Below are 54,893 nucleotides of genomic sequence, written 5' to 3'. Positions count from 1 at the left end.
GTCTGATGGAGGCCTTCGGTCAGGTCTGGAAGACCGGCAGCAAGGAGCAGCGCGAGAAGGCGCTGACCGTCATCAACGACGCCCGCAAGAAGCTGTACCTGATTCTGGCCGACGAGGACTGATGTCCTCCGGGTCGGAAGAGGTGGCAGGCCAAGGCGCCTCACGGAACTTCCGTGGGGCGCCTTCCCTCTGTGCGTTCCCGTTCCTGCGGTGCCCCGGCGCGTTCCTCAGGCCACCAGCCCGGCCAGTTTGCGCAGTGACTCGTTCAGGGCAGCCGTCCCCGAGTCCTTCAGCTTGCCCGCCATCAACGACACCGCCGCACCCGTGAACTCACCGTCGATCCGGACCGTCGTGGCGTCGCCGTCGGGCGTGAGCGTGTAGCGCGTGGCGACGTTCACGGCCATCGGGCCCTTGCCGCGGATGGCGAACACCCGGGCCGGTTCGACCTCCTCGATGGTCCACTCGACCTCGGCAGGGAAGCCCATCAGCTTCATGTTCTCCTGGAAGGTCCCGCCCACCGCGAGGGTCTCCGGGCCGCCCTTGGGGAAGTTGGTGTGCGTCGCGTTCCACTCGCCGTACGCGGGCCAGTCCGTGAGCTGAGCCCACACCTTCTCGGCCGGAGCCTCGATGCGTGCCTCCGCGCTGATTTCGGCCATGCGACCACCTCTTCGTATCGGGCTACCGTGTCGCGGAACGTAGCCGCAGGGCGCGCAACATTCAATACTGATGAACCGTCAGGAATTGTGTACGGGGGCCGAGTTGCGCGCTTCAGCTCACCCGCCGTATGACGGCCGCGTCGAACAGGTCCCAGGCGCGCGGGTGGGCACTCTCGTCGTGGCAGTGCCACGCGTCCCAGAACAGGTCGGCGAGCAGCGCGTCCTCCGGGGCGTACACCCGGTACACGTACTGCCTGCCGTCGACCGCCGGCAATGCCACCAGCCAGCACCTGCTCTCCACGTTCGCGAAAGACGTACGCCGGGTGCAGCGCGGTTGCGCACGGGGCGCGCGGCGGTCGGGCGCGCGCCTCTCAGGGGCGCGGCGCGTGATCTCATCCGTAAGGAGGAGATTCCGTCGCCCCGGGTCCACTCTGTGTGGGACGCCGAAATGCAACCCTCCGGGGATGCCCTCAATGCGGGGGACTGATGGGGTAAGAGTGTGCAACCCCGTATCCCCAGGCAGTCGGCCCGCGAGCAAGGAATCCACCGCGCCGACACCGATGCCAGGCTCAGCGCAGAGCTGGCAGCGGTGGTCGCCGGTGCGCGCCGCCGGGCCCTGCGGGACGGGGACCGCCAGATCGACACGGCCCACCTGCTGCACAGCCTCCTGGAGTCCGACCCCGAGGCACGCGCCGTCTTCGGCGACGGCCCGCAGATCGCCCGCCTCCTCGGCTACCTCGTCCAACGCAGCATCGGCTACGGCCTCCGCTGGCAGGGCACGGTCGAGGACTCCGGCGCGATCCCCGTGATCCCCGCGGCGGAAGGCTGGTCGCCCCTCGCCGCCGACGCCCTGGAATACGCCTGCGAGCGCGCCGTCCTCCGCGGTGACGCCCTGGCCTGCGGCGTCGACCTCCTCGCCGCGATCGTCGCGGACCCCGAGTCCCGCGCCGTGGAAGTCCTCCACCGCGCCGGCATCGAGTCCCCCGAGGTGCTGGTCTGGATCGAGAGCCGCTTAGGGGAGTACGTCGTGGGCGGCGAGACGGGTTCTTGAGGCGGGCAGGGTTGTTGAGGCGGGCGGGGTGCCGGTCGGTCGGCTGAAGCCGGGCCTGCCGGGCCCGGCCCTCGGCGCCGCCTCTCCGTCCACGCCCTGAGACAGGCGTCAACGGGGGTGACGCTCCTGACATCCCCTGCCATCATGTGGCCGTGCATACGTCTGAGAGCAGTGCGGTCGGAGGAGGCAAGGGTGTCGGGCTGGGCCTGGCGCTCGGGTCCGCGTTGGCCTTCGGCGGGTCCGGGGTCGCGGCGAAACCGTTGATCGAGTCGGGGCTCGACCCGCTGCACGTGGTGTGGCTGCGGGTGGCCGGCGCGGCCCTCGTGATGCTGCCCCTCGCCGTACGGCACCGCGCGCTCGTCCGCAGCCGCCCCGCGCTGCTCCTCGGGTTCGGGCTGCTCGCCGTGGCCGGGGTCCAGGCCTGCTACTTCGCCGCGATCTCCCGCATACCCGTCGGCGTCGCCCTGCTCGTGGAGTACCTCGCACCCGCCCTCGTCCTCGGCTGGGTCCGGTTCGTGCAGCGGCGGCCGGTCACCCGTGCCGCCGCGCTCGGCGTGGTCCTCGCGGCCGGCGGACTCGCCTGTGTCGTCGAGGTGTGGTCGGGCCTGAGCTTCGACGCCGTGGGACTGCTGCTCGCGCTCGCCGCCGCCTGCTGCCAGGTCGGCTACTTCGTCCTGTCCGACCAGGGCAGCGACGCCGGCGACGAGGCCCCCGACCCGCTCGGCGTGATCGCCTACGGCCTGCTCGTCGGCGCCCTCGTCCTCACCGCCGTGGCCCGCCCCTGGACCATGGACTGGTCGATCCTCAAGGGCGACGCCCACATGAACGGCACCCCCGTCCCGGCCGCCCTCCTGCTCGCCTGGATCGTCCTGATCGCCACGGTCCTCGCCTACGTCACCGGAGTCGTGTCCGTGCGCCGACTCTCCCCGCAGGTCGCGGGCGTCGTCGCCTGCCTCGAAGCGGTCATCGCGACCGTCCTGGCCTGGGTGCTGCTCGGCGAACACCTCTCCGCACCGCAGATCGTCGGGGGAGCGGTGGTCCTGCTGGGCGCCTTCATCGCGCAGTCCTCGGCGCCCACGAAGGGCTCCGGGGAACCGGTGGCGAGCGGCGGCCCGGACCGCGAGCCCGCCACGCGGGAGACGACGGCCTGAGCGCCGTACGGCAGCTCGTCCCGCCGTCCCGCCACCCGCTCGCCGCGCCCACCCCCTCCGCAGGCTGGGGTTATTTCTAACCGGTCACCGAGGTGGACAGTGGTTAGTTTTACCCCCAGCTTTCAGCTCCCCCCACACCAGGCCACCCGCAGACCCGCCGCCCTCCGCCACCGGCCCGCCGTCAGCTCGGCCGGCGACGGGCATGTCGCAGCTCGCGGTCGACGGCCCACGCGTCGGCGACCGGGCCGATGTGGCCGAGCTTGTCGGGGTTGATCACCGCGCGGATGGTCTGGATCCGGCCGTCGAGGACGTCGAGGGCCAGCGTGTGGAGGACCTTTCCGTCGCGGTCGCGGAAGAGCGCGCCGGGCTGCCCGTTGACCTCGTGCGGTTCGTACGACACGTCGATGCGGATCAGCCACGGGAAGACCGTGCCCAGCACCCGGGCCACGTTCTCCGCCCCGGCGACGGCCTTGGCCAGCTGCGGGGCCTTCCCGCCGCCGTCACCGACGAACTGCACGTCGGCGGCGAGCAGTTCACGCAGTCCGCCCACGTCGCCGTCCTTCAGCGCGTCGAAGAACCGGGTCGCCAGCTCCTCCCGCTCCTGCCGGTCCGCGGCGAACCGGGGACGCCGGTCCGCCATGTGCCGCCGTGCCCGTACCAGCAACTGCCGGCACGCCGACTCCGAACGCCCCACGGTCGTGGCGATCTCGTCGAAGCCGAAGGCGAACACCTCCCGCAGCACGAACACCGCCCGCTCCAGCGGGCTGAGCTGCTCCAGCAGCAGAAGGGCCGCCATCGACACCGAGTCGGCCAGCTCCACCGACCGCGCCGGATCCTGGTAGGGGTCGCTCAGCAGCGGTTCGGGGAACCAGGGACCGACGTACTCCTCCCGCCGTACCCGGGCGGAACGCAGCACATCGATCGCGATCCGCGTCACCGTGGCCGACAGGAAGGACTTGGTCGACGTGGGCCGCGTCGCCGTGCCGTCGAACCGCAGCCAGGTCTCCTGCACCGCGTCCTCGGCCTCGCCCACACTGCCCAGAATCCGATAGGCGATCGAGAACAGCAGGGGTCGCAGTTCCTCGAACTCCTCGACCTTGCTCACGCCGAATCCCCTTCGTTGCACCGGAGTTGTGTCCCGAGCCGACTGTCCTTGCCAGTATCCGGGTGTGGTTCAGCCGAAGATCCCGGGCTCGTAGTCGCCGGCGCACGGCTGCCGGGTGATGATGTTCAGCCGGTTCACCGAGTTCATGAAGGAGACCAGGATGACCAGGGCGGTGAGCTGCTCGTCGTCGTAGTGCTTGGCCGCGCGCGCCCATACGTCGTCGCTCACCCCGCCGGCTCCGTCGGCGACCCGGGTGCCCTCCTCCGCCAGCTCCAGCGCGGCCCGCTCGGCCTCGGTGAAGACGGTGGCCTCGCGCCACGCCGCGACCAGGTTGAGCCGCACCGAGGTCTCGCCCGCGGCGACGGCCTCCTTGGTGTGCATGTCGATGCAGATGGCGCAGCCGTTGATCTGGCTCACCCGCAGCGCCGCCAACTCCTGCGTCAAGGTGGGCAGCAGCGACCCCTTGAGCGTCCTGCCCACCGCCATGAACTGCTTGGCGGCCTTGCCGGCGATCGGGCTGGCGAGGTAGTTCAGTCGTGCGTCCATGGTGCCCTCCGTGGGCTGTGTTCGTCAGTGGCTACACCCCCGAGACGAGACAGCCCGGTTCCCTGTGACACGAGCGAATGTGACCTGCGTCTCCCCACCGCCGCCCGACGAACAAGCCCTCTCGGGATCGGAAGGGAGCCGCGCTCCTCAGCCCGCGCGCCGCCGCCGCAGCAAATGCTCCCGAGCCACCGCGTCGCGAGGACCACCTCGCTCCGCGAGCCCCGCCACGATGCGGTCCTGGACCTCGGTCGCGCGATGGTTCGCGTACTTGAACTTCGCCCGTACGCCGGTCACTTCGAGCCGCACGACCCGGATCCCCGACAACATCCTTCCGTACGGCGCCTCGCCCGCCGTGACCGTCGAGGAGCCGCCCTCGGGCTGGAAGTGGCCGACCTGGCGGTTGAGCAGGGTCGCTGTCTCGGCGGGGTCGTCCACCAGGTGGGCGGTGCACCGGAGTTGGACCGCGGTGTAGAAGCTGGTCGGTACGCCGTCCTCGGGCCGCTCGTCCGGGCCCGCCTGCCAGGGGCCCGGGACGTAGACGTAGTCGTCGGTGACGCTCAGGACCACCTGCGGGTCCGCCCGCAGCGCGGGCAACAGGGGGTTGGGGCGGGCGAGATGGATGATCGCCTCGCCGCGCTCGGGGTCGTAGGCGAAGTGGAGGGGCTGGACGAACGGGGGTTCGCCGGAAGGGCCGTTGACGGCGAGCTGGCCGAAGTCGTGGGTGGTCAGCCAGTGTTGCCACTCGGCGTCGTCGTGGGGTGCGTCCCAGGGGTGGATGAGCATCAGAACTCCGCGAGGTAGTCGGGGAGTTCGATGCCGGGGGCCAGGTCGTCGTTCGGGAGCGGGGCGCCGTAGGAGGGCTGGAGGGGGACCACTCCGGCCCAGTGGGGGAGGTCCAGGTCCTCGGGGTCGTCGTTCGCGCCGCCGGTGCGGAGCTTGGCGGAGACCTCGTCGAGGTCGAGGCGGATCACCATCGTGGCGGCGAGTTCCTTCTTGTTCGCGGGCCGCGAGTCCGCCGACCGGCCCGGCACGACGTGGTCGACCAGCGCGTCCAGCGCCGTGCGCTTCTCCTCGGGGTCCGTCACCTGGTGGGCGATGCCGTGCACCACCACGGAGCGGTAGTTGATCGAGTGGTGGAACGCGGACCGGGCCAGCACCAGCCCGTCGACATGCGTCACCGTCAGGCACACCGGCAGCCCCGGATCGGCCTGCCCCGTCATCCGCAGCGGACGCGCGCCTGTCGAACCATGCACGTACAGCCGCTCGCCGACCCGCCCGTAGAGCGTCGGCAGCACGACCGGCGCGCCGTCGCGCACGAAGCCGAGGTGGCAGACGTAGGCCTGGTCGAGTATCGCGTGCACCAACTCCTTGTCGTACGACGCCCGTTCCGCGGAGCGGGTGGGGACGGTCCGGTCGGTCGGCGTGTAGGCGGTGGGCGGTGACGTCGGCTGCGAGGTGGTCCCCTGCATGGTGCTCTCCATTGCTTTGCGGTTGCCGTTTGTATTGCACTAGTGCATAATCTGCTTTGTGCTAGGAGGATATCGGATCGAAGGGCGACGCGCAGCGGACATTGCGGCGGACGTCGAGCGTGCGGTGGGTTCCGGAGAGCTGGAGCCCGGTCAACTGCTGCCGCCCATGCGGGAGTTGGCGGTCGAGCTGGGGGTGAACCCGAATACGGTCGCGGCCGCGTACCGCACGCTGCGGGAACGCGGGGTCATCGAGACCGCCGGGCGCCGGGGCAGCCGGGTGCGCCCCAAGCCGGCCACGACCGGACGCGAGCACATCCGGGTGGACGTACCGGCGGGGGTGCGTGACGTCTCCCACGGCAACCCGGACCCGGCACAACTGCCGTCCCTGGTCAAGGTGTTCACCTACGCCGCCGAACAGTCCGACCGCGAACCGGTCATGTACGGCGACGACCCGGTCGAACCGGAACTGGCCCGCATCGCCCGCGCAGAGCTGGACGCGGACGGGGTGCCGCCCGGCCCCGTGGCCGTCACCTCCGGCTCCCTGGACGCCATCGAACGCGTCCTGACCGCCCACCTGAAGCCCGGGGACACCGTCGCGGTGGAGGACCCGGGATGGGGCAGCCTGCTCGACCTCGTACCGGCGCTGGGACTGCGCGTGACGCCCGTCCGCGTCGACGACGAGGGACCGCACCCCGACGACGTACGCGCCGCGCTGGAGTCCGGCGCGCGCGCCCTGATCGTCACCGACCGGGCGCAGAATCCCACCGGAGCCGTCGTGAGCGCCACGCGCGCGCGTGCCCTGCGGTCCGTGCTCCGCAGCCACCCGGAGACGTTGCTGATCGAGGACGACCACGGCCACGGCATCGTCGACCAGCCCCTGCACCCCCTGGCCGGCACGACCCGCACCTGGGCCTTCGTCCGCTCGGTCGCCAAGGCCTACGGCCCCGACCTGCGCCTCGCCGTCCTCACCGGCGACACCGTCACCCTCGACCGTGTCCGGGGTCGCCAACGCCTGGGCCCGGGCTGGGCCAGCCGCATCACCCAGCGAGCCGTGGCCCGTCTGTGGACCGACGGCGCGGTGGACACACCGGCGGTGGCCTCCACGTACGCCGCCCGCCGCGACGCGCTGATCACCGCGCTCGCCGAACACGGCGTCCCGGCCCACGGCACCAGCGGCCTCAACGTATGGATCCCGGTACCGGACGAAACCGGCGCGGTCTCCCGCCTCCTCCACGCAGGCTGGGCCGTGGCTCCTGGCGCCCGCTTCCGGTTGAGCGCGCCACCGGGTATTCGCGTCACTGTCTCGACGCTGGCGACTGAGGAGGCTGGGCTGTTGGCGGAGGCGATTGCTTCCGCGTGTGGTCCGGCGCCGGTTCGGGGTTATGCCTGAGGGGGGTTGAGGGTGGAGTGGGTGCGGGGTGCGTGTGCGGCGGTTGGGCTGCTGGCCGAGTCGCGTACAGCCCCTCGCTCGCCCCGCGCCAGCTCCCGCGTTCCCCTCACCCGCCTCACCCCCCTCACCCGCCGAGCGACGCCTACCGCTTCCCCCGCCCCAGCCCCCGCACCTGTGTAAGCCCCGCCCCCGCCAACACGATCACCGCCCCCACTGGAGTCGACCACGTCAACGACTCGCCCAGGATCGCGACGCCCGCTGCCGTGGCGATGACGGGGATGAAGTACGTGACCATCTGGGCGGTGGTGGGCCCGACTTCGGCGACCAGGCCGTACTGGAGGAGGACGGCGAGGCCCGTGCCCAGAGCGCCCAGCGCGGCGATCGACAGCAGGGGGAGGACCGGGAAGTGGGTCGGCATCGACGTGAACAGCGGGGTGATGACGGCCAGTTGGAGTGTCGCCAGGAGCAACTGGGCGCCCGTCAGCGAGAGATGCGAGGCGCCGGTGCCCGCCAGTGTGCGGCGGACGTAGATCCAGCCGATCGCGTAACTGAGCGAGGCCAGCAGGGCCATCGCCGTGCCTCTCGCGTCCAGGCCGCTGAAGCCCTGCCACGCGCCGAGGACCGTGAGGACGCCCAGGAAACCGAGGCCCAGGCCGGCCACGCGGACGCGGGTCGGGCGGTCCTCGGAGAGGGCGACCAGGGAGAGGACCATGCCCCACAACGGCGAGGTCGCGTTGCAGATGCCCGCGAGCGTGGACGGGATCGTCAGCTCCGCGTAGGCGAAGAGCGAGAACGGCAGGGCGTTCAGAAGGAACGCGGCGACCGTCAAATGGGCCCACGTGCGCGTACCCCTCGGCAGCCGCTCCCGCTTCACCGCCATCGCCGCCGCGAGCACCACCGTCCCGAACAGCAGCCGCCCGAACGTGACTTGGAAGGGCGCGTAGCCGTGTGTGCCCACCTTGATGAGCAGGAAGCTGAAGCCCCAGATGGCGGACAATGCCCCGAAGCGGAGGCGCCAGTCGACGGCACGGCGGGGGAGGGGCGCGGTGGTGTCCCCAGCCTGCTTCAGGGCTGCGTCGGCGGTGGTCGCGGCGGTGCTGACTGTGCTCATGGACACCAAGATCCCGGCCCCGACCTCGTAGCACAAGCGAGATTCCGCGCCCGGTATCTCGTAGGATCGCTTACATGTTGAATCTGGAGCGCCTCCGCACCCTGGACGCCCTCGCCCGGCACGGCTCGGTCAGCGGCGCGGCCGAGGCGCTGCATGTGACGACCTCGGCCGTGTCGCAGCAAATGGCCAAGCTGGAGCGGGAGGTGGGGCAGCAGCTCCTCGCCAAGAACGGTCGGGGGGTGCGGCTCACCGACGCCGGACGACTGCTCGCGGAGCACGCGGGGCGCATCCTCTCCCAGGTGGAGCTGGCCCAGGCCGACCTGGAAGCCCAACGCGGGCAAGTCGTCGGCGAGTTGAGGCTCTCCGCGTTCCCGACCGCCGCCCGCGGTCTGTTCCCCACCGCGCTCGCCGCCCTGCGCGCCCAGCACCCGGCACTGCGCGTCCGCTCCACCGAGCAGGAACCGGAGCACGGCATCGCCGGCGTCGTTCGCGGCGATCTCGACCTCGCCGTCGTCCTGGACTGGTACAACAAGCCGATGCCGCTCCCGGACGGCCTGGTGAAGGCGCCGATCCTGGACGACCCCGCCGACGTGGCGATGCCGGCCGGCCACCCGCTCGCCGGGCGCGACGAGGTGGACCTCGGGGAGTTCGCCGACGACGAGTGGATCACCTGGGCCGAGGGCGAGTTCTGCCACGAGTGGCTGATGTTCACCCTGCGCTCCCGGGGCATCGAACCGATCGTCGGCCACCGCGCCGCCGAGACCCACACCCAACTGGGCCTGGTCGCCGCCGGGTTGGGTGTGTGCGTCGTTCCCCTGCTGGGCCGCCACCCGATGCCCGCCGGAGTCGTCACCGTCCCGCTCAAGCAGCGCGTCCGCCGACACGTCTACGTCGTCTGGCGTGCCGACGCCGACCGCCGCCCGTCCATCCGCGCGGCGGTCGAGGCGCTACAGGCGGCGGCCGAGACCGTCGGCTGAGAGGCGCAGGTCAACTGCCTTGCCGTGCCGCCAGCTTGCGGAAGTCCCAGGACGCGAGCGTGTCCGGGGTCAGTCGTATCCACGCGTGCCGTCCGTCGTACGGCATCGCGTCCAGGCCGAAGTTCTTCTGCGCGAACAGCTTCTCCACGGCGACGAGTTCGGGATGCGGCTCGCCCTTGCGCGGAGCCTCGCCCACGAACTCCACCGTCCCGGACAGCTCGACGCCCCGCAACTCGTCGTAGGCGTGCCCGCCGTCGACCACCACCGCGACGCGCGGGTCGCGGCGCAGGTCCGCCCAGCGCTTGCTGCGGGTGATCGAGTACAGCCACAACGAGGTGCCGTCCCACACGAACCAGAGCGGGCTGACGTGCGGCGCTCCGTCCGCCGAGGCGGTCGCGACGCGGCAGGTGCGCTCGGCGGCGAGGAACTCGTCCAGTTCCCCGGGTGTCATCATGATCTTCCGGCCTCGACGCTGAGTGGCGGTCATGCGATCCCCTTCGGTTGCGAAACGCGCGGCGGGCAGCCGCTTCTGACGGTGCGTCAGAATGTGGGCCGAAGGAGCGTCGGCCGTCTTCCCTCCGCACGCGATGCTCGTTACTGTCGCCCGCCCCGGCCGTCGACGACAAGGGAGAGCCATGCCGTCGCACGAACAACTCAGTGAGATCCTCGACACGGTGAGCACTGTCCTGCTGACCGTCGAATGTCAACAGGGCGTGGTCGGCCCGGACAGCGCACTGCCCGAACTCGCCCTCGCGGCACGCCAGTCGGGCGCGCTGACGAATGTGGCCCGGCTGGTCGCCGCCGCGCACGAGAGCGGGGTCCAGGTGATCCACGCGATCGCCGAACGCCGGCCGGACGGCAGGGGCGCGAACCACAACGCCCGGCTGTTCCGCGCCGCCGAACGCCTGCCCGTCCAACAGCTCTCGGGCACCGCGGCGGTGCGCGTGGCGCCCCCGATCGAGGTCGCCGAGGAGGACTTCGTCGTACGACGACTGCACGGTCTGTCGCCGATCCAGGGCACCGACGTCGACGCGCTGCTGCGCAATCTCGGCTGCCGCACACTGATCGTCACCGGCGTCTCGGCCAACGTGGCCATACCCAACGCGGTGTTCGACGCCGTCAACCGCGGCTACACCGTCGTCGTCCCCAGGGACGCCATCGCGGGGGTGCCCTCGGAGTACACCCCCGCGATGATCCGCAACACCCTCGCATTGGTCGCTACGGTCGCGACCACGGACGAGGTGCTGGGCTGTCTCAAACGGCCGCGCAGAGCGGGCCGCGGCTGACCGTCACATCAGCGGGTGGCCGTCGCATCGGCGGCCGGCCGGCCGTCACGCCAGCGTGATCGAGTCCCCGGAGACGGTGATCTGCTCGGCGGGCAGGCCCTGGGTGGCCGGGCCCTTCTTGACGCTGCCGTCGGTGACGGAGAACTCGCTGCCGTGGCACGGGCAGACGATGGCCCCGCTGCTGATGCTGCTCACCGCACAGCCCTGGTGGGTGCACTTCGACGAGAACGCCTTGTAGGTGCCCGCCGTCGGCTGGGTGACGACCACGCCCTGGCTGGCGAAGATCTTGCCGCCGCCCTCGGGGATGTCGGAGGTCTTCGCCAGTTCGGTGCCACCGGCGTCACCCTGGGCGGTCGAGGCGCCGGCCGTGCTGGTGGAGTTCGAGGTGTCCGAGGAGCCCGAGGTGCCCGACGACGAGTCGTCGCTGGACGAGCACGCGGTCAGCGCGACGGCGAGTCCCGCCGCGCCGACCGCCGCCAACGCGGTGCGACGGGACGGCGTCGTGACGGGTTCGAACGATTCGCTGGTCATGCTGACGTTCCTTCCATGGGAAGCATGTGTGGGTCTGCAAAGGGGTACGAGGTGCGGGCGACCGTCGTTCAGACGGTGTCGAGAGCTTGGCCTGATCGAGATCAGGCAGACGTAAAACGTCCCTGTCGGTCAGCTGTCGGTCGCGCATAAAGCCTGAACAGACACCGGCGGCCTGGGGCGATACTCATGGGAGCCGTCACGCCCCGGCCCGCCGGATCACCCGGACGGGGCGCGCCGGGCCCGCTCCACCGTCGCCGCGAAGGTCTCGTTTACGCAGCGGTCCGCTCAGCGGACTCATGACGTTCGGGGTCCGGACCGTTGGACCCAATAATGAGCGCACTCGATTCCAGGGGTGCCGCACAGAGGCGGCTTCATCCCGAAATACCGCCGAAATATCACCGCGAGAGCACCGACCGTATCCGTCGGGCCCACGCGATGCTCGGGCCGATCTCCACAAGAGCCGGCCGAGCCGAACTTGAAGACTCTCCCGCAGTCCCCTGACATCGCGCGGACTTACACCACCGAGAAACCGCCATGACGGCGGCCTCCCCCCTCACCTCCGGTGAATCCCGCGTACCCCTTTATCGCCTCGACGCCGGAGGTCTCAGATGACACGCACGCGCCTTCCTCTCACCTTCACGGCCGGTGCCGCCGCGCTGGCGTTCCTGACCACCGCATGCGGTGGCGGAAACAGCGCTTCGTCCGGCACCGCGAAGACCCAGGACCCGAATGTCCTGACCGTCGCCTCGGCCATCGCGCCCAACAGCCTGAATCCCGGTCTGGGCGGTTCCTCCGACCCGCAGCAGTACTTCTTCGAGCTGGCCTACGACACGCTGATCCGCCAGGCGCCGAACGGGACATACACGCCGGCCCTCGCGACCAAGTGGGGCTTCGTCGGTTCCGGCAGCAAGACCTTCGACATCACGCTGCGGTCCGGCGTGAAATTCAACGACGGCTCCGCGCTCACCGCCGCGGGCGTGAAGGATTCACTGCGGTACTACGCCAAGGCCGGCGGCCCACTCGCGGCGGACCTGGCCCCCGTGGGGGCGATCGACGTCGTATCCGATCTCCAGCTCCGCATTCACCTGAAGACGTCCGATCCGCTGCTGCCGCTCTATCTCTCCAGACCGACGACCGGAGAGATCATCAGCCCCATCGGCCTCAAGAAGACGGGCGAACTCGGCACCACCACGCACGGCGCCGGGCCCTACGTCATCGACAAGGCGCAGACCGTCTCCGGGCAGACCTACACCTACGTCCCCAACCCCACGTACTACGACAAGTCGCGCGTGCACTGGAAAAAAGTCGTCGTCAAGGTCATCAAGGACGAGAACAGCACGCTCAGCGCCCTGCGTTCCGGCGAGGTCGACTACGCGCTCGGCGACTCCACGACCGCGAAATCCGCGAAGTCCGCCGGATTCCAGGTGATGTCGAGCCCCTACTCGATCATGGAGCTGATGATCCAGGACCGCGCGGGCACCATGGTCAAGGCGCTCGGCGACCTTCGGGTACGGCAGGCCATGATGTACGGAATCAACCGGGACTCGATCGCCAAGGCCCTTTACGGAACGTACGCGAAGGGCTGGGACTATCCCGTTCTCGCGGGCACGAGCGGCTATACGCAGGGCAGTGAAGGGAAATACGCCTACGACGTCGCCAAGGCCAAGAAGCTGCTGGCGGAAGCCGGTTACCCCAACGGCTTCACCCTGCCCATCACCGTGAATCTCACCGGGGTTGGAGAGTCCCAGGCGGCGGAGGCCTTCGCCGCGGAAATGGCGAACATCGGGGTCAACGTGAAGATCAATGTCCCGGCGAACGTGAACGAACTCTTCTCCACCTACTCGAAGTACGCGGGCATGATGTTCGACTACGGCGACGGAATCTCCCCGCCGTACGCCCAGGGAAACGACCTGCTGTACAGCTGGGGAAACCCGCTCAAGGTCAGCGACAAACAACTCGACACGCTCTACAGCCAGGCGGCCTCCGCAGCGACCGCCGAACTCCAGGAACAGGGCTGGCAGAAGTTCGAACAGCGCCTGTCCGGCCTTTCCTGGACCATCCCGATGGTCTCCATGGAAAAGATCGTCTACGTACGTCCCGGCCTGAAGGGCGTCGACCTCTCGACCACCAATCTCACGCCCGACCTGACGTCGTTGTACGCCGCCAAGTGACCCTACGGAGAAAGGCTCCACGTCATGTGGCGAACCAGCGGAATGCGGATCGTGCAGGCTGTGCCCCTGCTGCTTTTCGTCTCGGCGCTCACCTTCTTCCTCCAACTGTTCATCCCGGGTGACGCCGCCAAGTCCATCGGAGGACTCAGCGCCTCACCCCAGTCGATCGCTGCACTGCGGCACCGCCTCCACCTCGACCAGCCGGTCTGGGAGCGCTACTGGGCCTGGCTGAGGGACGCGGTCCACGGCGACCTCGGGCGGTCGATCAGCAGCAACGAGTCGGTCGCCGGGTCGCTCAACACCCGGCTCGGGGTGACGCTCTCCCTGGTGATCGCGACCACCCTCCTCGCGCTGGTGATCGGAATCGTGCTGGGCATGGCCGGCGCCCGCGGCGGGCGCACCACGCGGATCGCCGCGGACACCGCGTCCATCGCCGGCATGACCGTCCCCGCGTTCTGGGTCGGTCTGCTGGGCATCTGGGTCTTCAACACCCGGTTCGGCCTGCTGCCCGCGAACGGCTATGTGTTCTTCGGGACGTCCGCCGGCGGCTGGCTGCGCTCACTGCTGCTGCCGGTGGCCGCCCTGGCCTTCGCACTGGTCACGGTGATCGCCAAGCAGACCCGGGAGCAGTTCGCCGACGTGCTGAGCCGGGACTTCGTACGGAATCTGCGGGCCAACGGCGTCAGCGAGTGGTCGATCCTCTTCAAGCACGCGCTCCGGCATGTCTCCGTCACGGTCCTGACCGTGGCGGGCAACAACCTCATCGGACTGCTCGGCTCGGCCGTGGTGATCGAGGAACTCTTCGGCCTCCCCGGCCTCGGCAGCGCGGCCGTCACGGCCGCGTCCAGCGGCGACATCCCGGTCATCCAGGGAGTGGCGGTGTACTTCACGCTCATCGTCGTCGGCCTGAACCTCCTGCTCGACCTCGCCATCGGCTGGCTCAACCCTCAGGCGGTCGCCGCATGAGCACTCAGGAGACATCGATGACGAAACCCGAGCCTCCCCAGCAGACGGAGAACGCTCCCGCTCCGCCCGCCGCCACCCCGGCGCGCCCGCCGCACGCGTCCGGCCTCCGCCGCGCCCTGCGCCGGCCACGCATCGCGATCCCGGCCGTGATCCTGGTCCTGGAACTGATCGCGTCGTTCGGTGCCGGCTGGCTAGCACCGTACCCACCCCAACAGGCGGACTTCACGGCCGCGTTGTCCGGCCCGAGCGCGAAACACCTGCTCGGCACCGACCGGCTCGGCCGGGACGTGCTGTCGCGGCTGATGTACGGCGGCGCGGACACGTTCAAGGACATCGCGCTGGCCGTGGCGATCACCCTGGTCATCGCGGTCCCCCTGGGCCTGGTCATCGGCCTGCGCAGGGGCCGGATGGACGCGGTGCTGATGCGGCTGGCCGACGTGGTGATGTCGATCCCCGGCATCATCCTGCTGCTGATCGTGCTGGCCCTGTTCTCGCAGAGCATGACCGCGGCCATGATCGTGATCGGCCTGCTGTCGGTCCCCGGCATGATGCGCGTCGTCCGCTCGGCGTCGCTGACGGTCGGCCGCGAGACCTACGTCGCGGCGGCACAGGTCTCCGGCCTCAGCACCTGGCGCGTGGCCCGGCGGCACGTGCTGCCGCGGATCACCGGCCTGATCCTGGTCAACACGGCGCTGGCGTGCGCGAACACCCTGCTCATCGCGGCCGGCCTGAACTCCATCGGACTCGGAGTGAAGCCGCCCGCCCCGTCCTGGGGCGGCATGATGGCCGACGCCGCCCAGACCCTGAACCAGAGCCTCTGGCTGGCCATCCCCACCGGCGGCCTGGTCGCCGTCACGGCCGCCGCGCTGATCGTCCTCGGCGACGGCCTGCGCGACATGCTCGCCGAGCGCTGGTCCGGCGTTTCCCACGCGACCCCGACCCGGCGCCGCAAGGCAACTGCCAAGGCAACGGCCCCCGTTGAGGTCCCGGTGTCCGACGACGCCTGGCTGCTCGCCGAGCCGGATCCCGTCGTACGGCTCACCCGGGTGACCGTCACCGCGGACACCGCGGAGGGCGAGGTCGCTCTGATCAGCGACGTGAGCCTGTCCGTGGGGCAAGGCCGCACGGTGGGACTGGTCGGCGAGTCCGGCTGCGGCAAGTCCATGACCGGGCTGGCGCTGCTCGGCATGCTGCCGAACGGAGCCCGTATCTCCTCGGGCACCGTCGAGATCGACGGCACCGACGTCACCTCGTTCGGTGTGGCCCAGTGGCGGGACCTGCGCGGCGGCACCATCGCGTTCATCTCGCAGGAGCCCATGGTCGGCCTCGACCCCCTGTTCACCATCGGCAACCTGCTGCGCGAGGCGGTGCGCACCCACGAGCGGCTCTCCCGCAAGGAGGCCACGCTCCGGGTCCGTGAACTGCTCGCCCAGGTCCAACTCCCCGACCCCGACCGGGTGATGAAGCTGCGCCCCTCGCAGATCTCGGGCGGCATGGCACAGCGCGTCTCCATCGCCGTCGCCCTGGCCGGGCGCCCGCGCATCCTCGTCGCCGACGAACCGACCACCGCCCTCGACGTCACCGTCCAGCGCGAGATCGTCCAACTGCTGCGCACCATCCAGCGCGACACCGGCATGGCCCTGCTGATGATCAGCCACGACTGGGACGTCATCGCGGAGGCCTGCGACACCGCCCTGGTCATGTACGCGGGCCAGGTGGTGGAGGCCGGTCCGACCGAGCGCGTCATGACCGCGCCGCTCCATCCGTACACCCGCAAGCTGCTCGCCGCGAACCCGCGCCTGGCGACGGTCGGCGAGCCCATCCCGACCATCCCCGGCACCGTGCCGCCGCCGGGGCAGTGGCCCCTCGGCTGTCACTTCGCCGACCGGTGTCCTGATCGTCTCGACCGGTGCACCGAGGCGCCGGTCGTCCTGATACAGCCCGACGAACTGGGCGTGGCCCGCTGTGTGTTGGCCGGCGAAGAGCTGGAGGTGTCCTCGTGAGCACGACCGAACGGCCGCTGCTCGACATCCGTGACCTGTCGGTGTCGTACCACCGCGCGGGCAAGGGCACCCCGGCCATTCGGGACGTGTCCCTGGACATCCGGCCGGGCGAGACCGTCGCGCTGGTCGGGGAGTCCGGTTCCGGCAAGTCCACCCTGGGCCGGGCCGTGCTCGGCCTGACGGCGGTCACACAGGGCACGATCCTGTTCGACGGCGAGGACATCACCCATGCCCGCGGCGCCCGGCGCAGGGAGCTGAGCAAGAGCGTCCAGGCCGTCTTCCAGGACCCCAACGGCTCGCTCAACCCGGCCCTGACCGTGGGCCAGACCCTGGCCGAACCCCTGCTCGTGCACGCCCGTGACGAACGGGCCGTAGTCCAGCGGCGGGTACGCGAGGTGCTGGCGCTGGTGGGGCTGCCGCCCGAGGCGGCCGACCGTTATCCGCGGCAGTTCTCCGGTGGGCAGCGGCAACGGATCGCGATCGCCCGGGCGTTGGTGATGGCACCGAAACTCATCGTGTGCGACGAGCCCGTCAGCGCGCTCGACCTGTCGGTCCAGGCCCAGATCCTGAACCTCTTCAGCGACCTCCAGCGGGAGACGGGCGTCAGCTACCTGTTCATCTCCCACGACCTCGCCGTCGTCCGGCATCTCGCCCAGCGGATCGTCGTCCTGTACCGCGGTGACGTGGTGGAACAGGGCACGACCGAGGACGTCTACGCCGACGCCCAACACCCTTACACGCGGCGGCTGTTGGAGGCGGCCGGGGTCGACGGTGCCCCGGCCGCCTCCGCCCACTGACACAGGCAGCCCCCAACTCCCGTACACGGAGGCACGCATGCAGGAATTCGCCGACCGCCTGGGCGTCACCAAGCCCCCGGAGCAGTACGGCTTCAGCGCCGAACGGCTGGGCCGGATCGCCGAGTTCTTCGAGCGGCAGACGGAGCGCGGGGTCATCCCGGGATGGTCGGCGGTCGTCGCCCGCGACGGAGAACCCGTGTACGCGGCGGGCGGCGGACTCCGGGACCTCGGCCTCGGACTGCCGGTCGAGCCCGGAACGTTGTGGCGGCTGTACTCCATGACGAAACCGGTGACGTCCGTCGCCGCCATGATGCTCGTGGAGCGCGGCCTGCTCGGACTCGACGACCCGGTCAGCGCCTACATCCCCGAGTTCGCGGACATGCGGGTGTACGACGGCGGGTCCCCGGCGAGTGTCCGGACCCGCCCGGCCGCCCACCCGGTGACCGTGGGCCAACTCCTCACGCACACCGCCGGGTTGACCCTCGGGCTGGCTCACATGGACCCGGTGGACGCGCTGTACCGCCAGGCGGGCCACGACGTACTCCCCTTGCCGGGCACGACACTTGAGCAGATGTGTGCCGAAGTGGGCGGCCTGCCGCTGCTGTTCGAGCCGGGGACCGCGTGGAACTACTCCCTCGCCGTCGACGTGCTGGGCCGGATCATCGAGGTCTGCACCGGCCAGCGCCTCGACACCTTCATGGAGACGAACGTGCTCGGCCCGCTCGGGATGACCGACACGACGTTCTCGCTCCCGTCCGAGCGCGTGCCGGACCTCGCGGAGATCTACAGCCCGGAACCGGACTCGGGCCGCCTCGCCGTGAACCAGGAACTGCGGCCCACCTTCCGCCAACCCGCGGAGTTCCCCTCCGGCAGCGGGGTCCCCGGACTGGTGTCGACCCTCGCGGACTACCACCGGTTCGCGGCCATGCTCGTACGCGGCGGCGAACTGGACGGCGAGCGGCTGCTCGGCCCCCGCACGCTCGCGCTCATGACGGCCAACCACCTGCCCGGCGGCGCCGACATCAACTCCTTCGGGCGGTATCCCGACGACGAGCACCGCGGATGCGGCTTCGGGCTCGGGTTCTACGTCGTCACGGACCCCGTGGTCGCGGGGTCGTTCGGCAACAAGGGGGAGTTCGGCTGGTCCGGCGCCGCGAACACCCACTTCTTCGTGGACCCGGTCGACGGCGTCACGGCCGTGTTCTGCACCCAGGTCGTCACCTGGGGCAAGCACAGGGCGCCGCTGCGCCGCCAGTTGCGGAACCTCGTGTACCAGGCCATGACCACCTGATCCCTTGACCCGCGGTCAGGACGCGGTCGCCCCGTGATCACCCCCCGCTACCATGGGCAGCCGAAACTCCCCGGACTCTCCCCGGGACCGCAGACGAGACGGATGGCCCGGGAACATGCTGGAAGAGGTCGTCGCGACCCGCTTCATCACCCCCCTGCGCGAGGGCGGCTCGCTGCCGGGACTCGTCGAGGGCGACGACCTCGCGCCGTACGTCATGAAGTTCAGCGGCGCCGGGCAGGGCCGCAAGACACTCGTCGCCGAGGTCGTCGTGGGGGAACTGGCCCGGCGGCTCGGCTTCCGGGTGCCGCGTCTCGTGACCCTCGACCTCGACCCGGTGCTCGGCCTCGGCGAACCCGACCAGCAGGTCCAGGAGTTGCTCAGGTCCAGCGGCGGCACCAACCTCGGCATGGACTTCCTGTCCGGCGCCCTCGGCTTCGACCCGCTCGCCTTCTCGGTGAGCGCCGAGGAGGCGGGCCGGATCGTCTGGTTCGACGCGCTGGTCAACAACGTCGACCGCTCCTGGCGCAACCCCAACCTGCTGATGTGGCACGGCGACCTGTGGCTCATCGACCACGGCGCCACCATGATCTGGCACCACAACTGGCCCGGCGCCCAGATCTCGGCCGCCCGCCCCTACGACGCCGCCGACCACGCCCTCGCCCGCTTCACCCCGGACATCGCGACCGCGGCCGCAGACCTGGCACCGAAGGTCACCGAGGAACTCCTCGCCGAGGTCACCGCCGAGATCCCCGACGCCTGGCTGGCCGACGAACCCGGCTTCGACACCCCGGACCTCCTCCGTGAGGCGTACGCGGCACCCCTCCTCGCGCGCGTGCCCTTCGTCCACGAGCGCATCGAGGGACTCCAGTGACCGAGCGCCACATCATCCGCCCGAGCGAGGCGAACATCCGGGACGTCTTCGAGTACGCCCTCCTGAGGGTCGTACCGCGCGTCGAGCGCGGCGAGTGCATCAACGCCGGGGTGCTCGTCTACTGCCGCGCCCAGTCCTACGTCGGCGCCCGCACCCATCTGGACGAGGCGAGGCTGCTCGCTCTCGACCCGGCGGCGGATGTGGCCGGAATCAGGGCCGCGCTCGGCGCCGTAGAAGGTGTGTGCGCGGGGGGCGCGGCGGCCGGGCAGGCGGGGCGGGACGACGCGGGGCGGCGGTTCCGGTGGCTGATCGCGCCGCGGTCCACCGTGGTGCAGCCGGGGCCCGTGCACACCGGTCTCACCGTCGATCCGGCGGCCGAGACGGAGCGCCTGCTCGACCTTCTGGTGAGGTAATGGATCACACCGGGCCGCGCGCACGTTGACACCGAGTGCCATGGCTTCTAGCGTCACGTCTGCCGAAGGTACTAAGCGGTCGCTCACCGGCGGGCCGCGCAAGGGCGAGAGTTTCTCAAGGGCGAGGAGAACCAGCAATGTCCACCACTGAGCAGCGGGTCGCGATTGTCACCGGCGGGGCGCGGGGCATCGGCGCCGCCACCGCCGTACGCCTCGCGGCCGAGGGCCGTGCGGTCGCCGTGATCGACCTCGACGAGGCCGCCTGCAAGGACACCGTGGAGAAGATCACCGCGGCCGGCGGCAAGGCCCTCGCGGTCGGCGCCGACGTCTCCGACGAGGCGCAGGTCGAGGCCGCCGTCGCGCGCATCGTCGCCGAGCTGGGCGCCCCGACGATCCTCGTGAACAACGCGGGCGTGCTCCGCGACAACCTCCTCTTCAAGATGAGCGTCTCCGACTGGGACACCGTCCTGGGCGTGCACCTGCGCGGCTCGTTCCTGATGACCAAGGCCGTCCAGAAGCACATGGTCGACGCGGGCTTCGGCCGGATCGTCAACCTCTCCTCGTCCTCCGCCCTCGGCAACCGCGGCCAGGCCAACTACTCCGCCGCCAAGGCCGGTCTCCAGGGCTTCACCAAGACCCTCGCGATCGAGCTGGGCAAGTTCGGCATCACGGCCAACGCGGTCGCCCCCGGCTTCATCGCCACCGACATGACCGCCGCCACCGCCGCCCGCGTCGGCATGGGCTTCGACGACTTCAAGGCCGCCGCCGCCACCCAGATCCCGGTGCAGCGCGTCGGCGAGCCCGACGACATCGCCAACGCCGTCGCCTTCTTCACCAACGAGGCGGCCGGTTTCGTCTCCGGCCAGGTGCTGTACGTCGCCGGCGGACCGCTCAACTAGGGAACACGGGAACACGGGAACGCAGGAAAACAATGACTGAACTGCCTGAACTCTCCGGCAAGGTCGCCGTCATCACCGGCGCCAGCCGCGGCATCGGCTACGGCGTCGCCGAGGCGCTGCTCGCCCGCGGTGACCGGGTCTGCATCACCGGCCGCAGCGAGGACGCCCTCAAGGAGGCCGTCGAGACCCTCGGCGCCGAGCGCGTCATCGGCGTTGCCGGCAAGGCCCACGACGAGGCCCACCAGACCGTCGTCGTCGAGCGCACGATGGAGGCCTTCGGCCGCGTCGACTTCCTGGTCAACAACGCCGGTACGAACCCGGTGTTCGGCCCGATCGCCGACCTCGACCTGAACGTCGCCCGCAAGGTCTTCGAGACCAACGTCATCTCGGCGCTCGGCTTCGCCCAGAAGACCTGGCACGCCTGGCAGAAGGACAACGGCGGCGCCATCGTCAACATCGCCTCCCTCGCCGGCGTCTCCGCCTCGCCGTTCATCGGCGCGTACGGCGTCAGCAAGGCCGCGATGATCAACCTGACCCTCCAGCTGGCGCACGAGTTCGCGCCCGGCGTCCGGGTCAACTCGATCGCCCCGGCGGTCGTGAAGACCAAGTTCGCCGCCGCGCTGTACGAGGGCCGCGAGGCGGAGGCCGCCGCCTCCTACCCGCTGGCCCGGCTCGGCGTCCCGTCCGACATCGGCGGCACCGCCGCGTTCCTCACCTCGGACCAGTCCGACTGGATCACCGGCCAGACCCTCGTCGTCGACGGAGGCATCCTCCTCAACGCCGGAGTCGGCTGACCAACTCCGCCCGGGCGCCGGTTCTTTGCTGTTCCCTTGACGGAACCGGCGCCCGTGTCGAGACATAAAGCACGCACAGCCGAATGACAACGTCGTCATAAAAACGCTGCTCAACAGCCCCTCCCGAACCACCTTTTCGGGCCGCGGAACTGCGGTACGGTCTGCCGACCCTTGGTACGGCGGATCGAGGAGCGAGCGCGTGTTCAACCGGAACCGAGGCCTGCGGGCGGGCGCGGCCATCGCGTCGATATCCCTGGCGGCCGGATGCGGAGTATTCTCGGACGGGAACTCCGACGACCGCGGACCCATCGTCGTCGGCACCACCAGCGCCCCCAGCACCCTCGATCCGGCCGCCTCCTGGGACGGCTCCTGGGAGCTGTTCCGCAACATCTACCAGACACTGCTCGCCTACCCCTCCGGCGCGACCACGCCCGAGCCGGACGCGGCCAAGAGCTGTGAGTTCACGGACAGTTCGAACACGGCGTACCGCTGCGAACTCCGCGCGGGCATGAAGTTCGCCGACGGCGACACCCTCGACGCCCAGGCCGTCAAGCACTCCATCGACCGCATCCGGCAGATCAACGTGTCGGGCGGACCCGCCGGCCTGCTGGGCAGCCTCGACCGGGTCCAGGTGCTCGGCGACCGCGAGGTCGTCTTCCACCTCAACAAGCCCGACGCCACCTTCCCGTTCGTGCTCGCCACCCCGGCCCTGTCGATCGTCGACCCCGACGACTACCCCGCGCACTCCCTGCGCAAGGACGGCAAGGTCTTCGGCTCCGGGCCGTACACCCTGAAGTCGTACGACGACGGGAAACAGGCCCAACTCGTGCGCAACGACCGCTACAAGGGCTTCGCCCAACGCGAGAACAACGCGGTGACGATCCGGTACTTCCAGGACTCCGGCACCATGGTGAAGGCGCTGCGGGACAAGCGGATCGACGTCACCTACCGCGGTCTGGCCGCCGACGACATCGTCGCCCTCCAGGGAAGCCCGTCCAAGAGCCTGCAACTGGTCGACGGCTCCGGCACCGACATCAACTACCTGGTGTTCAACCCCAAGGACAGGTGGGCCGGCAACATCGCCGTCCGGAAGGCCGTGGCCCAACTCGTCGACCGCGGGGCGATCACCCACAAGATCTACCGCGACACCGTGGACCCGCTCTACTCGATGGTCCCGAAGGGCCTCACCGGCCACACCACCGCCTTCTTCGACGACTTCGGAGACCCCAGCGTCCCCAAGGCCCGCAAGCTCCTCACCGACGCGGGCATCAAGCAGCCCGTCCCCCTCACCCTCTGGTACACCAGCGACCGCTACGGCTCGGAGACCGCCCTCGAATTCCGGGAGCTCAAGCGGCAGTTGGACGACTCCGGGCTCTTTTCGATCACCCTGAAGAGCCGTCCCTGGAAGACGTACGTGACGGGTTACCAGAAGGGCGAGTACCCGGTGTTCGGGCGCGGCTGGTTCCCGGACTTCCCCGACGCCGAGAACTTCATCGCGCCCTTCGTGGGGCAGCAGAACGCGCTCGGTACGCCCTACCCGTCGACCAGGATCACCGAGGTGCTGCTGCCCGAGTCCCGCCGGGAGAGCGACCGGGCCGACGTGGTCAAGGAGTTCGAGGACGCCCAGCAGATCCTGGTGGACGACGCCCGGCTGCTGCCGCTGTGGCAGGGCCGCCAGTACGTGGCCGCGAGCGACGACATCTCCGGCGGGGAGCAGGCCCTCGACCCGTCGACGATCATGATGATGTGGGAGCTGTACCGCAAGACCAGCTGGTGACACGGCTCTTGGCCCCCGTTGTCAGTGGCCGCCTGTAGGTTCTGGGCATGGAGGCGACCGCACCGCGCGGCCGCTCCGCATCGCAGTCGCCGCACACGGTAAGGAAGTTGACGTGACCGACATCTCCATGCTCCCCGAGTCCTGGCGCGGGGTCCTGGGCGACGAGCTTCAGCAGCCCTACTTCAAGGAGCTGACCGAGTTCGTCGAGGAGGAGCGGGCGAAGGGTCCCGTCTACCCGCCGCGCGAGGAGGTCTTCGCCGCGCTGGAGGCGACGCCGTACGACCAGGTGAAGGTGCTGGTCCTCGGCCAGGACCCGTACCACGGCGAGGGCCAGGGCCACGGCCTGTGCTTCTCGGTCCGCCCCGGCGTGAAGACCCCGCCCTCCCTCCGGAACATCTACAAGGAGATGAAGGAGGAGCTGGACCTCCCGATTCCGGACAACGGCTATCTGATGCCGTGGGCCCAGCAGGGCGTTCTGCTGCTGAACGCGGTGCTCACAGTCCGTTCCGGCGAGGCCAACTCCCACAAGGGCAAGGGCTGGGAGAAGTTCACGGACGCGGTGATCCGCGCGGTGGCCGAGCGCCCGGACCCGGCGGTCTTCGTGCTGTGGGGCAACTACGCGCAGAAGAAGCTCCCCCTGATCGACGAGGAGCGCCACGTGGTGGTCAAGGGCGCGCACCCCTCCCCGCTCTCGGCCAAGAAGTTCTTCGGCTCCCACCCGTTCACCCAGATCGACGAGGCGGTGGCCAAGCAGGGCCACACCCCGATCGACTGGCGCATCCCGAACCTGGGCTGACCCCCGCCCGGCCGGTCCGGGGCCGCCTGACGGGGATTGTCAGTGCCGCCGGTTAGCTTCGACGGGGACAGCCAAGGTGGCTGGCGAGTGCGGAGGACGCGGTGGCGGAGCGACAGGAGCAGGCGGCGCCGGACGCTCTGCTGACGCGGATCGGACAGATCGTCATGCTGCACCACGGCGGCGACCGCGAGGAGGCCCGGGACCGCCTGCTGGGCCTCTGGGCAGAGCTCGGCGAGGACGGCGACCCCCTCCACCGCTGCACACTGGCCCACTACCTCGCCGACACCCAGGACGACCCGACCGACGAACTGGCCTGGGACCTAAGGGCGTTGTCGGCGGCGGACGAGCTGACGGACGGGCGAGACGCGGGGGACGCGGGGGACGCCGGTCAGGAGGGGGCGGTGGCGGTGCGCGCCTTCTACCCCTCCCTGCATCTCAACCTCGCCGCCGACTACGTGAAGCTCGACCGCCCGGACGCCGCCCGCACCCACATCCGCCGGGCCCGCAGCGCCTGTGCCGTCCTCGCCGACGACGGTTACGGCAACGGGGTGCGGGCCGCGATCGGGCGGCTGGAGCTGCGGCTGGGCGACGGGGGCGGTGGCGCGGGCGAGACCTGGGGGCCGCCGAGACAGCGGCCGTAGAGTCCCGCCTGGCACCAACCCCAAGGGGGCGCCGCTCGCCTCAACGCCCGTACGTCTGGCCGCAGATGATCGACTGCGGGCTGTCCGACTGCCAGCCGCCGTACTTCTTGCCCAGGGCGCAGACGTCCTGCGTGTTCTTGGGGACCGACTTGACCACGTCGGGGATGTCCGCACCCGGCTGCCGGCGGTGGTGCGGCTTCGGGTGCGGATGGGGGTGGGGATACGGGTGAGGGTGCTGGGGTGAGCGGGGGACCGGTGCCTGTGCCGCCTTCGGGGGCTGGACCGGTGCGTGGTGCGGGGGATGCGTGGCCGGTTTCGGGTGGTGGGACGGGTTGATCAGTTCCAGCGCCTCCCGCGCCGGGGCCTGTACGACCTGCGGCTCCGCGCTGCCGTCCGGGCGCGGCACCGACGCGTGGGACGGTACGGCCGGGGGAGCGGGGGCCGCCGGCCGCTGGACGGTCACACAGCCGGAGAGGGCCGAGACAGCCACGGTGACCAGGAGCGTTGCGGTGGTCGTCGTTCGATGCACCCGCGCAACTCTGCTGGTTCCGGGCCGGTTTGGGGCACCGGACGGGCGGATGATGCCCCACACGGGTGATCTCCGGCCCCTTACGGACGGCCCTCGCCCGCTCCGGGTGACGTGACGTCAGCCGTCGGTGTCAGTCGCCGGTGTTCCCGTCGATGCGCTCGCGGAGCAGGTCGGCGTGGCCGTTGTGCCGGGCGTACTCCTCGATCATGTGGGTGTGGATCCAGCGCAGGTTGAAGCGCTCGCCGGTACGCCGGTGCTTGCCCAGGGAGTGGTCGTCCAGGGTGAACCGGGCCGCGATCGCGTTCGCCGTCTCGATCTCGGCCTGCCAGGTGGCGTACGCCTCTGCCCAGGTGTCCGACTCCGTGAGATGGAAGTCGCCGTCCGGGTCCTCGTCGCTGCAGTAGATCGGGCTCAGCCCCTCGTCCGCCATGACATTGCGGAACCAGCCCCGCTCCACCTCCGCCATGTGCCGCACCAGGCCCATGAGCGACAGCGTGGACGGCTCCACGGAAGCGGTCCTCAGCTGTTCGTCGGTCAGGCCCTCGCACTTCCAGGCGAGGGTGTCCCGGTGGTACTTCAGCCAGCCGTCCAGCATGGTGCGTTCGTCGGCGGTGGTTCCGGGTTCACTGCGCTCAATCGTCATCCCCGCATCCTCGCGTGCTCCGACCGCCCGCACCAGCGGATATTCCATCGCCGTATGCTTCCGAGGAGGTACAGGAGGTACCGCTGGGCGAGCGTTGGGAGACTCCGTGAAGGTCGGCTGCATCGGGCTCGGTGACATCGCGCAGAAGGCGTACCTGCCGGTTCTCGGCGGGCTGCCCGGGGTCGAGCTGCATCTGCAGACCCGCACGCCCGCCACCCTCGCCCGGGTCGCCGACGGCCTGCACCTCCCGGCGGACCGGCGCCACACGGACCTGGACGCGCTCCTCGCGCAGGGCCTCGACGCGGCGTTCGTGCACGCGCCCACGGCCGTGCACCCGGAGATCGTCACGAGGCTGCTGGAGGCGGGCGTACCGACGTACGTCGACAAGCCGCTCGCCTACGAACTCGCCGACTCCGAGCGGCTGGTACGGCTCGCGGAGGAGCGGAACGTGTCGCTCGCGGTGGGCTTCAACCGCCGACACGCCCCCGGGTACGCGCAGTGTCTGGACCACCCGCGCGAGCTGATCCTCATGCAGAAGAACCGGATCGGGCTCCCCGAGGAGCCGCGCGCGATGATCCTGGACGACTTCATCCACATCGTGGACACCCTGCGGTTCCTGGTGCCGGGCCCGGTCGAGGACGTGACCGTGCGCGCCCGCGTCCAGGACGGTCTCCTGCACCACATCGTGCTCCAGCTCTCCGGCGACGGCTTCACCGCGCTCGGGGTGATGAACCGGCTCAGCGGCTCGGTCGAGGAGATCCTGGAGGTCTCCGGCCAGGACACCAAGCGTCAGGTCCTCAACCTCGCCGAGGTCGTCGACCACAAGGGCCAGCCGACCGTACGGCGGCGCGGTGACTGGGTCCCGGTGGCCCGGCAGCGCGGCATCGAGCAGGCCGTCCTCACGTTCCTCGACGCCGTGCGTGCCGGAAAGGTGCTCAGCGCCCGGGACGCGCTGGCGACTCATGAACTGTGCGAGCGGGTGGTACGAGAGGTCGCGGACCGGTCCGCCGCAGCCTGAGCGCCTGCGCGCCCTCGCCGGCGCACATGGCCGCGAGCACCAGCAGGGCCATGCCGACCGGCCAGGCGCCGTAGCGGACGTACGGCGTGATGCCGTGGGCGAGCGGGACGTCGTAGACCTGGGTCGTGCTCTTGTTGGTGCCCAGCCAAGATCCGATGCGTTGGCCGCTGGGGCCGTAGACGGCGGAGACGCCGGTCAGGGTGGCGTGGACGACTGGGCGGCCGGTCTCGGCGGCGCGGAGGGCGGCGAGGGTGGCGTGCTGTTCGGGGGCCCAGCTGCTCTGGAACGACGAGGTCGAGGACTGGGCGAGCAGGACGTCGGCTCCGTCCTGGGCGAGATGGCGGCTCATGTCGGGGAACGCCGTCTCGAAGCAGATCAGCGGGCCGATGCGCAGGCCGTGCCCCACGTTCATCACGACCTGCTCGGTGCCGTGCCGACGGTCCACGCCCGCCGCCTTGCCGACCGAGGTGGCCCACCCGAGCAGCGAGCGGAACGGGATGTACTCCCCGAAGGGGACGAGCCGCATCTTGTCGTAGCGATCGCCGGTGAGACCCTTCGGGCCGACCAGGATCGAGCTCTTGTAGATGCCGGGCTTGTCGGAGCGCTGGGCGTCCACGTTGACCAGAATGTCGGCGCCCGTCTCCTTGGAGAGGGCGGCGATACGGCGCGCCAGGTCCGGTCGTTTGCCGAGGTCGAAGCCGACACTGCTCTCGCCCCAGGCGATCAAGTCGACGTTCTGACCGGCGAGTTGGCGGGTCAGCTGCTCCTCGCGGTCGAAGCGCCGGACGTCGCTGTCCTCGCCGGTGATGACACCCGGCTGTACGACGGCGATCCGGACGCGGCCGTCGACGTCGGGGCGCGGCGACCACACCCAGGCGGCCGAGGTCGCGGCGGCGGTGGCCAGCAGCCCCGCGACGGCGGGCACCCGGGACTCGCGCACGGCGACGAGGACGGCCACCGCGACATTGACGGCCACCACCAGGAAGCTCAGCAGCCACACCCCGCCGACGGACGCGAGCCGCAACGCGGGTTCCACCTGCCACTGGGTGGAGCCGAGCAGACCCCAGGGGCCGCCCAACCCCTGCCAGGACCGCACGAGTTCGACCATCAGCCAGCCCGAGGGGAGCACGAGCAGTGCGGCGGCGGCGCGCCGGGGCGAGGGCACGCCTCCGAGGAATCGGCGTACCAGCCAGCCCCACGGCGCCCACAGCACGCCGAGCAGCCCCGCGATGACCACGATGAACACGCTCAGGCTCGGCACCAGCCAGCTGTGCACGGCCAGCATGAACCCGAGCCCCCCGAACCAGCCGTCGTAGACCGCCCGTCGCCCGGTCGGCGCCGAGCGGGTCAGCAGGATCCAGGGGACGAGCGCGACGTAGGCGAACCACCAGAGTGATGGCGCGGGGAACGCGAACACGGGCAGGGCGCCCGCGAGCGCGGCGAGCAGGGAACGCCGCCAGGGGGAGACGAGCCAGTCGCCGAAGTTCCTCATGCGAACCCCCTACCCGCTGGTGGCTCCGGTGTGCGTGCCGCGGCCGATCATCCCGGTCGGCGGACGCCGAACCGGTCGTATCAGTGGACCACGGCTTGCGGGCGCCGCTCGGGAAGGCGCCGCCACTTCTCCTCCACGACGACCTCCGTCAGCCGCCAGCCGTCGTCCGTCCGCAGCAGCCCGAACGCGTACCGCCCGCCGCACACGAAGTCGGGAGCGGTGGAGGAGTCGCCCTCATCGCTCTCCCCGCCCTTGGCGAAGCGCATCGGATTGACGTAGTCGGCCTGGACGCGGGCGGTGTCGTCGGTGTGCTGGTCCAGGGCTCCGAAGCGGATCCGCCGGTTCACGATCAGATGCTGCCGCATCGAGAACAGTCCCAGGCTCTCCGCGAGCCACCCGGCGACCTGTTCCGCGGTCCCCTCGATCCCTCCGGCGGACCGGTAGTCGGCGCGCCCGTCCGGGGCGAACAGTTTCCGGTACGCCTCCCAGTCGCCGTCGTCCACCGCCACCGCGTATTCGGTGATCACTTCGTCCACGGCCAGCCGGTCCATCACAATCGCCAGTTCCACACGCTGCGTCATCGGCTCAGTGTTGGCTACGGAGGGTGTCGCGCCAAGAGGGACGCGGATACAAGGTGGGGAACATTCGGTGGTGTTCGAAGGTTCTTCGCCGGACTTCGTCATTGCGCGCTGTTGTCGTCCGTCGTTTTTCGTTGTGAGGAGCACTCATGAAACGTCTTGTCACGGTCGTCACCGGGGGCAGCCGGGGCATCGGCGCCGCGACCTGCCGACGGCTCGCGGAGGACGGGCACGACGTGGTCGTGGGCTATCTACGGGACGCGGAGGCTGCCGAGGAAGTCGCGGAGGCGGTACGGCGGACAGGGGCCCGTTCGGTGTGCGTGCCGGGGGACACCTCCGTAGAGGCGGACGTCGAACGGCTCTTCACGGTGGCCGAGAAGCAACTCGGCCCGGTCACAGGCCTGGTGAACAACGCCGGTGTGACCGGCCCGTTCGGCCGCCTCGTCGACACCGACCCCGCCGAGCTGCGCCGGGTCGTCGAGGTCAACCTCCTTGGCGCACTGCTGTGTTCACGCCGCGCCGCGCAGGTGATGGCATCGCGGGGCAACGGCGTGATCGTGAACGTCTCGTCCGCCGCCGCGACCCTCGGCAGCCCCGGCGACTACGTCCACTACGCCGCGACGAAGGCCGCCGTCGACACCCTCACCCTGGGCCTCGCCAAGGAACTCGGCCCCGACGGCATCCGCGTCAACGCGGTCGCGCCCGGCATCATCGACACGGAGATCCACGGAAGGTCCGGCGACCCGGACCGCCCCGAGCGGTTGGCGGCGTCGATTCCGCTACGGCGTGCGGGTCAGCCCGAGGAAGTCGCCGCCGCGATCGCCTGGTTGATGTCACCGGAGGCGTCGTACGCGACGGGGACGGTGGTGCGGGTGTCGGGCGGACGGTGAGCCGACGGGCGGGAGATCCGGGCGGGTTGAACTGGCGGGCTGAACTGTTGGGTTGAACTGGTGGTGGGTTCGGGGATTCAGGCGGCCGCGATGACCTCGTCCCGTATCGCCGCGGCCCACTCGACCACCAACAGCTCGTATTCCTCGCGCTCTTGGGTGGAGAGCGACCCGCCCGCACGCAGCCAGAGTGCCCGGATCTGCTCGTTCACCTCGGAAGCAGACCGCACGGAACCAGGGGCCACGAAATCGGGGGACATGCGAACAGCCTAGGGGCAAGGACTGACACTGCGCTACCGGACGGCTACTCAGACCGTATGGGGTTGGTCACGGGCGCGGTGAACTGGGCGCGGGGTACGCCGGTTTCGGTGGAACTCCGGCAGGGCGTCGAAGTGTTCGGTCAGATGTTCCCGTACGTCACCGTCGAAACCGGCGCCGAATCCGCAGACGCTGGCGGCGACTTCGGGGGGAGGCGCGGGCACGTCCGCGAGCGGATTGTCGAAGTCGCCGTACACCTCGTCGTGGTCCAGGAATCCCACGTTTCCGTCGGGGTCGCCGGAGGCGGCACGGTCGAGCAGGTCGATCACCTCCGGGTCGGCGCCGGACGAGGTGAGGGCCGACGTGCGGCAGTCGTCGAGGTAGTCGGGCGTCACGCGGGTGAACTGCCGCGTCAGAGACATGAGTTGGTCACCCCCGCCGCTCGGCCCACACCCGCGACCACTCCAACAACGGGCCCATCGCGGTCACGAGGTCCGTGCCGAGCACGGTCAACTGCCAAGCGCCGTCCGGCGTCTGCCGCGCGATGTCCGACTCGCGCAGTTCCGCCAGCCGGGTGGACAGGACGCTGGAGGACATGTCGTCGCAACGGCGTTGCAGGTCGCGGAAGCCGATCGGGGCGCCGTGCCGGTGGAGTTCCCAGATGACGCGGAGTGTCCAGCGCCGGCCGAGGAGATCGAGCGCGGCCATGACGGGGCGGCCGGTGACCGAACCGCGCACGGGGCGACCGGGGGTGGGCGTGGATCCCGAGGGTGTGGACTCCGCGGGCGTGGATTCCAACTGACCTCCTCTGCCTACGTCTTGTGACCTCGCATGACTTCTTCGACCTCGCACCTCACCCTTGCGCTTCGATTTCAGAAGCGCAAGAGTCGGTGGACATGAAACAAGACCCGGCAGGCGCCCATCAGCGCATCGAGGGCGTCACCCCGCCCTACGCCCCCGACACCGACCGCGCCCTGCACCGCTGGATGCCACCCGGCGTCACCCGCGAACCCCTGATGCTCTTCAAGGTCCTCGAACGCCACCCCGAACTCGCCTCCCGCATGCGGGCGTTGGGTTCCGGCCTCCTCGTCCACGGCCTCCTGAGCACCGCCGACCGCGAGCTCGTGATCGCCCGCGTCTGCGCCCGCTCCGGCTGCGCCTACGAGTGGGGTGTCCACGCGGCGACGTACGCCGAAGCGGCCCAACTCACCCCGCGCCAGATCACCTTGACCGTGACCGGCACCCCGGACGACCCGGCCTGGTCGCCTCGCCAGTCCGCGCTGCTCCGGGCCGTCGACGAACTCCACGACGGCGCACGGCTGAGCGACCTGGTCTGGTCCGGGCTGCGCGAGCACCTCGACGAACCCGAAGCCCTCGAATTCCTTGTGCTGGCCGGGTGGTACCGCACCATCGCCTACGTCGCCAACGGTGTCGGCATCGAGCCCGAGCCGTGGGCCCTTGCCCTGCCCGGGAGTTGACTCAGCCCGAGGATTCCGCCGCGTGCGGGCTCAGTACGCCCGCCGTCACCAGCGCGATGATGACGATGCCGAGCGCGATGCGGTAGTAGACGAACGGCATGAAGCTCTTGTGGGAAATAAACTTCATAAACCATGCAATTACGGCATATCCGACGACGAACGCGATCACCGTCGCGAACATCGTCGGCCCCCATGCGACATGCCCTTCCTCCGCCGCGTCCTTCAACTCGAAGGCGCCGGAGGCCAGTACGGCCGGCATGGCGAGGAGGAAGGAGTAACGGGCCGCCGCCTCACGGGTGTAGCCCATGAAGAGGCCGCCGCTGATCGTCGCGCCGGAGCGGGAGACGCCGGGGACCAGCGCCATCGCCTGGCAGAGGCCGTAGAGGAGGCCGTCCTTGGCGTTGAGGTCGACCAGGGTCTTGCGTTGCTTGGGGGCGCGGTGCCGGCCGCCGTTCTCGTCGCGGGCCGCGAGGCGGTCGGCGATGCCGATGACGACGCCCATGACGATCAGCATCGTGGCGGTGATGCGCAGATCGCGGAACGGGCCCTCGATCTGGTCCTTGAGGGTGACGCCGAGCACGCCGATCGGGATGGAGCCGACGATCACCAGCCAGCCCATCTGGGCGTCGTGGTCGCGGCGCATCTCCTTGTTCGTGAGCGACCGGAACCACGCGGCGAGAATCCGTCCGACATCCTTGCGGAAATAGATCAGCACCGCCGCCTCCGTCCCGAGCTGCGTGATCGCCGTGAAGGCCGCGCCCGGGTCCTTCCAGCCGGAGAAGGCCGCCGTGAGCCGCAGATGCGCGCTGGAGGAGACGGGGAGGAACTCGGTCAGCCCCTGGACGAGTCCAAGGATGAGGGATTCAAACCAAGACATGGAGTTACGGCGTCCAAGTGCTGATCGAGGAGGGGCAAAGGACACACCAAAACGCCGCGCGCGGTGAACGAGTGTGTGTGAGGGGCAGCGTAGCGTCCCGGTGTGACAGGCCGGACACGGGGGTTTCACGGCGGTCGCGCGACTTCGGACACAGAGGTTTCAGGGTGGTCGCGCGACTCCGTACGCAGAGGTTTCACGAGTGGTCCGACGACTCAGGGTTCGCGGTGTTGACCAGCTGCGGGGGCGGCGCATACGTTGCAGCGGAGGAAAGCGCTTGCTGCATGCGCTCGCTGTCCCCGGAGGAGTGCTGATCACGACCATGTCCACACCCGCCACCAACCCCGGGGCCTTCCAGCCCTTGCCCCCGCTCACCGGCCGACGCGTCCGGGCCGCCGTGGTCGGCGCCGGTGCGATCGGCCGCGGTTCACATTTCCCCGCGCTCGCCCGGCTCGCCGAAGAGGGCGAGACCGAGGTCGTCGCCGCCGTTGACATCGATGCCAACTCGGTCGAGTCCTTCTGCGCCGAGGCCGGGATCCCGCACGCCTACACCGACCTGGAGCAGATGCTCCGGGAACAGCGGCCCGACCTCGTCACCATCTGCACCCCGCCCACCCTGCACCGCGCGCAGACCATCGCCGCGCTGCGGGCCGGTGCCTGGGTCTGGTGCGAGAAGCCGCCGGTGCCGACGCTGGCGGACTTCGACGCCGTGGAGGACGAGGAGGGCCCGGCGAAGGGGACGGCCGGGGGGCCGTACGCCTCGATCGTCTTTCAGCACCGCTTCGGGTCGGGGTCGCGGCACGTGCGCAAGCTGCTCGCCGAGCAGGCCATGGGGCGGCCGCTCGTGGCGCACTGTCAGACCACCTGGTACCGCGACACCGCTTACTACGCCGTTCCCTGGCGCGGGCGTTGGGAGACGGAGGGCGGCGGTCCCGCGATGGGACACGGCATCCACCAGATGGACCTCCTGCTCGATCTGCTCGGGCCGTGGAGCGAGGTGAAGGCGATGGCCGGGCGGCTGGTGCATGACGTGGAGACCGAGGACGTCTCGACCGCGCTGGTGCGTTTCGAGAACGGCGCGATGGCCACCGTCGTGAACAGCGTGCTGAGCCCCGACGAGGTCAGCCGTATCCGCATCGACTGCGAGCGCGCCACCGTCGAACTGACCCATCTCTACGGGCACAGCAACGACAACTGGCGCATCACGCCCGCCCCGGACGTGTCGGGGGACGAGGCCGCCGCCTGGCAGGGCTTCGGGCCCGATGTGCCGAGCTCGCACCTGGAGCAGTTGCGTGAACTCGTCGTGAGCATGCGCGCGGGTGAGCGGCCGCGCAGCAGCGGCACGGACGGGCGCACGAGCCTGGAGTTGATCACCGCGCTCTACAAGTCGGCGTTCACGGACACGACCGTACGGGCGGGCGAGATCGGCCCCGGAGACCCCTATTACACGGCGCTGCACGGCGGCGCCCCCGGCTGGGCGCCCGTGGCGCGCGAGGAGGTGTCGGCGTGACCGGCCTGCGAATTGTCCATGCCCACGGGGACCGCATCACGGTGACCGAACCGACCACCGGCGTCGAGCTGTTCAGCTATGTGTACCGGCCCGAGGCCGCCTGGGAGGCGCCGAAGCCGTACCTCCACCCGATCCGGACGCTCGCCGGTGACGTCGTCACCGACTACCGGCCCAACGATCACCGCTGGCACAAGGGGCTGCAGTTCACCGCCTCGCATCTGTCGGGCCAGAACCTGTGGGGCGGCAACACGTACGTTCACGGCGAGGGGTATCTCCAACTCCCCGAGCGGGTCGGGTCGATGGCCCATGTCGCCTTCGACGAGATCGACATCTACACCGATTCGGGCGCCGAGCGGCTCGTCATCTCCGAACGGCTCACCTGGCACCCGTACAGCGGGGAACTCTGGGCCGACGAGCAGCGCCGGATCGAGGTGCACGATGTGGATACGGACGCGGAGTCGCGTTCGTGGGCCCTGACCTGGACGAGCGCCGTGACGAACCGCCGCGACGAGCCCCTGCGGTTCGGCAGCCCGACCACCCACGGGCGCGAGGCGGCCGGCTACACGGGCCTCTTCTGGCGCGGCCCGCGCGCCTTCCGCGACGGCCGGATCATCGGCCCCGACGGCGAGGGCCCCGAGCTGATGGGCTCCCAGGGCCCCTGGCTCGCCGTCTCCGGCGAGCACGACGGCACCGACGGCCACGCGACGATCGTCTTCGCGCACGCCCCCGAGAACGATCAGGCGGGAACCCAGGGCACGCACCCCGCCCACTGGTTCGTCCGCAACGAACCGTTCGCGGGCATCGCCCCCTCCTTCGCCTTCTACGACGAGCTGGAGCTGGCCCCCGGCGACACACTCACCCGGCGCTACCGGGTCGTCGTGGCCGACGGGGCGTGGGAGCGGGAGGAGATCGCCAAGTACCTGGAGGCGCGCCCGTGGTGAGCGGCTTTTCCGGTTTGCCGGGCGGGGTCGCGGTCTCGCATCTGTCGGTCTACGACTGGCCCGCCGAAGCTGACGGCGGGGTGTGCGGCGGAACTCCCCATATGCACCTGACCTGTTCGGAGGGGTACGTCGTCACCGGCGGGCACGGTGCGGTGCAGACGCTCACGACCTCCGGGTACGAGGTGACGCCGCTCGCGGCCGGGACGGTGGCCTGGTTCACGCCGGGCACCATCCACCGGCTCGTCAACGAGGACGACCTGCGCATCACCGTCCTCATGCAGAACAGCGGCCTGCCCGAGGCGGGGGACGCGGTGCTGACGCTGCCCCCGCAGTACCTCACCGACCCGGAGACGTACGCCTCTGTCACGGTGATCCCGGCCGACGCACCCGAGGCGGAGCAGGAGCGGGTCGCCCGCGCCCGGCGGGACCTCGCCCTGGAGGGCTACCGCGCGCTGCGCGACGCCGACGGGCCGGAAGCGCTGGCCGCCTTCCACCGGGCCGCCGCCGCGCTGGTACGACCCCGGCTCGCGGAGTGGCGCGAGCGCTGGGAGCGGGGGGCGCGGGCCGCTGCCTCGGCTACGGGGGAGCAGCTCGACCGGCTCGAACAGGGCGACTTCTCGCACCTCGCCGATGCCGGTGTACGGGCCGAACAGCCGTCCGCGTACGGGAAGTTCGGGATGTGTGGGCGGTTGGACGTCTACAAGGGGACCGTCTGAGGCCGAGCGGTTTCTACGCTGCGGTCGGGCCTGTCACGGTCCAGCCCGGTGACTGCGGGTGGGCCGTCAGGTCCTCGTGGCGCACGGGGTCACCGCAGGCGGTGCAGGTGACGACTGGGAGCAGTTCGTTGCCGCAGATGTGCTCGATCACCATGGGGCGGTCGAGCTGATCCCTCCGAAGATGGCGGTCGCCCCACGCCATGAGGGTCATCAGGACCGGCTCCAGTTCGAGCCCCGCCTCGGTGGGCCGGTACTCGAAGCGCTGCGGGTGCTCGCTGTACGTCCGCCGGGTCAGGATCCCGGCGTCGACGAGGCGGCGCAGCCGGGTGGCCAGGACGTCGCGCGGGGCGCCGATGTTGCGGACCAGCTGGTCGAAGCGGCGGTTGCCGAGGCACACCTCCCTCAGGACGAGCAGGGAGTACTTCTCGCCGACGAGTGCGAGGGTGTCGGCGATGGAGCACGGGCGCGGGTCTTTGGGGGCGGACCTGTCTTTGGGGGTGGGCATGGCGTCCAGTCTAGGGTCGATTCACGAGTGGGTTTGTTTTTCCAACTGACGGAGCTATGGTGAGTTTGGATTTCCTACTCACTGGTAGTTCTGGCTGGAAGTACTGGAAATAGCGGAGGCCCGCACGATGTCTCTAAAAATTGGGCGTGACGCAGTGATCGTCGAAGCCGTACGCACGCCCGTAGGCAAGGGCAAGCCGAACGGCTCCCTCGCCCAGGTCCACCCCGTCGAACTCCTCTCGCACACCCTGCGCACTCTCGTCGAACGCACCGGTATCGACCCGGAGACGATCGACGACGTCATCGGCGGCACGGTCACCCAGGTCGGTGAGCAGGCCGTCAACATCACCCGGCAGGCCGTGTTGTCCGCCGGATTCCCGGAGTCGGTGCCCGCGACCACCGTGGACCGCCAGTGCGGCTCCTCCCAGCAGGCCGTGCACTTCGCGGCGCAGGGCGTGATCTCTGGGGCGTACGACATCGTCGTGGCCTGCGGGGTGGAGTCCATGGGGCGCGTGCCGATGGGGTCGAGCGTGCTGCCCGGTACGGATCCCTTCGGCCCCGGTGTCGCCGGGCGCTACCCGGAGGGCCTCGTCCCGCAGGGCATCAGCGCCGAACTCATCGCCGCCAAGTGGTCGATGACACGCGACCAGTTGGACGCTTTCGCGGTCTCCTCGCACCAGAAGGCGGCCACCGCCTGGGACGCCGGACTCTTCGACGCCCAGGTCGCACCCCTGGAGGGCGCATCGCGCGACGAGTGCGTACGGCCCGGCAGTACGACCGAGATCCTGGCCGGCCTCAAGCCCGCGTTCTACGACGCGACGTATGCCGAGCGCTTCCCGCAGATCGAGTGGAACATCACCGCCGGCAACTCCAGCCCGATCAACGACGGCGCCTCCGCCGTGCTCATCACGTCGAGCGAGACGGCGGCTCGGCTCGGCCTGCGCCCGCTCGCCCGGCTGCACAGCTTCGCCGTGACGGGTTCCGACCCGCTGCTCATGCTCACCGGCGTCATCCCGGCCACTGAGAAGGTGCTGCGCCGGGCCTCGCTCACCCTCGACGACATCGACCTGTTCGAGGTCAACGAGGCGTTCTCCAGCGTCGTGTTGGCCTGGCATCAGGAGACGGGCGCGGATCTCGCCAAGGTCAACGTGCACGGCGGTGCCATCGCGATCGGGCATCCGCTCGGGGCGAGCGGTACGCGGCTGACGACCACACTGGTGCACGCGATGCGGGATCGCGGGGCGCGCTACGGGCTGCAGACGATGTGCGAGGCGGGCGGGCTCGCCAACGCGATGATCCTTGAGGCGGTCTGATCCCTCACTGAGGCGGTTTGATCCTCACCGGGCGCGCAGGTGGTGGCGCTTGCGCCAGGCCACCACCGCGCCGCCCAGGGCGGGCAGGGCGATGCAGGCCATCGCGATCAGGAAGGCCGGTGACGTGGGGCTGGAGGCGCGGGCGCCGGCGACGACGTAGGCGGCGGTGTTCGGGATCGATCCGAGGGCCGTCGCGAGCAGGAACGGCATCCAGCGCATACGGGAGACGGCGGCGCAGTAGTTCACGCCCCAGAACGGCAGTCCCGGGAAGAGCCGTGCCGCCATCATCGAGCGGAAGCCGTGCTTGCTGAGCTGGCCGTCCGCGGCCTTCAGCCACCGGCCCCGCAGCAGCGGGCGCAGGGCGTCCTGGCCCAGTACGCGGCCCAGGCCGAAGGAGATCGCGGCGCCGAGCACCGTGCCCGCCAGCGCCGCGCCGGTGCCCAGCTGAGAGCCGAACAGCGCGCCCGCCGCGAGGTTCAGCAGGGGGCGCGGTACGAACGCCACGCTGCACAGGCCGTACGCCGCCGCGAACACCAACGCGGCCATGGCGCCGCTGAGTTGGGGTGGCCAGCCGTCGGAGAGCAGCCGCTGCGGATGGAAGAGCAGCACAGTCGACGCCGCCCCGGCGAGCAGCACGAGCAGCAGCGACAGCCGCGACCACGGCGAGAGCAGGGCTCTCGTGCAGCGCGCGGCGAGGCCGGTCGGGGTGACGGGCAGCAGAGGCGCGACGGGCATGACCGCGGGGACGGCCACGACTGCGGCGAGCTCCGTGCCGGTGATCTGGACAGGGGCCTGGGTAGTGGCCGTGGCGGTGCCCCCAGAGCGGGTGCCCCTAGAGTCGGTGGCGGCATCGGCGAGCATGTCGGCGACACTAACCGACCTGTGTATGTGATCGCCGTATGGTTCGTCTCATGAGCGTCACAGGTGCGGGCACCGTGCGGGTGCCGGGCAGCGTTCTCGCGGACACCGTGCTGGAGCGGCTGACGGTCACGTACGCCTCGGCGGCCGACCCGGAGCGGGCCGTGCCCATGCGGGCGTACATGAAGGACATCGCGCCCTTCCTGGGCATCACCACACCGGTGCGCCGCGCGTTGTCCCGCACGGTCCTGGAGGGCACGCCCCGCCCCGACGAGACCGACTGCACCGCCATCGCCCTGCGCTGCTGGGAGTTGCCGGAGCGCGAGTACCAGTACTTCGCGGTGGACTATCTGCGACGCCATGTGAAGCAGTGCACTTCCGACTTCCTGCGGGTCGCCCGGCACCTCGTCTCGACCGTCCCCTGGTGGGACACCGTCGACGCACTCGCCTCCCACGTAGTGGGAGGCCTGGTCGCCGCCGATCCGAAGCTGGTCACCGACATGGACGCGTGGATCGTCGACGAGGACATGTGGGTCGCCCGCACGGCCCTCCTCCACCAACTGCGCTACAAGGAGCGCACCGACACCGAACGCCTCTTCGCGTACTGCCTGCGTCAGTCCGGGCACTCGGACTTCTTCATCCGCAAGGCGATCGGCTGGTGCCTGCGCGAGTACGCGAAGACGGACCCGGAGGCGGTACGCGGCTTCCTGGCCCGGGAGAAGGGGCGGTTCGCGCCGCTGTCGGTGCGCGAGGCCCTGAAGAATCAGCACTGAAGAACATCGGCGCCTGACGTCCCACGGGCTGATAAATCGTTCGACGCCGGGCAAAGCGTCGGCAATGATCGGCCTCATGTTCCGGTACGCCTTCCACCTCGCAGCACCCCCTGTCGCGGGTGCCCCGAAGGCTGCCGTTCCCGCTCTCGTCGCCGCAGTCGACGGCGCCCGAAGCTGACCCTCTCCGGATCGTCCGGCGGACCCCGCAGGGGGAGGGTCGGCGCGTCCTCGGGGTCCCGTTTTTCACCACTGGGCTTTTCACCTCTGGAGAGGCTTCGAGGTACCGCCATGTCCAAAACGGCATACGTCCGCACGAAACCGCATCTGAACATCGGCACGATGGGCCATGTCGACCACGGCAAGACCACCCTGACCGCCGCCATCACCAAGGTCCTCGCCGAGCGCGGGGCGTCCACCTTCGTACCGTTCGACCGCATCGACCGGGCCCCGGAGGAGGCCGCGCGCGGCATCACCATCAACATCGCGCACGTCGAGTACGAGACCGACACCCGGCACTACGCGCACGTGGACATGCCGGGCCACGCCGACTACGTCAAGAACATGGTCACCGGGGCCGCGCAGCTCGACGGGGCGATCCTCGTCGTCTCCGCGCTCGACGGGATCATGCCGCAGACCGCCGAACACGTGCTGCTCGCCCGGCAGGTGGGCGTCGACCACATCGTGGTCGCGCTCAACAAGGCCGACGCGGGCGACGACGAGCTCACCGACCTGGTCGAGCTGGAGGTCCGCGAACTGCTCACCGCGAACGGCTACGGCGGCGACTCCGTACCGGTCGTACGGGTGTCCGGCCTCAAGGCCCTTGAGGGGGACCCCCGTTGGACGGCGTCGATCGACGCGCTGCTCGACGCCGTGGACACGTATGTGCCCATGCCCGAGCGGTATCTGGACGCGCCGTTCCTGTTGCCGGTCGAGAACGTGCTCACGATCACCGGGCGCGGGACCGTCGTCACGGGCGCGGTCGAGCGCGGCACGGTCCGGGTGGGCGACCGGATCGAAGTGCTCGGCGCCGCCGTCGACACGGTGGTCACCGGCTTGGAGACCTTCGGCAAGCCGATGGCGGAGGCGCAGGCCGGCGACAGCGTGGCGCTGCTGCTGCGCGGTGTCCCGCGCGACGCGGTCCGGCGCGGCCACATCGTCGCGGCGCCCGGCAGCGTCGTCCCCAGCCGTCGCTTCTCGGCGCAGGTGTACGTCCTGTCGGCCCGCGAGGGCGGCCGTACGACCGCGGTGTCGACCGGCTACCGGCCGCAGTTCTACATCCGCACCGCGGACGTCGTCGGCGACATCGACCTCGGCGAGACGGCGGTCGCCCGACCCGGCGACACCGTCACGATGTCGGTCGAGCTGGGCCGTGAGGTCCCGCTGGAGCCGGGGCTCGGCTTCGCGATCCGCGAGGGCGGGCGGACGGTCGGGGCGGGGACGGTGACGGAGGTGGGATGAGCGGCGTGGGCTGAGCAGAGTGGGTGCCCGTCCCTTCGGGGGCGGGCACCCACGTGTGTCCGGGGGCGGAAAGTCCGCTGCGTCCCAGGTCAGGGGTTCGGACCCGTGATTGTCAGTGGCGTGCGCAAGACTTGATCGCGGCGGCAGTCGGGGCGAGGCGTGGGGAAGGTGGGGGCACCATGGCGGGCAAGGCACTTGTGCTCGGCGGCGGGGGCAGCAGCGGGATCGGCTGGATGGCCGGGGTGCTGTACGGGCTGGGCGAGGCCGGCGTCGATCTCTCCGACGCCGATGTCGTGATCGGTACGTCGGCGGGTTCGACCGTCGGCGCCCAGCTGCGGGCCGCCCCGCTCAAGGAGGTCTACGAGCGTCAACTCGCCGCCCCCGAGGGCGAGATCCCCGGCCGGCTCGGTATCGGCCTGATCCTCCGCTACGCCTGGGCGACCGTGACCGCGCGTACTCCCGAGGCGTACGGGCGGAAGATCGGCCGTATGGCGCTCGCCGCCAGGACACCCCACGCGGCGGCCCGGCGGGCGGCGATCGAGACTCGGCTCGTCTCACCGGAGTGGCCCGACCGCGCCTTGCGCATCACCGCCGTCGACACGGTGACCGGCGAACTGCGGGTCTTCGACCAGGACAGCGGGCTGTCCCTGGCCGACGCCGTCGCCGCCAGCTGCGCGGTCCCCGGGGTGTGGCCCCCGGTCACCGTCGAGGACCGCCGCTGGATCGACGGCGGCATCCACTCACCGGCCAACGCACAACTCGCCGAGGGCTACGACCAGGTCGTCGTCCTCGCGCCGATCACCCTCGGGGGCGGCCCCCTGGTGTCTCCGGCGACCCAGGCCCGGCGACTCGTGGAGCGGGGCGCCCGTGCGGTCGTCGTCTCACCGTCCCCGGAAGCGAGGCAGTCGTTCGGCCGCAATCCGCTCGACCCGTCGGTACGGGCGGCCGCGGCGCGGGCGGGACGGGAGCAGGCGGCGGCGCATGTGGCGGAGGTGGCGGAGGTTTGGGGCGTTGGCGGGACGGCTGGGTGATCGGGGTGTCGGCTTGGTGAGGGGCGGGCTGCGCGGGGTGCCTCGCATGCGGCTCCACCCCGCCACCCCGGCACAATGGACCCGTGGACGAACCCCTCTCCGTGGACGAGCCGATACCCGTGACCCGGGACGTCGATCACGGCATCGCCAAGCTCATGCCCGACGTGGACCGGGCGCGGGCCTGGTTGCTGACCGTCGACGGGGCGCCGCAGTCCTACGTGGACCTGGACGAGCCGACGTACCTGGAGTTCGAGTACACACGGCGGCTCGGGCATGTGCTGGACACTCTCGCGGAGCCGGGGCGTCCACTGGACGTGCTGCACCTGGGCGGCGGAGCCCTCACACTGCCTCGCTACGTGACGGCGACCCGGCCGGGTTCACGGCAGGAGGTGGTCGAGGCCGACCGGGGTCTGCTGGACCTGGTCACCGAGCACCTGCCGTTGCCGGACGGCGCCGGTGTCACCGTGCACGGAGCCGATGCCCGGGCCTGGCTGGAGACGGCGCCGGACGACTCGGCGGACGTGATCGTCGCCGATGTCTTCGGCGGTTCACGAGTCCCGGCGCACCTTACTTCCGTCACGTACGCCCGCGAAGCGGACCGGGTCCTGCGCGCCGACGGAGTCTACCTGGCCAACCTCGCGGACGCGGCCCCCTTCACCTTCCTGCGCGCCCAACTCGCCACGTTCGGCGCCGCGTTCGAAGAGCTGGCGCTGATCGCGGAACCAGCCGTCCTACGAGGCCGCCGCTTCGGCAACGCGGTCCTCGTCGCCGCGCACCACCCGGTCGACACGGCGGCCCTGACCCGGCTCGTGGCGTCGGACGCGTTCCCGGCGAGGCTCGAACACGGGCCTGCGCTACGGGAGTTCATCGGCGACGCACGGCCGGTCCGGGACGAGGACGCCGTTCCGTCACCCGTGCCCCCCGACGGAGCGTTCGGTATCGGCTGATCCGTTCACGGCCGGTTCCGTCTTCTCCTCGACCACCGAAGCCGATCCGGTGCGCCGCCGCAGATTCCGCACCTCGGGCACGCATAACACCGCCCCCGTGACCACCGTGACCAGAGCCGCGCACCCCCACAGCGCGGCCGTACGCCCGAAGGCCGACTCCGTCGGGCCGGCGGCCGCCGCGGCGAGCGGCATCAGGGCGATGGAGCCGAACCAGTCGTAGGCGGAGATACGGGAGAGTTTGTCCTCGGGGATTTCCTGGTGCAGGGCGGTCATCCAGCTCACGCCGAAGATCTCGACCGTCGCGCCCGCGACGAACATCACCGCGCAGAGGACGCCGATCGGGACCGGGACGGCGAGCGCGGCGGACGGGAGGGCGAGGGGGAAGATGCCGAGCATGCCCGCGAGGAGCAGGCGGCGGGGTTTCCAGCGGGTCATCAACAGGGCGCCGGCGACCGTGCCCGCGCCGAACGCCGCCAGGGCCAGGCCCCACGGGCCCGCGCCGCCGAGGCTGTCGCGGGCGACGAGCGGGCCGTAGACCGCGTCCGCCGCGCCGACGACCGCGTTGGCGATGGAGAACGCCACGACGATGGACCACAGCCACGGGCGGCCGATGAACTCCCGCCAGCCGTCCCGGAGATCGGCCAGCATGCCGCCGCCCGGCGCCCGTGGCGGGATGTGGCTCACGTCGAGGAAGGAGCGGAGTCCGCCGGCGACCGCGAACGCCGCCGCGTCCACCGCGAGCACCCAGCCCGGGCCGACCGCCGCGACCAGCGCACCGCCGAGCGCCGCGCCGCCCAACGACGCGCCCTGCATCGCCATCCGGAAGACCGCGAACGCCCGGCCCGCCTGTTCGCCGCTCACCGTGGACATGAGCATGCCCTCGGCCGCCGGGCCGAAGAACGCCTGGCCGGTGCCGCCGAGCGCGGTCAGCAGCATCATCTGCCAGAGGCGCGGCTCGCCGGTGAGGACGAGTACCGCGAACGTCGCCTGGGAGACGCAGCTCAGGGCGTTCGCCGCGACCATGACGTGATGGCGCGGCACCCGGTCCGAGATCGCACCGCCGATCAGCAGGAACAACACCAGCGGCAGCGTGCGCGAGGCCGCCACCAGACCCACGTCACCGCTGTCGCCGCCCGACTCCAGCACGGCGAACGCGGACGCGATCAGCGCGCCGTTGCCGCCGAGACCGGTCGCCACCGCGGCGGCGGTCAGCAGGGTGTAGTTGCGGCCCGCCCAGTCGGGTCGGTGCGGTCGACGGGAGGCGGGGGCGGGCGCGACGGTCACCGGCCGACTATCGCCGCCCACGCCACACCCCGCCAAACGGATTGCCGCCAGAATCAAGCCAAACGGTCAACGCCCGCCAACGGCCAACGGCAGTCAGCTTGTTGCGCCCGTCGGATCCCCGTGCAGCCGTACGGTGCTCAGGATCTTCTGGATCGTCGCGTCGGGGATCTCCTCGCTGACGCCCTTCGCACCGTAGAGCGTCCAGGACACGAAGTTGTCCGCCGAGTTCTTGAAGGCGAACGTGGTCGCCTTGCCGTCGGTCGAGCACTTGCCGCTCTTCGGCACGCCGGTCGTGTAGGAGGTGGCGACGCTGCCTGTGACGCCCGACTTCGACGTGTACGGCTTGGCCGCGCCGATCTTCAGGTACTTCTTGGACGATTCCTTCTGGTCCGTGTACCCGCCGAAGGCGAACGCGGCGGCGTCACCGCGCGCGGTGCTCGCGGTGTCCTTCGCGCCGTCCTCGCCCTTGGTGCCGCTCGTCGCCAGCGACGAAGTCTCCTTCGTGCCGTCCTTGTTGTCGTCGGACTCGCACCAGTTCTGCTTGAGGTAGGCGGGTGCGGAGAAGCCGATGTACGGGGAGCCGTCGCCCTTGACCTCGTCCTCGAAGAACGTGAAGGTGCCCGGCTTGCCGACCTCCCAGTCGGCGGGGACGTCGAAGGCGGTGCCGTACTTCTGGTTGACGACGACCTTCCAGCCCGCGATCGTCGGCTTCTCGGTCTCGTTGCCGCGCGGGTTGTCGTCGGAACCGGAGGAGGAGGCACTCGGGTCCGCGGACGCCGAAGGGGACTGGCTCGACGTGTCCTTGCCGCCGTCCGCCTTGTCGTCCTTGTTGCCGCCCAGGACCAGGAATCCGGTCACGCCGGCGGCCACGACGACCGCCGTGGCGGCGATGATCGCGACGATTTTCGTCCGGTTTCCGCCGCCCCCGCCCTGTGGCGGCTGTGGCGGCTGCGGTCCGCCCGCGGGACCCGGAGCGCCCCACTGCGGCTGCTGCCCATAGGGATTGGGCTGCTGGTAGCCGGGCTGCTGATACGGATTCGGCTGTTGGTACCCCGGCTGCTGGTACGGGTTGTCCTGCGGGTTCTGCTCGCCCCCGGGCGGCTGCTGTCCTGGCCACATGGGCAGTAACCCTAGTGCGGCCCCGGACACGGTTGGGTCACCGCCCCTTGTCAGGGTCGTACCAACTTCATGGTCGACCGGTGCGTGGGCGGTGTGTGCGGCCGCACACATCTGGCCAGACTTGGCTACTCGTGGGTAACATGCCTTCCATGAGCGCAGATCAGATGTCCATCGGCGAGCTGCTCGCCGCGACGGTGCCGATGGTTCGCACGCTGAACCTGGAGTACCTGGAGACCAGTCCGGAGCGGGCCGTGCTGTCCCTGCCGGACCAGAGCGAGTACCGCAACCACGTCGGCGGACCGCACGCCGGCGCGATGTTCACCCTCGGCGAGTCCGCCAGCGGCGCGATCGTCCTCGCCGCCTTCGGCGACCAGCTCTCGCGAGCGGTGCCGCTCCCGGTCAACGCCGAGATCGCGTTCAAGAAGATCGCCCTCGGTCCCGTGAAGGCCACCGCGACCCTCGGCCGCCCCGCCGCCGACGTCGTCGCCGAACTCGACGCGGGTCAGCGCCCCGAGTTCCCGGTCACCGTCGCCATCCAGCGCGAGGACGGCGCCGTCACGGGCGAGATGACGGTCACCTGGACCCTCCGCCCGAACGGCTGATCAGTTCAGCTCGGCTCAACTCCTTTACGGGGCCCGGTCATTGCCCATGGACGACCGACCGACTCCGCTACGAGGGCCCGGTCATCGCCTACGGGTGACCGGGCCCTCGTGTGCGTGAGGTGCGGGCCGCGACGATCAGGCCGCGATCCGCGAACCCCCGCTCTCGCCGGGCTCTCCGGCACTCCCGCCGGCTTCGCCGCTCTCCAGCCCCGCCACGAACTCCTTGAGCCACGCGACGAATTCGGGCCCCAGGTCGTCGCGGTCGCAGGCCAGCCGGACCACCGTGCGCAGGTAGTCGGCCTTGTCGCCGGTGTCGTAGCGCAGGCCCTTGAAGACGACTCCGTGGACCGTGCCGCCGGCGGCCAACTCCTGGAGGGCGTCGGTGAGTTGGATCTCGCCGCCGCGGCCGGGCGGGGTGCGCTCCAGGGTGGGGAAGATCGCCGGGTCGAGGACATAGCGGCCGATGACGGCGTAGCGGCTCGGCGCGTCCTCGCGGGACGGCTTCTCGACGAGGCCGGTGACGCGTACGACACCCTCCTCGCCGGTCGGCTCGACGGCCGCGCAGCCGTACAAGTGGACTGATTCCGCGGGGACTTCCATGAGGGCGACCACGCTGCCCGCGTAGCGCTCGCGGACCTCCAGCATCTGGCTGAGCAGGGTCTCGCGCGGGTCGATGAGGTCGTCGCCGAGCAGGACGGCGAAGGGCTGGTCGCCGACGTGGTGGCGGGCGCAGAGCACCGCGTGGCCGAGGCCGAGGGGGTCGCCCTGGCGGATGTGGTGGATGTCGGCGAGGCGCGCGGGATCGCGTACGGCGTCCAGGCGCACGGTGTCGCCCTTGGCGGCCAGGGCCTGTTCGAGCTCGAAGGCGTGGTCGAAGTGGTCCTCGATGGCGCGCTTGTGCCGCCCGGTGACCATCAGGATGTCGTCGAGCCCGGCCGCCGCGGCCTCCTCGACGACGTACTGGATCGCGGGCTTGTCGACGACCGGGAGCATCTCCTTCGGTGTCGCCTTCGTCGCGGGCAGGAACCGCGTGCCGAGCCCGGCGGCCGGTACGACCGCCTTGCGGACCGTGGGGACGCGGGCGGGTGCGGGGGTGGCTGAAGAGTGGGGGGCGATCATGCGGCCCATGGTGGCCCGCGTCGATGAGAGCACCCCGAGAGAAACATCGGAGTTCCCTGTGCGCCTCCCTTAGTTCGCCGGGGAGTTGGAGATTTCGTGGAGACGCCTGTGGATACCGGCGGTAACCAATCTGAATTCTCTCCGTTTTGAACATCGGTCACTCGAACTCCTTGTTTCCTGTCAGCCGCTTGTGCGAGTGTGAGCCACCCCGTGAGACCGGCTGTCAGTAGACATCGGAAGGCAATGGTCAGCGTCACTTCCGGCGCCTTCTGACATCTCATAGGTATGCACCAATCAAGCACCTGCTTTCCGAGGGCGGCCATTCGGTGTGCCGTCCTGCGGCTTGGAAGGAAATGGTTCCGTGCAATCCCCCAACCCCCCACGCCCGCCGTTCCCGCCCCGCCCCGGATCGACCCCGGGGGAGTCCGACCGCAATCTCGTGGCGCAACTCGGCGATAAGGCGGCGGGCACCCGTGCCGTGGCACTGCTGCTGGCACGACACTGGCAGGCGACAAGCGAATATGCGGTCATCTGCCTTGCCACCGCCGAGAGTTCGGCGTCCATGGTGGCCAGTGCCGCCTTCCACCAGGTACTGGCGGGTCGCGCCACCGGCGGCGCCCTGCGTCCCCAACTCCTCGTGGCGGTAAGGGAGATGGTGAAGAAGTGGGCGGCGGAGGAACAGATTTCCGCGCTGCTGCCGGAACTTCGTAAACCTACCGGTGCCCGAGGTCTACGCGCGGCGAGGCCCGGCACCTCCGAAAGGCGGAAGCTCGCGGAACGTGCTTTCGGCGCGCTGTCCGGCGCCTCCCAATGCCTGCTGTGGCACGCCGAGGTCGAGGCCGAACCCATATCCGTACCGGCCGGTCTGCTGGGCGTGGACGAGGTCACCGCGACCGCCGCGCTGGACCAGGCGCGAGAGCAATTCCGGCAGGGCTGTGCACGTGCCCATAAGGAACTCGCGCCCACCGCGGAATGCCGTCACTACAACCGGCTCCTGGACGTCCCGATCCGCCGCGGCGGCAGTCTGTTGCCCGATGTGCAACGGCATCTCATGACGTGCCGCTACTGCCGTTTCGCGGCAGAGCAGTTGAGCCATTTCGAGGGCGGCCTCGAAGTGCTGCTCGCCGAGACGGTCCTCGGCTGGGGCGCCCGCCGCTATCTCGACTCACGGCCCGGCCGCCAGACCCCCGAGTCCGCGGCCCGTGCCGCCCGCGATGCCCGTGCCGCCCGCGACGCCCGCCGTCCGATGGGCCGCCACCGCCCCACGCCGGACGGCCGGTTGGCCTTTCCGCGCAGGCACCCCAAGGTCGCGCTCGTGGGCGTGGGCCTGACCTCCCTCGCCCTGCTCGCGACCGTGCTCGCCACCAAGGGCTGGACCGAAGGGGACAACACCCCTGATCCGCACGTCACTTGGGGCGCGCCAAGCGGCAGCTCGACCCGCCCGAGCCCTGTCGGCGCGCCCTCGTCGGAGGGTTCCGCGAGCTCCGCGTCGGCCGCTGGCGCCGACGGGGGAGTCGCGGGAGTGGTCCAACAGGGCGTCCTGCGCAGCCTCGCCTCCGGCCTGTGCCTCGACATCCCGGGCGGCCGGGTGCGGTCAGGCACCGCCGTCACCATGGCGACGTGCTCGACCGCCGGGTCCCAGCAGTGGTCGTACGACCAGGACGGTCTGCTGCGCAGCCTCACCGACCCGGGACTCTGCCTCGACGCCGACACCACGGCGCGCACGGTCACGCTGGCCGGCTGCCTGGTGCACGCGGGCGAGGTGCACTACGACCTCACGGTGCGCGGCGAGTTCCTGCTCCGCTGGAGCCAGGGGCTGGCGGTGGCGCCGGCGGGCGCGGAGGCCGGGGCGCGGGTCGTGGTGACGGACCGGAACGGGTCCGCCGAGCAGCAGTGGGCACTGGAATCCGTCGCCGACGCGCGGGTGAAACTGGGGGATCCGACCGGGAAGGGCGACGCGGAGGGGAAGGGGACGGGGCAGGGCGAAGCGCCGGGGAACGGCGCACCGAACGCGCCCGCGCCGCCCGAGGGCGCTCCCCAGGGCGACGTACCGCCGCCTCCCTCCTCGGACCTGCCGCAACAGGACCAGCCGCAGTACGCGCCCCGCGCCGCGCAGGTCGCCTGCTGCGACGAACCGGCGCCTGAACCGGAACCCGAGCCGTCGGGCGGCGTCGACGAGGCCGCGCAGCCACTGACGACGGTCGTGGCGGCAGTCGCGAACACCGTGGACTCCCTCAACTCCCTCCTTCCGTCCCTTCGTTGACGTACGACTCGCGGGGCCGCCTTACCGGGGTGGCCCCGCACCCGTCTCACCCTTCGCTTCTTGTCGGCCCGCGACCGATTCCTGTTCGGGTCATTGACACGAGTCAGTGGCGGTCATAGTTTTCCCGCCGCGCCGGTGATGTCTAACGGGTCGTCAAGTCGAGCTGAAGCAAGGTGCGTTCAGGAACCGAACACGGACAGCTATGGAAGTCCCCCGAGGCATCGAGGCGCACTCGCGGTCCACAACGTCGTGCCCGCACACCGAAGGAGTGACGGCTCATGACCGACACCGTGTCCCGGCGATCCGCCCTGCGTCTGCTGGGCGGCGCTATCGCGGTCGCCAGCGCGGCCAGCACCGGACTCGTCTCCCCGTCGCACGCGTACGCGCAGGCCAGACCCGAGGCGGGGGCCGGTCCCCGCGTCGAAGGACTCCTGGCCAAGCTCACCCTCGACGAGAAGATCTCCCTCCTGCACGGCGCCACCGACCCGAACTCGCTCGGCCAGGCCGGTTACATCCCCGGCGTCCCCCGCCTGAAGATCCCGCCGCTACGGCTCACCGACGGCCCGGCCGGCGTCCGCGTCACCGCAAACGCCACCGCTCTCCCGGCGCCCGTCCTGCTGGCCTCGGCCTTCGACCCCGAACTCGCCCGCCGCTACGGCCAGGTGGTCGGCCGTGAGGGTCGCGCCCTCGGCCAGGACGTCCTGCTCTCCCCGATGGTCAACCTCATCCGCACCCCGTACGCGGGCCGCAACTTCGAGACGCTCAGCGAGGATCCGTTGCTCGCCGGTGATTTGGTCGCCGCCGAGATCAAAGGCATCCAGGGCGAGGGGCTCATCGCGACCGTCAAGCACTTCGCGATGAACAACCAGGAGAAGGACCGCAACTCCATCGACGTGCGGGTCGACGAACAGACCATGCACGAGATCGAGTTGAGGGGTTTCGAAGCGGCCGTAGACGCCGGCACCGGCGCGGTGATGGGCGCGTACAACAAGGTCAACGGCACCTTCGCCTGCGAGAACAAGACCCTCCTCACCGACGTCCTGCGCGGCCAATGGGGGTTCGAGGGCTGGGTGATGACCGACTGGTTCGCCGCGCACAGCACCGTCGCCGCGATCACGGCCGGGCTCGACATGGAGATGCCGGACGGGACTTACTTCGACGCGCCCCTCAAGTCGGCCGTACAGAACGGGAGTTTGCCCGAGCGGTACGTCGACCGCGCGGTGCGCCGGATCCTCGGCGTCATGGAACGGTTCGGGCTCCTCGACGGCAGCGTGCCGCCGCGTCCCGCCCGCGACGCGAAGGCCGGTGCCGCTGTCGCCCTGGAGGTCGCCAAGGCGGGCGCGACCCTGCTCCGCAACGAGAACCGCACCCTCCCGCTGATCGGCAGCGGGGGCATCGCGGTGATCGGCCCCACCGGCACCCTGCCCTTCGTCAGCGGGGGCGGCAGCGCGCATGTCGTGCCGGACCATGCGGACAGCCCGCTCGACGCGATCAGGGCGCGGGCCGGATCGCGGACCCGGGTGACGTACGCGCTCGGCGAGGATCTGTTCGGCAAGGCCATCCCCGCGTCCGCGCTCACGCCCGCCTTCGACAGTGAGGGGCAGAGGGTGGGCGCGGGCCAGAGCTGGCAGTACGACGGCTCGCTCACCGTGACCGAACCCGACGAGTGGACCTTCGTCCTGCACTTCGACTCGGCACCCACCGCCCGCCCCCAAGTCCTCCTGGACGGTCAGGAGTTGTTCCCGATCGCCCCCGGCTACGGCGAGTACTTCTCCGGCGGCCTGGTCTCGGTCGACCCCGACGGCCTCTCCGTCCGCCGCAAGACCCTCACCCTCGCGCAGGGCACCCACACCCTGAAGATCACCGCCGAGGGCGGCGACGCGGGACTGCTGTTCCGGTTGCGGCGCATCACCGGCGCGACCCGCGCGCAGGATGTCGTCGAGGCGGTCACCGCGGCGCGCGCCGCCCGCAGTGTCGTGTTGTTCGCCTACGAGGACGCGACGGAGGGCCTGGACCGCACCACCCTCGAACTCCCGGGAAACCAGGCGAAGTTGATAGCCGCGGTCACGGCCGCGAATCCGCGCACGACAGTGGTCCTCAACACATCGTCCTCTACGTCGATGCCGTGGCTGGCTCGCACCGGGGCGGTCCTCCAGATGTACTACCCGGGCCAGGAAGGCGCCGCCGCCACAGCCGCCGTCCTGTTCGGCGACTGCGACCCCGGTGGCCGCCTCACCCAGTCCTTCCCGGTCGACGACACCCACCACCCGGTCGCCGGCGACCCGCTCCGCTACCCCGGCGTGAACGGCATCGAGGAGTACTCGGAGGGCATCCACGTCGGCTACCGCTGGTACGACGCGGAGGGCGTACGGCCGCTCTATCCCTTCGGGCACGGGCTGTCGTACACCTCCTTCTCCTACGAGGACGCCTCGGCGCGCTGGAACGGGCGCGGGCTCGACGTGACGTTCACGGTCCGCAACACGGGTCGGCGGGACGGCGTCGCGGTACCTCAGGTGTACGTCGGCCGCTCGCCCGACCTTCAACTCGACCAGGCTGTCCGGGTGTTGGGCGGTTATCGGCGACTCGCGCTGCGGGGCGGGGAGTGGCGGAGGATCACTGTGCGGGTCGCCGCTCGTACGTTGTCGTCCTGGGATGCGAAGCGGCATGCGTGGGTGCTCGGGAGTGGGCGGCGCTCGGTCTGGGTCGGGGCGTCGTCGGGGGATCTGCGGGTGCGGACGAGTGCCGATGTGAAGAGGTGACGTAGAGAAGCGGGGCAGAGAAACAGGACGGAGAAACAGGACGGAGAAGTAGGACTACGACGTGTCGTCATCGGCCTTGCTGCGGGGGAGCGGTGGGGTTGGTGACGGCGGGCGTTGAGTGCCGTGCGAGGAGTCGCGCCCGTGCGGCCTGATCGGTGGTCATTCCGCCTTGAGGTCGCACCTCATCGCGTTGTGGAGCGTGACGAGTGCCTGTCCGTACCGTTCCTGTGCCTCGGCGAATTCCGCGGAACCGCCCTCTGCTCCGGCTCCTGTCGCGTCCCTGAAGTCGCGGAGGGTGCGGAAGCAGGCGTCGGACGCGGCGACGATGGGGGCCGGGGCCGTGATGGTCAGGTGGTAGCGAAGGGGGTAGGCATCGCCACCACGCCACAAGCCGTGCGCCCTGGCGCGCAGGTCGGTGCGATCGGCGTCGTGTCCCAGGGCCCAGAGGTCATCGGCTGTGTGTGCGAGGGCCGTCAGATAGTCGGCGTAGAGCTGGTGCCGCATCGTCTCTCGGCGGTCCGACCTCTCACGGGCGGCACGGATCCGTTCCGTGAGGAGTGTGGAGCCGACGCCGATCACCGCGCCCAGGCTTGTGGCCAGAAGTGTGCCCCATTCCATCGTCCGCCTCCCCGTTCGCGAGCACCTGCCGGGAGAGCGGCAACGGTTGTGCGCATGCAGGTACATCAGGTTCTCCCGGCCCGGGCTCCACCGTGACACCCTGAGCGATCGTCGGACGGTTGCCGAGCGGGGGACCGGAGCGCGATGGGTGAAGTAAGGTAAGGCTTACGTTACTTGTTGATCGGTGGATTGGCTGAGGGGTGCTCTCGGCATTTCCCCTGTGGGGCGATGGAGGCTCATATGGCAGACAACGCAAGCGGTCTGGTGCCCGTCCTGACCCTCACCCGGGTGCGGCTGGGTGCCGGTGGATCGCTCGCGCGGGTGCGGGTGGCGGACGGTCGGATCACTCACGTCGTACCGGAGACGGACACGGGCTCCGGGGCGGGCGCGGGCGTTGAGGTCGGCGGTGGGCGGCAACTCGATCTGGACGGGCGGGTGTTGTTGCCCGGGCTGTGGGACGCGCACGTTCATCTCGCGGAGTGGGCGAGCGCTCGGCACCGGCTCGATCTGGCCGGTACCGGGTCCGCGCGGGCCGTCGCCGACCTTGTTCGGGAGCGGGCCGGGGTGGCCGACGGGTCGGTGCTCTACGGGTACGGGTTCCGGGACGGGCTGTGGGCCGATGCCCCGCACAAACAACTGCTGGACGCGGTGTTGCCCGACCGGCCGGTCGCTCTGGTCAGTGCCGATCTGCATGCCGCGTGGCTCAACTCGGCCTGCCTCGCCCTTGTCGGGCGGGGTGACCATCCCACCGGTCTGATCCGGGAGCACGAGGCCCACGAGGTGCTGTCCGCTCTCCCCGCCGCGCCGGACGACGTGGTCGACGGGTGGATCGAGGAGGCGTGCCGGGCCGCCGCCGCGCGTGGGGTCAGCGGTGTCATCGACTTCCAGTTCGGCGACACGGTCGCGGACTGGGAACGGCGTTCGGCTCAATTCCGGCCCGCCGTACGGGTGTCGGCCGCGGTGTATCCGAGCTACCTGGACGCGGCGATCAAGCGCGGGCTGCGGACGGGGGACGGGGTCGGTGCGGACGGGAGCCTGGTTCAGATCGGGCCGCTGAAGCTGTTCACGGACGGTTCGCTGAACACCCGTACCGCCCTGTGTCGCGATCCCTACCCGGGACTTGAGGACACGGACGGCGCCCACGGCATCGAGGAGACCGCCCCCGACGAACTCGTACGGCTCATGCGGCATGCCGCCGCGCACGGCATCGAACCCGCCGTCCACGCCATCGGCGACCGCGCCAACACCGTTGCCCTGGACGCCTTCGAGGCGGTGCGCTGCCGGGGCCGGATCGAGCACGCGCAGTTGCTCACCCCTCAAGACCTGCCGCGTTTCGCCCAGTTGGGGGTCACGGCGGGGGTGCAGCCCCGGCATGCGACGGACGACCGTGACGTGGCGGACCGGCACTGGGCCGGACGCACCGAACGCGCCTTCGCCTACGGCGACTTGCTCGCCGCGGGTGCCCGGCTGGAGTTCGGTTCGGACGCCCCCGTCTCGCCGCTCGACCCCTGGCTCGCCATCGCGTCCGCCGTCAGCCGTACCGACGACGAACGTCCCGCCTGGCATCCCGAGCAACGCCTGTCCGTACCGGACGCGTTGGTCGCGGCGGCGCGCGGACGCCGGCTCATCAGGGTCGGCGACCCGGCGGACCTGGTGGTCGTCGACGTGGATCCGCTGGACGCCGACCCGGACACCCTGCGCGCGATGCCCGTCCACGCCACGATGACGAACGGCCGCTGGACCCATGGGACTTACTGAGCGGGACCCGAGTGTCTCCGTTTCTCCATCCCCACGGCGTCTCCCTACGACGTCCGACGACCGGTGAGAGGCCGATGCGTATGCCGTCATCCGACATGGTCCCGTACGTCATGCCCGGCCCCGCCGCGCTGCCCCCGGACCGGACGGGCTGGGCCATCAACCCGGGCCGCGCGGCGCTGGTGGTCCTGAACGTCCAGAACCACTTCCTGCACGTCCTGCGGGAGTCCTCCGCGCCGGTCGGTGAACTCCTCACCGGAGTAGGCCTGTTGACGGAGTCGGCGCGGGCCGCGGGCATTCCCGTCCTGTACACCCTCAAGACCGCCGAGCGGGAACCGGACGGACGCGAGACCAGCTTCGGGCATCCGAGGCTGTCCGGCGGCGAGGACTCCCGTGACGTCGTGGACGCGATCCGGCCGCAGGTCGGCGACAGTGTGCTGGTCGCGAAGCGGTTCAGCGCGTTCGCCGGCACCCGACTGCGGCGCAGGCTGGCCGAGTTGGGGCGCGATCAGCCAGTCATCGTCGGGGTGTTCGCGCGCACGCAGGTGCTGCTGACGGCCGCCGACGCGTGGATGCAGGACATGGAGCCCTTCGTCGTCGCGGACGCGGTGGCCGACCGGGCGCACGACGACCACCGGATGGCAGTGGACTGGATCGCGGCGACGTGCGGGGCGGTCAGGACGGTGCGGGGGGTGGCGGACGTGTTCGGCGGGCCCGGGCCCCAACGCCGTTGATTTGACGGGGGTTTGACGCGGGGCGTCCGGCCAGCGACCATCCTCGGCGACCGGCGACCGGCGACCGGCGACCGGCGACCGGCGACCGGCGACCGGCGACCGGCGACCGGCGACCGGCGACCGGCGACCGGCGACCGGCG

57 protein-coding genes (1 of these 57 only partly in view) are annotated in these 54,893 nt (G+C 70.5%); 34 read left to right on the top strand and 23 right to left on the bottom strand.

Annotated elements, in window-relative coordinates; translation table 11 throughout:
• A protein-coding gene (locus tag ACIBK4_RS26425; RefSeq protein ID WP_078652573.1) for a PadR family transcriptional regulator crosses the window boundary here: on the top strand, window positions 1-122 show its end. Its footprint begins 517 nt before the window's first position; the window shows 122 of its 639 coding nt (coding positions 518-639); its start codon lies off the left edge, out of view; the stop codon is at window positions 120-122.
• Window positions 123-227: 105 nt separating this feature from the next.
• Here ACIBK4_RS26425 and ACIBK4_RS26420 read toward each other — a convergent pair whose 3' ends face one another.
• Window positions 228-656, bottom strand: a complete 429-nt coding sequence (locus ACIBK4_RS26420) for an SRPBCC family protein (RefSeq protein ID WP_398998157.1) — start codon at window positions 654-656, stop codon at window positions 228-230.
• Window positions 657-768: 112 nt separating this feature from the next.
• A complete protein-coding gene (locus ACIBK4_RS26415; RefSeq protein ID WP_106971117.1) occupies window positions 769-936 on the bottom strand; it encodes a hypothetical protein in 168 nt (55 codons plus the stop codon).
• Window positions 937-1,155: 219 nt separating this feature from the next.
• Between ACIBK4_RS26415 and ACIBK4_RS26410 the strand changes: the two genes are divergently transcribed.
• Both ACIBK4_RS26410 and ACIBK4_RS26405 read left to right on the top strand, forming a co-directional pair.
• On the top strand, window positions 1,156-1,707 hold the full coding sequence (locus ACIBK4_RS26410; RefSeq protein ID WP_398998154.1) for a Clp protease N-terminal domain-containing protein: 552 nt from the start codon (window positions 1,156-1,158) through the stop codon (window positions 1,705-1,707).
• 146 nt (window positions 1,708-1,853) lie between these two features.
• A complete protein-coding gene (locus tag ACIBK4_RS26405; RefSeq protein ID WP_398998152.1) occupies window positions 1,854-2,858 on the top strand; it encodes an EamA family transporter in 1,005 nt (334 codons plus the stop codon).
• 181 nt (window positions 2,859-3,039) lie between these two features.
• Here the strand turns inward: ACIBK4_RS26405 and ACIBK4_RS26400 are convergent, their stop codons facing one another.
• The 4 genes from ACIBK4_RS26400 to ACIBK4_RS26385 all read right to left on the bottom strand — a co-directional run bounded on the left by ACIBK4_RS26400 (window position 3,040) and on the right by ACIBK4_RS26385 (window position 5,978).
• Window positions 3,040-3,963, bottom strand: a complete 924-nt coding sequence (locus ACIBK4_RS26400) for an RNA polymerase sigma-70 factor (protein WP_398998150.1) — start codon at window positions 3,961-3,963, stop codon at window positions 3,040-3,042.
• Between the two features lie 69 nt (window positions 3,964-4,032).
• A complete protein-coding gene (locus ACIBK4_RS26395; RefSeq protein WP_398998148.1) occupies window positions 4,033-4,509 on the bottom strand; it encodes a carboxymuconolactone decarboxylase family protein in 477 nt (158 codons plus the stop codon).
• A 147-nt stretch (window positions 4,510-4,656) separates the two neighbouring features.
• The gene (locus tag ACIBK4_RS26390; RefSeq protein ID WP_398998146.1) at window positions 4,657-5,292 is read right to left on the bottom strand and encodes an FMN-binding negative transcriptional regulator; all 636 of its coding nucleotides are present in this window, start codon (window positions 5,290-5,292) and stop codon (window positions 4,657-4,659) included.
• Window positions 5,292-5,978, bottom strand: coding sequence for a pyridoxamine 5'-phosphate oxidase family protein (locus ACIBK4_RS26385; protein WP_398998144.1), 687 nt, complete (start codon window positions 5,976-5,978; stop codon window positions 5,292-5,294). Before ACIBK4_RS26385 ends, ACIBK4_RS26390 begins: the two co-directional genes overlap by 1 nt.
• A 58-nt stretch (window positions 5,979-6,036) precedes the next feature.
• Here ACIBK4_RS26385 and ACIBK4_RS26380 point away from each other — a divergent pair, with 58 nt between their 5' ends.
• The gene (locus tag ACIBK4_RS26380; protein ID WP_398998142.1) at window positions 6,037-7,368 is read left to right on the top strand and encodes an aminotransferase class I/II-fold pyridoxal phosphate-dependent enzyme; all 1,332 of its coding nucleotides are present in this window, start codon (window positions 6,037-6,039) and stop codon (window positions 7,366-7,368) included.
• A 142-nt stretch (window positions 7,369-7,510) separates the two neighbouring features.
• On the opposite strand, the gene ACIBK4_RS26375 is transcribed toward ACIBK4_RS26380, so the two are convergent.
• Window positions 7,511-8,479 carry a DMT family transporter gene (locus tag ACIBK4_RS26375; protein ID WP_398998140.1) on the bottom strand — a complete coding sequence of 323 codons (969 nt, stop codon included), beginning with the start codon at window positions 8,477-8,479 and terminating at the stop codon, window positions 7,511-7,513.
• 74 nt (window positions 8,480-8,553) lie between these two features.
• Between ACIBK4_RS26375 and ACIBK4_RS26370 the strand changes: the two genes are divergently transcribed.
• Window positions 8,554-9,456, top strand: coding sequence for a LysR family transcriptional regulator (locus tag ACIBK4_RS26370; RefSeq protein WP_398998138.1), 903 nt, complete (start codon window positions 8,554-8,556; stop codon window positions 9,454-9,456).
• A gap of 10 nt (window positions 9,457-9,466) precedes the next feature.
• On the opposite strand, the gene ACIBK4_RS26365 is transcribed toward ACIBK4_RS26370, so the two are convergent.
• Window positions 9,467-9,943: a pyridoxamine 5'-phosphate oxidase family protein gene (locus tag ACIBK4_RS26365; RefSeq protein WP_398998136.1), complete on the bottom strand. Its 477-nt coding sequence runs from the start codon at window positions 9,941-9,943 to the stop codon at window positions 9,467-9,469.
• Window positions 9,944-10,091: 148 nt separating this feature from the next.
• Between ACIBK4_RS26365 and ACIBK4_RS26360 the strand changes: the two genes are divergently transcribed.
• A complete protein-coding gene (locus tag ACIBK4_RS26360) occupies window positions 10,092-10,742 on the top strand; it encodes a cysteine hydrolase (protein ID WP_398998134.1) in 651 nt (216 codons plus the stop codon).
• Between the two features lie 45 nt (window positions 10,743-10,787).
• Here ACIBK4_RS26360 and ACIBK4_RS26355 read toward each other — a convergent pair whose 3' ends face one another.
• Window positions 10,788-11,273, bottom strand: coding sequence for a Rieske (2Fe-2S) protein (locus ACIBK4_RS26355; protein WP_398998132.1), 486 nt, complete (start codon window positions 11,271-11,273; stop codon window positions 10,788-10,790).
• Between the two features lie 608 nt (window positions 11,274-11,881).
• On the opposite strand from ACIBK4_RS26355, the gene ACIBK4_RS26350 reads away from it, so the two are divergent.
• The 12 genes from ACIBK4_RS26350 (at window position 11,882) to ACIBK4_RS26295 (ending at window position 24,692) form a co-directional block, all read left to right on the top strand.
• Window positions 11,882-13,444 (top strand): ABC transporter substrate-binding protein, encoded by a 1,563-nt coding sequence (locus ACIBK4_RS26350; RefSeq protein ID WP_398998130.1) that lies wholly within the window; start codon window positions 11,882-11,884, stop codon window positions 13,442-13,444.
• 24 nt (window positions 13,445-13,468) lie between these two features.
• Complete coding sequence (locus ACIBK4_RS26345; RefSeq protein ID WP_398998128.1) at window positions 13,469-14,410, top strand: ABC transporter permease; 942 nt, start codon at window positions 13,469-13,471, stop codon at window positions 14,408-14,410.
• A 17-nt stretch (window positions 14,411-14,427) separates the two neighbouring features.
• On the top strand, window positions 14,428-16,413 hold the full coding sequence (locus ACIBK4_RS26340) for a dipeptide/oligopeptide/nickel ABC transporter permease/ATP-binding protein (RefSeq protein ID WP_398998126.1): 1,986 nt from the start codon (window positions 14,428-14,430) through the stop codon (window positions 16,411-16,413).
• Window positions 16,410-17,210, top strand: coding sequence for an ABC transporter ATP-binding protein (locus ACIBK4_RS26335; protein ID WP_398998124.1), 801 nt, complete (start codon window positions 16,410-16,412; stop codon window positions 17,208-17,210). Before ACIBK4_RS26340 ends, ACIBK4_RS26335 begins: the two co-directional genes overlap by 4 nt.
• A gap of 37 nt (window positions 17,211-17,247) precedes the next feature.
• A complete protein-coding gene (locus ACIBK4_RS26330; protein WP_398998121.1) occupies window positions 17,248-18,501 on the top strand; it encodes a serine hydrolase domain-containing protein in 1,254 nt (417 codons plus the stop codon).
• A 115-nt stretch (window positions 18,502-18,616) separates the two neighbouring features.
• Window positions 18,617-19,372, top strand: a complete 756-nt coding sequence (locus tag ACIBK4_RS26325; RefSeq protein ID WP_398998118.1) for a HipA family kinase — start codon at window positions 18,617-18,619, stop codon at window positions 19,370-19,372.
• A complete protein-coding gene (locus tag ACIBK4_RS26320; protein ID WP_398998116.1) occupies window positions 19,369-19,785 on the top strand; it encodes a DUF3037 domain-containing protein in 417 nt (138 codons plus the stop codon). The genes ACIBK4_RS26325 and ACIBK4_RS26320 overlap by 4 nt, the downstream gene beginning before the upstream one ends.
• A 137-nt stretch (window positions 19,786-19,922) precedes the next feature.
• Window positions 19,923-20,684: a 3-oxoacyl-ACP reductase FabG gene (gene fabG / locus ACIBK4_RS26315; RefSeq protein WP_318015019.1), complete on the top strand. Its 762-nt coding sequence runs from the start codon at window positions 19,923-19,925 to the stop codon at window positions 20,682-20,684.
• Between the two features lie 32 nt (window positions 20,685-20,716).
• Window positions 20,717-21,478 carry an SDR family oxidoreductase gene (locus ACIBK4_RS26310; RefSeq protein WP_033283408.1) on the top strand — a complete coding sequence of 254 codons (762 nt, stop codon included), beginning with the start codon at window positions 20,717-20,719 and terminating at the stop codon, window positions 21,476-21,478.
• 199 nt (window positions 21,479-21,677) lie between these two features.
• Complete coding sequence (locus ACIBK4_RS26305; RefSeq protein ID WP_398998112.1) at window positions 21,678-23,255, top strand: ABC transporter substrate-binding protein; 1,578 nt, start codon at window positions 21,678-21,680, stop codon at window positions 23,253-23,255.
• A gap of 112 nt (window positions 23,256-23,367) precedes the next feature.
• Window positions 23,368-24,051 carry a uracil-DNA glycosylase gene (ung, locus tag ACIBK4_RS26300; RefSeq protein ID WP_398998110.1) on the top strand — a complete coding sequence of 228 codons (684 nt, stop codon included), beginning with the start codon at window positions 23,368-23,370 and terminating at the stop codon, window positions 24,049-24,051.
• Between the two features lie 101 nt (window positions 24,052-24,152).
• Window positions 24,153-24,692, top strand: a complete 540-nt coding sequence (locus ACIBK4_RS26295; RefSeq protein ID WP_398998108.1) for a hypothetical protein — start codon at window positions 24,153-24,155, stop codon at window positions 24,690-24,692.
• A gap of 40 nt (window positions 24,693-24,732) precedes the next feature.
• On the opposite strand, the gene ACIBK4_RS26290 is transcribed toward ACIBK4_RS26295, so the two are convergent.
• Window positions 24,733-25,221, bottom strand: a complete 489-nt coding sequence (locus ACIBK4_RS26290; RefSeq protein ID WP_398998106.1) for a hypothetical protein — start codon at window positions 25,219-25,221, stop codon at window positions 24,733-24,735.
• Window positions 25,222-25,351: 130 nt separating this feature from the next.
• Window positions 25,352-25,864 (bottom strand): DinB family protein, encoded by a 513-nt coding sequence (locus ACIBK4_RS26285; protein WP_398998104.1) that lies wholly within the window; start codon window positions 25,862-25,864, stop codon window positions 25,352-25,354.
• 106 nt (window positions 25,865-25,970) lie between these two features.
• Here ACIBK4_RS26285 and ACIBK4_RS26280 point away from each other — a divergent pair, with 106 nt between their 5' ends.
• Window positions 25,971-26,882: a Gfo/Idh/MocA family protein gene (locus ACIBK4_RS26280; protein WP_398998102.1), complete on the top strand. Its 912-nt coding sequence runs from the start codon at window positions 25,971-25,973 to the stop codon at window positions 26,880-26,882.
• Here the strand turns inward: ACIBK4_RS26280 and lnt are convergent.
• Together lnt and ACIBK4_RS26270 are read right to left on the bottom strand one after the other, a co-directional pair.
• Complete coding sequence (gene lnt, locus ACIBK4_RS26275; RefSeq protein WP_398998100.1) at window positions 26,800-28,374, bottom strand: apolipoprotein N-acyltransferase; 1,575 nt, start codon at window positions 28,372-28,374, stop codon at window positions 26,800-26,802. The genes ACIBK4_RS26280 and lnt overlap by 83 nt on opposite strands.
• Before the next feature lie 80 nt (window positions 28,375-28,454).
• Entirely contained in the window at window positions 28,455-28,955 is a 501-nt protein-coding gene (locus tag ACIBK4_RS26270) for a nuclear transport factor 2 family protein (protein ID WP_398998098.1), read from the bottom strand.
• Window positions 28,956-29,101: 146 nt separating this feature from the next.
• Between ACIBK4_RS26270 and ACIBK4_RS26265 the strand changes: the two genes are divergently transcribed.
• Window positions 29,102-29,842, top strand: coding sequence for an SDR family NAD(P)-dependent oxidoreductase (locus tag ACIBK4_RS26265; RefSeq protein WP_398998096.1), 741 nt, complete (start codon window positions 29,102-29,104; stop codon window positions 29,840-29,842).
• 77 nt (window positions 29,843-29,919) lie between these two features.
• Here the strand turns inward: ACIBK4_RS26265 and ACIBK4_RS26260 are convergent, their stop codons facing one another.
• The 3 genes from ACIBK4_RS26260 to ACIBK4_RS26250 are packed head-to-tail and all read right to left on the bottom strand — an operon-like array spanning window position 29,920 to window position 30,805.
• Window positions 29,920-30,099, bottom strand: coding sequence for a hypothetical protein (locus ACIBK4_RS26260; protein ID WP_318015009.1), 180 nt, complete (start codon window positions 30,097-30,099; stop codon window positions 29,920-29,922).
• Between the two features lie 48 nt (window positions 30,100-30,147).
• On the bottom strand, window positions 30,148-30,519 hold the full coding sequence (locus tag ACIBK4_RS26255) for a hypothetical protein (RefSeq protein ID WP_398998093.1): 372 nt from the start codon (window positions 30,517-30,519) through the stop codon (window positions 30,148-30,150).
• Between the two features lie 7 nt (window positions 30,520-30,526).
• On the bottom strand, window positions 30,527-30,805 hold the full coding sequence (locus tag ACIBK4_RS26250; RefSeq protein ID WP_366435535.1) for a winged helix-turn-helix transcriptional regulator: 279 nt from the start codon (window positions 30,803-30,805) through the stop codon (window positions 30,527-30,529).
• A 188-nt stretch (window positions 30,806-30,993) separates the two neighbouring features.
• Here ACIBK4_RS26250 and ACIBK4_RS26245 point away from each other — a divergent pair, with 188 nt between their 5' ends.
• The gene (locus ACIBK4_RS26245; protein WP_398998091.1) at window positions 30,994-31,575 is read left to right on the top strand and encodes a carboxymuconolactone decarboxylase family protein; all 582 of its coding nucleotides are present in this window, start codon (window positions 30,994-30,996) and stop codon (window positions 31,573-31,575) included.
• A gap of 1 nt (window position 31,576) precedes the next feature.
• Here ACIBK4_RS26245 and ACIBK4_RS26240 read toward each other — a convergent pair whose 3' ends face one another.
• On the bottom strand, window positions 31,577-32,452 hold the full coding sequence (locus ACIBK4_RS26240) for an undecaprenyl-diphosphate phosphatase (protein ID WP_398998089.1): 876 nt from the start codon (window positions 32,450-32,452) through the stop codon (window positions 31,577-31,579).
• Window positions 32,453-32,771: 319 nt separating this feature from the next.
• Here ACIBK4_RS26240 and ACIBK4_RS26235 point away from each other — a divergent pair, with 319 nt between their 5' ends.
• Genes ACIBK4_RS26235 through ACIBK4_RS26225 form a run of 3 tightly spaced genes read left to right on the top strand, consistent with a single transcriptional unit; the run spans window position 32,772 to window position 35,616 of the window.
• Entirely contained in the window at window positions 32,772-33,959 is a 1,188-nt protein-coding gene (locus ACIBK4_RS26235) for a Gfo/Idh/MocA family protein (RefSeq protein ID WP_398998086.1), read from the top strand.
• Window positions 33,956-34,900 carry a PmoA family protein gene (locus ACIBK4_RS26230; RefSeq protein ID WP_398998084.1) on the top strand — a complete coding sequence of 315 codons (945 nt, stop codon included), beginning with the start codon at window positions 33,956-33,958 and terminating at the stop codon, window positions 34,898-34,900. The genes ACIBK4_RS26235 and ACIBK4_RS26230 overlap by 4 nt, the downstream gene beginning before the upstream one ends.
• The gene (locus ACIBK4_RS26225; RefSeq protein WP_398998082.1) at window positions 34,894-35,616 is read left to right on the top strand and encodes a cupin domain-containing protein; all 723 of its coding nucleotides are present in this window, start codon (window positions 34,894-34,896) and stop codon (window positions 35,614-35,616) included. Before ACIBK4_RS26230 ends, ACIBK4_RS26225 begins: the two co-directional genes overlap by 7 nt.
• 13 nt (window positions 35,617-35,629) lie before the next feature.
• Here the strand turns inward: ACIBK4_RS26225 and ACIBK4_RS26220 are convergent, their stop codons facing one another.
• On the bottom strand, window positions 35,630-36,121 hold the full coding sequence (locus tag ACIBK4_RS26220) for a winged helix-turn-helix transcriptional regulator (RefSeq protein ID WP_398998080.1): 492 nt from the start codon (window positions 36,119-36,121) through the stop codon (window positions 35,630-35,632).
• A gap of 127 nt (window positions 36,122-36,248) precedes the next feature.
• On the opposite strand from ACIBK4_RS26220, the gene ACIBK4_RS26215 reads away from it, so the two are divergent.
• Entirely contained in the window at window positions 36,249-37,433 is a 1,185-nt protein-coding gene (locus tag ACIBK4_RS26215; RefSeq protein WP_398998078.1) for a thiolase family protein, read from the top strand.
• Between the two features lie 24 nt (window positions 37,434-37,457).
• On the opposite strand, the gene ACIBK4_RS26210 is transcribed toward ACIBK4_RS26215, so the two are convergent.
• Window positions 37,458-38,294, bottom strand: coding sequence for a TVP38/TMEM64 family protein (locus ACIBK4_RS26210; RefSeq protein WP_398998076.1), 837 nt, complete (start codon window positions 38,292-38,294; stop codon window positions 37,458-37,460).
• Window positions 38,295-38,344: 50 nt separating this feature from the next.
• Between ACIBK4_RS26210 and ACIBK4_RS26205 the strand changes: the two genes are divergently transcribed.
• The 4 genes from ACIBK4_RS26205 to ACIBK4_RS26190 all read left to right on the top strand — a co-directional run bounded on the left by ACIBK4_RS26205 (window position 38,345) and on the right by ACIBK4_RS26190 (window position 42,500).
• Complete coding sequence (locus ACIBK4_RS26205) at window positions 38,345-39,064, top strand: DNA alkylation repair protein (RefSeq protein ID WP_398998074.1); 720 nt, start codon at window positions 38,345-38,347, stop codon at window positions 39,062-39,064.
• A gap of 288 nt (window positions 39,065-39,352) precedes the next feature.
• Entirely contained in the window at window positions 39,353-40,522 is a 1,170-nt protein-coding gene (tuf, locus tag ACIBK4_RS26200; RefSeq protein ID WP_398998072.1) for an elongation factor Tu, read from the top strand.
• 179 nt (window positions 40,523-40,701) lie between these two features.
• A complete protein-coding gene (locus ACIBK4_RS26195; protein ID WP_398998070.1) occupies window positions 40,702-41,553 on the top strand; it encodes a patatin-like phospholipase family protein in 852 nt (283 codons plus the stop codon).
• Between the two features lie 101 nt (window positions 41,554-41,654).
• Window positions 41,655-42,500 (top strand): spermidine synthase, encoded by an 846-nt coding sequence (locus ACIBK4_RS26190; protein WP_398998292.1) that lies wholly within the window; start codon window positions 41,655-41,657, stop codon window positions 42,498-42,500.
• Here ACIBK4_RS26190 and ACIBK4_RS26185 read toward each other — a convergent pair.
• Entirely contained in the window at window positions 42,462-43,784 is a 1,323-nt protein-coding gene (locus ACIBK4_RS26185) for an MFS transporter (RefSeq protein ID WP_398998068.1), read from the bottom strand. The genes ACIBK4_RS26190 and ACIBK4_RS26185 overlap by 39 nt on opposite strands.
• A gap of 93 nt (window positions 43,785-43,877) precedes the next feature.
• Window positions 43,878-44,903 carry a hypothetical protein gene (locus ACIBK4_RS26180; RefSeq protein ID WP_398998066.1) on the bottom strand — a complete coding sequence of 342 codons (1,026 nt, stop codon included), beginning with the start codon at window positions 44,901-44,903 and terminating at the stop codon, window positions 43,878-43,880.
• A 164-nt stretch (window positions 44,904-45,067) separates the two neighbouring features.
• Between ACIBK4_RS26180 and ACIBK4_RS26175 the strand changes: the two genes are divergently transcribed.
• Window positions 45,068-45,505, top strand: coding sequence for a DUF4442 domain-containing protein (locus tag ACIBK4_RS26175; RefSeq protein ID WP_019059438.1), 438 nt, complete (start codon window positions 45,068-45,070; stop codon window positions 45,503-45,505).
• Between the two features lie 135 nt (window positions 45,506-45,640).
• Here ACIBK4_RS26175 and galU read toward each other — a convergent pair whose 3' ends face one another.
• Window positions 45,641-46,624: a UTP--glucose-1-phosphate uridylyltransferase GalU gene (galU, locus tag ACIBK4_RS26170; RefSeq protein ID WP_398998064.1), complete on the bottom strand. Its 984-nt coding sequence runs from the start codon at window positions 46,622-46,624 to the stop codon at window positions 45,641-45,643.
• Window positions 46,625-47,063: 439 nt separating this feature from the next.
• On the opposite strand from galU, the gene ACIBK4_RS26165 reads away from it, so the two are divergent.
• Window positions 47,064-48,887, top strand: a complete 1,824-nt coding sequence (locus ACIBK4_RS26165) for an RICIN domain-containing protein (RefSeq protein WP_398998291.1) — start codon at window positions 47,064-47,066, stop codon at window positions 48,885-48,887.
• A 278-nt stretch (window positions 48,888-49,165) separates the two neighbouring features.
• Window positions 49,166-51,646, top strand: a complete 2,481-nt coding sequence (locus ACIBK4_RS26160; RefSeq protein WP_398998062.1) for a beta-glucosidase — start codon at window positions 49,166-49,168, stop codon at window positions 51,644-51,646.
• Window positions 51,647-51,805: 159 nt separating this feature from the next.
• Here the strand turns inward: ACIBK4_RS26160 and ACIBK4_RS26155 are convergent, their stop codons facing one another.
• A complete protein-coding gene (locus tag ACIBK4_RS26155; protein ID WP_398998060.1) occupies window positions 51,806-52,264 on the bottom strand; it encodes a hypothetical protein in 459 nt (152 codons plus the stop codon).
• Window positions 52,265-52,504: 240 nt separating this feature from the next.
• Between ACIBK4_RS26155 and ACIBK4_RS26150 the strand changes: the two genes are divergently transcribed.
• Together ACIBK4_RS26150 and ACIBK4_RS26145 are read left to right on the top strand one after the other, a co-directional pair.
• Window positions 52,505-54,022: an amidohydrolase gene (locus ACIBK4_RS26150; protein WP_398998058.1), complete on the top strand. Its 1,518-nt coding sequence runs from the start codon at window positions 52,505-52,507 to the stop codon at window positions 54,020-54,022.
• A 74-nt stretch (window positions 54,023-54,096) separates the two neighbouring features.
• Complete coding sequence (locus ACIBK4_RS26145) at window positions 54,097-54,753, top strand: isochorismatase family protein (protein WP_398998056.1); 657 nt, start codon at window positions 54,097-54,099, stop codon at window positions 54,751-54,753.
• Window positions 54,754-54,893: the final 140 nt, after the last annotated feature.

It is taken from the genome of Streptomyces sp. NPDC050528, assembly GCF_044457795.1.
Taxonomy (GTDB): Bacteria; Actinomycetota; Actinomycetes; order Streptomycetales; family Streptomycetaceae; genus Streptomyces.
The sequence above is the reverse complement of the archived record's forward strand: the minus strand, read 5'-3'. Positions and strand labels throughout refer to the sequence as shown.

What these genes read in the sequence shown, in the direction of transcription:
- ACIBK4_RS26270 (WP_398998098.1), bottom strand. Translation starts at nt 28,955, where the DNA reads ATGACGCAGCGTGTGGAACTGGCGATTGTGATGGACCGGCTGGCCGTG.
- ACIBK4_RS26360 (WP_398998134.1), top strand. Translation starts at nt 10,092, where the DNA reads ATGCCGTCGCACGAACAACTCAGTGAGATCCTCGACACGGTGAGCACT.
- ACIBK4_RS26350 (WP_398998130.1), top strand. Translation starts at nt 11,882, where the DNA reads ATGACACGCACGCGCCTTCCTCTCACCTTCACGGCCGGTGCCGCCGCG.
- ACIBK4_RS26260 (WP_318015009.1), bottom strand. Translation starts at nt 30,099, where the DNA reads ATGTCCCCCGATTTCGTGGCCCCTGGTTCCGTGCGGTCTGCTTCCGAG.
- ACIBK4_RS26220 (WP_398998080.1), bottom strand. Translation starts at nt 36,121, where the DNA reads ATGCCCACCCCCAAAGACAGGTCCGCCCCCAAAGACCCGCGCCCGTGC.
- ACIBK4_RS26385 (WP_398998144.1), bottom strand. Translation starts at nt 5,978, where the DNA reads ATGCAGGGGACCACCTCGCAGCCGACGTCACCGCCCACCGCCTACACG.
- ACIBK4_RS26145 (WP_398998056.1), top strand. Translation starts at nt 54,097, where the DNA reads ATGCGTATGCCGTCATCCGACATGGTCCCGTACGTCATGCCCGGCCCC.
- ACIBK4_RS26265 (WP_398998096.1), top strand. Translation starts at nt 29,102, where the DNA reads ATGAAACGTCTTGTCACGGTCGTCACCGGGGGCAGCCGGGGCATCGGC.
- fabG (WP_318015019.1), top strand. Translation starts at nt 19,923, where the DNA reads ATGTCCACCACTGAGCAGCGGGTCGCGATTGTCACCGGCGGGGCGCGG.
- ACIBK4_RS26375 (WP_398998140.1), bottom strand. Translation starts at nt 8,479, where the DNA reads ATGAGCACAGTCAGCACCGCCGCGACCACCGCCGACGCAGCCCTGAAG.
- ACIBK4_RS26205 (WP_398998074.1), top strand. Translation starts at nt 38,345, where the DNA reads ATGAGCGTCACAGGTGCGGGCACCGTGCGGGTGCCGGGCAGCGTTCTC.
- ACIBK4_RS26370 (WP_398998138.1), top strand. Translation starts at nt 8,554, where the DNA reads ATGTTGAATCTGGAGCGCCTCCGCACCCTGGACGCCCTCGCCCGGCAC.
- ACIBK4_RS26255 (WP_398998093.1), bottom strand. Translation starts at nt 30,519, where the DNA reads ATGTCTCTGACGCGGCAGTTCACCCGCGTGACGCCCGACTACCTCGAC.
- tuf (WP_398998072.1), top strand. Translation starts at nt 39,353, where the DNA reads ATGTCCAAAACGGCATACGTCCGCACGAAACCGCATCTGAACATCGGC.
- ACIBK4_RS26240 (WP_398998089.1), bottom strand. Translation starts at nt 32,452, where the DNA reads ATGTCTTGGTTTGAATCCCTCATCCTTGGACTCGTCCAGGGGCTGACC.
- ACIBK4_RS26245 (WP_398998091.1), top strand. Translation starts at nt 30,994, where the DNA reads ATGAAACAAGACCCGGCAGGCGCCCATCAGCGCATCGAGGGCGTCACC.
- galU (WP_398998064.1), bottom strand. Translation starts at nt 46,624, where the DNA reads ATGATCGCCCCCCACTCTTCAGCCACCCCCGCACCCGCCCGCGTCCCC.
- ACIBK4_RS26420 (WP_398998157.1), bottom strand. Translation starts at nt 656, where the DNA reads ATGGCCGAAATCAGCGCGGAGGCACGCATCGAGGCTCCGGCCGAGAAG.
- ACIBK4_RS26175 (WP_019059438.1), top strand. Translation starts at nt 45,068, where the DNA reads ATGTCCATCGGCGAGCTGCTCGCCGCGACGGTGCCGATGGTTCGCACG.
- ACIBK4_RS26250 (WP_366435535.1), bottom strand. Translation starts at nt 30,805, where the DNA reads ATGGCCGCGCTCGATCTCCTCGGCCGGCGCTGGACACTCCGCGTCATC.
- ACIBK4_RS26195 (WP_398998070.1), top strand. Translation starts at nt 40,702, where the DNA reads ATGGCGGGCAAGGCACTTGTGCTCGGCGGCGGGGGCAGCAGCGGGATC.
- ACIBK4_RS26355 (WP_398998132.1), bottom strand. Translation starts at nt 11,273, where the DNA reads ATGACCAGCGAATCGTTCGAACCCGTCACGACGCCGTCCCGTCGCACC.
- ACIBK4_RS26160 (WP_398998062.1), top strand. Translation starts at nt 49,166, where the DNA reads ATGACCGACACCGTGTCCCGGCGATCCGCCCTGCGTCTGCTGGGCGGC.
- ACIBK4_RS26340 (WP_398998126.1), top strand. Translation starts at nt 14,428, where the DNA reads ATGACGAAACCCGAGCCTCCCCAGCAGACGGAGAACGCTCCCGCTCCG.
- ACIBK4_RS26155 (WP_398998060.1), bottom strand. Translation starts at nt 52,264, where the DNA reads ATGGAATGGGGCACACTTCTGGCCACAAGCCTGGGCGCGGTGATCGGC.
- ACIBK4_RS26210 (WP_398998076.1), bottom strand. Translation starts at nt 38,294, where the DNA reads ATGCTCGCCGATGCCGCCACCGACTCTAGGGGCACCCGCTCTGGGGGC.
- ACIBK4_RS26235 (WP_398998086.1), top strand. Translation starts at nt 32,772, where the DNA reads ATGTCCACACCCGCCACCAACCCCGGGGCCTTCCAGCCCTTGCCCCCG.
- ACIBK4_RS26345 (WP_398998128.1), top strand. Translation starts at nt 13,469, where the DNA reads ATGTGGCGAACCAGCGGAATGCGGATCGTGCAGGCTGTGCCCCTGCTG.
- ACIBK4_RS26390 (WP_398998146.1), bottom strand. Translation starts at nt 5,292, where the DNA reads ATGCTCATCCACCCCTGGGACGCACCCCACGACGACGCCGAGTGGCAA.
- ACIBK4_RS26365 (WP_398998136.1), bottom strand. Translation starts at nt 9,943, where the DNA reads ATGACCGCCACTCAGCGTCGAGGCCGGAAGATCATGATGACACCCGGG.
- lnt (WP_398998100.1), bottom strand. Translation starts at nt 28,374, where the DNA reads ATGAGGAACTTCGGCGACTGGCTCGTCTCCCCCTGGCGGCGTTCCCTG.
- ACIBK4_RS26150 (WP_398998058.1), top strand. Translation starts at nt 52,505, where the DNA reads ATGGCAGACAACGCAAGCGGTCTGGTGCCCGTCCTGACCCTCACCCGG.
- ACIBK4_RS26395 (WP_398998148.1), bottom strand. Translation starts at nt 4,509, where the DNA reads ATGGACGCACGACTGAACTACCTCGCCAGCCCGATCGCCGGCAAGGCC.
- ACIBK4_RS26330 (WP_398998121.1), top strand. Translation starts at nt 17,248, where the DNA reads ATGCAGGAATTCGCCGACCGCCTGGGCGTCACCAAGCCCCCGGAGCAG.
- ACIBK4_RS26180 (WP_398998066.1), bottom strand. Translation starts at nt 44,903, where the DNA reads ATGTGGCCAGGACAGCAGCCGCCCGGGGGCGAGCAGAACCCGCAGGAC.
- ACIBK4_RS26325 (WP_398998118.1), top strand. Translation starts at nt 18,617, where the DNA reads ATGCTGGAAGAGGTCGTCGCGACCCGCTTCATCACCCCCCTGCGCGAG.
- ACIBK4_RS26215 (WP_398998078.1), top strand. Translation starts at nt 36,249, where the DNA reads ATGTCTCTAAAAATTGGGCGTGACGCAGTGATCGTCGAAGCCGTACGC.
- ACIBK4_RS26285 (WP_398998104.1), bottom strand. Translation starts at nt 25,864, where the DNA reads ATGACGATTGAGCGCAGTGAACCCGGAACCACCGCCGACGAACGCACC.
- ACIBK4_RS26310 (WP_033283408.1), top strand. Translation starts at nt 20,717, where the DNA reads ATGACTGAACTGCCTGAACTCTCCGGCAAGGTCGCCGTCATCACCGGC.